At 72.1% G+C, this 57,671-nt stretch carries 48 protein-coding genes, 1 tRNA gene and 1 pseudogene (2 of these 50 cut by a window edge); 29 read left to right on the forward strand and 21 right to left on the reverse strand.

The annotated features are described in order from the left end of the window. Positions 1–681 carry the 3' portion of an SDR family NAD(P)-dependent oxidoreductase gene (locus tag OHS59_RS28690; RefSeq protein WP_328496236.1) on the forward strand. 90 nt of this gene lie to the left of the window's left edge, so 681 of the gene's 771 nt are visible here — the last part of the coding sequence; its start codon lies beyond the left edge, outside the window; it ends in the stop codon at positions 679–681. Positions 682–989: 308 nt separating this feature from the next. On the opposite strand, the gene OHS59_RS28695 is transcribed toward OHS59_RS28690, so the two are convergent. Then, positions 990–1,931 (reverse strand): sugar phosphate isomerase/epimerase family protein, encoded by a 942-nt coding sequence (locus OHS59_RS28695; protein ID WP_328496237.1) that lies wholly within the window; start codon positions 1,929–1,931, stop codon positions 990–992. Between the two features lie 124 nt (positions 1,932–2,055). Between OHS59_RS28695 and iolC the strand changes: the two genes are divergently transcribed. The 8 genes and pseudogenes from iolC to OHS59_RS28735 all read left to right on the forward strand — a co-directional run bounded on the left by iolC (position 2,056) and on the right by OHS59_RS28735 (position 14,743). After that, positions 2,056–3,075, forward strand: a complete 1,020-nt coding sequence (iolC, locus tag OHS59_RS28700) for a 5-dehydro-2-deoxygluconokinase (RefSeq protein WP_328496238.1) — start codon at positions 2,056–2,058, stop codon at positions 3,073–3,075. A gap of 33 nt (positions 3,076–3,108) precedes the next feature. Beyond that, positions 3,109–3,365: pseudogene (locus tag OHS59_RS28705) on the forward strand (5-deoxy-glucuronate isomerase); the annotation flags it as partial. 171 nt (positions 3,366–3,536) lie between these two features. Continuing rightward, on the forward strand, positions 3,537–5,432 hold the full coding sequence (gene iolD, locus OHS59_RS28710) for a 3D-(3,5/4)-trihydroxycyclohexane-1,2-dione acylhydrolase (decyclizing) (protein ID WP_328499404.1): 1,896 nt from the start codon (positions 3,537–3,539) through the stop codon (positions 5,430–5,432). A 14-nt stretch (positions 5,433–5,446) separates the two neighbouring features. After that, complete coding sequence (mmsA, locus tag OHS59_RS28715; RefSeq protein WP_328496239.1) at positions 5,447–6,994, forward strand: CoA-acylating methylmalonate-semialdehyde dehydrogenase; 1,548 nt, start codon at positions 5,447–5,449, stop codon at positions 6,992–6,994. A 404-nt stretch (positions 6,995–7,398) separates the two neighbouring features. Beyond that, positions 7,399–8,808, forward strand: a complete 1,410-nt coding sequence (locus tag OHS59_RS28720; RefSeq protein WP_328496240.1) for an APC family permease — start codon at positions 7,399–7,401, stop codon at positions 8,806–8,808. Positions 8,809–9,100: 292 nt separating this feature from the next. Further along, entirely contained in the window at positions 9,101–11,902 is a 2,802-nt protein-coding gene (locus tag OHS59_RS28725; protein WP_328496241.1) for an alpha/beta fold hydrolase, read from the forward strand. Beyond that, positions 11,899–12,762: an ABC transporter permease gene (locus OHS59_RS28730; RefSeq protein WP_328496242.1), complete on the forward strand. Its 864-nt coding sequence runs from the start codon at positions 11,899–11,901 to the stop codon at positions 12,760–12,762. Before OHS59_RS28725 ends, OHS59_RS28730 begins: the two co-directional genes overlap by 4 nt. A gap of 229 nt (positions 12,763–12,991) precedes the next feature. Continuing rightward, the gene (locus OHS59_RS28735) at positions 12,992–14,743 is read left to right on the forward strand and encodes a YfbK domain-containing protein (RefSeq protein WP_443061516.1); all 1,752 of its coding nucleotides are present in this window, start codon (positions 12,992–12,994) and stop codon (positions 14,741–14,743) included. Between the two features lie 295 nt (positions 14,744–15,038). Here the strand turns inward: OHS59_RS28735 and OHS59_RS28740 are convergent, their stop codons facing one another. Next, on the reverse strand, positions 15,039–16,790 hold the full coding sequence (locus tag OHS59_RS28740; RefSeq protein WP_328496244.1) for a hypothetical protein: 1,752 nt from the start codon (positions 16,788–16,790) through the stop codon (positions 15,039–15,041). 162 nt (positions 16,791–16,952) lie between these two features. Here OHS59_RS28740 and OHS59_RS28745 point away from each other — a divergent pair, with 162 nt between their 5' ends. Further along, positions 16,953–18,965, forward strand: a complete 2,013-nt coding sequence (locus OHS59_RS28745; RefSeq protein WP_328496245.1) for an AMP-dependent synthetase/ligase — start codon at positions 16,953–16,955, stop codon at positions 18,963–18,965. Between the two features lie 88 nt (positions 18,966–19,053). Here OHS59_RS28745 and OHS59_RS28750 read toward each other — a convergent pair whose 3' ends face one another. Further along, entirely contained in the window at positions 19,054–19,464 is a 411-nt protein-coding gene (locus tag OHS59_RS28750; RefSeq protein WP_328496246.1) for a rodlin, read from the reverse strand. Positions 19,465–19,659: 195 nt separating this feature from the next. Then, positions 19,660–20,073 carry a rodlin gene (locus OHS59_RS28755; RefSeq protein ID WP_189775724.1) on the reverse strand — a complete coding sequence of 138 codons (414 nt, stop codon included), beginning with the start codon at positions 20,071–20,073 and terminating at the stop codon, positions 19,660–19,662. Positions 20,074–20,324: 251 nt separating this feature from the next. Here OHS59_RS28755 and OHS59_RS28760 point away from each other — a divergent pair, with 251 nt between their 5' ends. The 3 genes from OHS59_RS28760 to OHS59_RS28770 all read left to right on the forward strand — a co-directional run bounded on the left by OHS59_RS28760 (position 20,325) and on the right by OHS59_RS28770 (position 22,316). Beyond that, positions 20,325–20,741, forward strand: coding sequence for a rodlin (locus OHS59_RS28760; RefSeq protein WP_328496247.1), 417 nt, complete (start codon positions 20,325–20,327; stop codon positions 20,739–20,741). Between the two features lie 271 nt (positions 20,742–21,012). Next, positions 21,013–21,270: a chaplin gene (locus OHS59_RS28765; protein ID WP_107016150.1), complete on the forward strand. Its 258-nt coding sequence runs from the start codon at positions 21,013–21,015 to the stop codon at positions 21,268–21,270. Positions 21,271–21,374: 104 nt separating this feature from the next. Beyond that, positions 21,375–22,316, forward strand: a complete 942-nt coding sequence (locus tag OHS59_RS28770; RefSeq protein WP_328496248.1) for a chaplin family protein — start codon at positions 21,375–21,377, stop codon at positions 22,314–22,316. Positions 22,317–22,381: 65 nt separating this feature from the next. Here OHS59_RS28770 and OHS59_RS28775 read toward each other — a convergent pair whose 3' ends face one another. Further along, positions 22,382–23,641: an NAD(P)-binding domain-containing protein gene (locus tag OHS59_RS28775; RefSeq protein ID WP_328496249.1), complete on the reverse strand. Its 1,260-nt coding sequence runs from the start codon at positions 23,639–23,641 to the stop codon at positions 22,382–22,384. Further along, the gene (locus OHS59_RS28780) at positions 23,641–24,942 is read right to left on the reverse strand and encodes a carboxylate--amine ligase (RefSeq protein WP_328496250.1); all 1,302 of its coding nucleotides are present in this window, start codon (positions 24,940–24,942) and stop codon (positions 23,641–23,643) included. The genes OHS59_RS28775 and OHS59_RS28780 overlap by 1 nt, the downstream gene beginning before the upstream one ends. 144 nt (positions 24,943–25,086) lie before the next feature. Here OHS59_RS28780 and OHS59_RS28785 point away from each other — a divergent pair, with 144 nt between their 5' ends. Then, the gene (locus tag OHS59_RS28785; RefSeq protein ID WP_328496251.1) at positions 25,087–26,397 is read left to right on the forward strand and encodes a glycoside hydrolase family 26 protein; all 1,311 of its coding nucleotides are present in this window, start codon (positions 25,087–25,089) and stop codon (positions 26,395–26,397) included. A 26-nt stretch (positions 26,398–26,423) separates the two neighbouring features. On the opposite strand, the gene OHS59_RS28790 is transcribed toward OHS59_RS28785, so the two are convergent. The 9 genes from OHS59_RS28790 to OHS59_RS28830 form a co-directional block, all read right to left on the reverse strand. Beyond that, a complete protein-coding gene (locus OHS59_RS28790; protein ID WP_328496252.1) occupies positions 26,424–27,611 on the reverse strand; it encodes a GNAT family N-acetyltransferase in 1,188 nt (395 codons plus the stop codon). Further along, the gene (locus OHS59_RS28795) at positions 27,608–28,264 is read right to left on the reverse strand and encodes a lipopolysaccharide biosynthesis protein (protein ID WP_328496253.1); all 657 of its coding nucleotides are present in this window, start codon (positions 28,262–28,264) and stop codon (positions 27,608–27,610) included. Before OHS59_RS28795 ends, OHS59_RS28790 begins: the two co-directional genes overlap by 4 nt. Next, complete coding sequence (locus tag OHS59_RS28800) at positions 28,261–29,397, reverse strand: glycosyltransferase (protein WP_328496254.1); 1,137 nt, start codon at positions 29,395–29,397, stop codon at positions 28,261–28,263. Before OHS59_RS28800 ends, OHS59_RS28795 begins: the two co-directional genes overlap by 4 nt. Then, positions 29,394–30,113, reverse strand: coding sequence for a polysaccharide deacetylase family protein (locus OHS59_RS28805; protein ID WP_328499405.1), 720 nt, complete (start codon positions 30,111–30,113; stop codon positions 29,394–29,396). The genes OHS59_RS28800 and OHS59_RS28805 overlap by 4 nt, the downstream gene beginning before the upstream one ends. A 94-nt stretch (positions 30,114–30,207) precedes the next feature. Further along, positions 30,208–32,292: a murein biosynthesis integral membrane protein MurJ gene (gene murJ / locus OHS59_RS28810; RefSeq protein WP_328496255.1), complete on the reverse strand. Its 2,085-nt coding sequence runs from the start codon at positions 32,290–32,292 to the stop codon at positions 30,208–30,210. Further along, the gene (locus tag OHS59_RS28815) at positions 32,289–33,677 is read right to left on the reverse strand and encodes an O-antigen ligase family protein (RefSeq protein WP_443061517.1); all 1,389 of its coding nucleotides are present in this window, start codon (positions 33,675–33,677) and stop codon (positions 32,289–32,291) included. Before OHS59_RS28815 ends, murJ begins: the two co-directional genes overlap by 4 nt. Positions 33,678–33,681: 4 nt before the next feature. Further along, entirely contained in the window at positions 33,682–35,184 is a 1,503-nt protein-coding gene (locus tag OHS59_RS28820) for an exopolysaccharide biosynthesis polyprenyl glycosylphosphotransferase (RefSeq protein WP_328496256.1), read from the reverse strand. After that, the gene (locus OHS59_RS28825; protein WP_328496257.1) at positions 35,181–36,374 is read right to left on the reverse strand and encodes a glycosyltransferase; all 1,194 of its coding nucleotides are present in this window, start codon (positions 36,372–36,374) and stop codon (positions 35,181–35,183) included. The genes OHS59_RS28820 and OHS59_RS28825 overlap by 4 nt, the downstream gene beginning before the upstream one ends. A gap of 116 nt (positions 36,375–36,490) precedes the next feature. Beyond that, positions 36,491–37,600: a DUF3344 domain-containing protein gene (locus tag OHS59_RS28830; RefSeq protein WP_328496258.1), complete on the reverse strand. Its 1,110-nt coding sequence runs from the start codon at positions 37,598–37,600 to the stop codon at positions 36,491–36,493. Positions 37,601–37,948: 348 nt separating this feature from the next. On the opposite strand from OHS59_RS28830, the gene OHS59_RS28835 reads away from it, so the two are divergent. The 7 genes from OHS59_RS28835 to OHS59_RS28865 all read left to right on the forward strand — a co-directional run bounded on the left by OHS59_RS28835 (position 37,949) and on the right by OHS59_RS28865 (position 42,777). Continuing rightward, a complete protein-coding gene (locus OHS59_RS28835) occupies positions 37,949–38,188 on the forward strand; it encodes a chaplin (RefSeq protein WP_107016158.1) in 240 nt (79 codons plus the stop codon). 247 nt (positions 38,189–38,435) lie between these two features. Continuing rightward, positions 38,436–39,179, forward strand: a complete 744-nt coding sequence (locus tag OHS59_RS28840; RefSeq protein ID WP_328496259.1) for a hypothetical protein — start codon at positions 38,436–38,438, stop codon at positions 39,177–39,179. Between the two features lie 286 nt (positions 39,180–39,465). Continuing rightward, positions 39,466–39,762 (forward strand): hypothetical protein, encoded by a 297-nt coding sequence (locus OHS59_RS28845; protein WP_328496260.1) that lies wholly within the window; start codon positions 39,466–39,468, stop codon positions 39,760–39,762. Positions 39,763–40,150: 388 nt separating this feature from the next. Next, positions 40,151–40,648, forward strand: coding sequence for a DUF5949 family protein (locus OHS59_RS28850; protein ID WP_328496261.1), 498 nt, complete (start codon positions 40,151–40,153; stop codon positions 40,646–40,648). 163 nt (positions 40,649–40,811) lie between these two features. Beyond that, entirely contained in the window at positions 40,812–41,318 is a 507-nt protein-coding gene (locus tag OHS59_RS28855; protein ID WP_328496262.1) for a hypothetical protein, read from the forward strand. An 87-nt stretch (positions 41,319–41,405) separates the two neighbouring features. Next, entirely contained in the window at positions 41,406–41,927 is a 522-nt protein-coding gene (locus tag OHS59_RS28860) for a tyrosinase family oxidase copper chaperone (RefSeq protein ID WP_328496263.1), read from the forward strand. Then, complete coding sequence (locus tag OHS59_RS28865) at positions 41,911–42,777, forward strand: tyrosinase family protein (RefSeq protein WP_328496264.1); 867 nt, start codon at positions 41,911–41,913, stop codon at positions 42,775–42,777. The genes OHS59_RS28860 and OHS59_RS28865 overlap by 17 nt, the downstream gene beginning before the upstream one ends. 157 nt (positions 42,778–42,934) lie before the next feature. On the opposite strand, the gene OHS59_RS28870 is transcribed toward OHS59_RS28865, so the two are convergent. The 3 genes from OHS59_RS28870 to OHS59_RS28880 form a co-directional block, all read right to left on the reverse strand. Further along, a complete protein-coding gene (locus OHS59_RS28870; RefSeq protein ID WP_328496265.1) occupies positions 42,935–43,201 on the reverse strand; it encodes a chaplin in 267 nt (88 codons plus the stop codon). 186 nt (positions 43,202–43,387) lie between these two features. Continuing rightward, complete coding sequence (locus OHS59_RS28875; protein WP_328496266.1) at positions 43,388–45,001, reverse strand: serine/threonine-protein kinase; 1,614 nt, start codon at positions 44,999–45,001, stop codon at positions 43,388–43,390. 73 nt (positions 45,002–45,074) lie between these two features. Then, positions 45,075–45,503 carry a VOC family protein gene (locus OHS59_RS28880; RefSeq protein WP_328496267.1) on the reverse strand — a complete coding sequence of 143 codons (429 nt, stop codon included), beginning with the start codon at positions 45,501–45,503 and terminating at the stop codon, positions 45,075–45,077. A gap of 235 nt (positions 45,504–45,738) precedes the next feature. On the opposite strand from OHS59_RS28880, the gene OHS59_RS28885 reads away from it, so the two are divergent. Next, positions 45,739–46,191 carry a hypothetical protein gene (locus OHS59_RS28885; RefSeq protein WP_328496268.1) on the forward strand — a complete coding sequence of 151 codons (453 nt, stop codon included), beginning with the start codon at positions 45,739–45,741 and terminating at the stop codon, positions 46,189–46,191. 307 nt (positions 46,192–46,498) lie between these two features. Here the strand turns inward: OHS59_RS28885 and OHS59_RS28890 are convergent. Beyond that, positions 46,499–46,571, reverse strand: a tRNA-Arg gene (locus OHS59_RS28890). Positions 46,572–46,882: 311 nt separating this feature from the next. On the opposite strand from OHS59_RS28890, the gene OHS59_RS28895 reads away from it, so the two are divergent. The 7 genes from OHS59_RS28895 to OHS59_RS28925 all read left to right on the forward strand — a co-directional run bounded on the left by OHS59_RS28895 (position 46,883) and on the right by OHS59_RS28925 (position 56,324). Then, a complete protein-coding gene (locus tag OHS59_RS28895; RefSeq protein ID WP_328496269.1) occupies positions 46,883–48,490 on the forward strand; it encodes a dynamin family protein in 1,608 nt (535 codons plus the stop codon). 5 nt (positions 48,491–48,495) lie between these two features. Beyond that, on the forward strand, positions 48,496–50,598 hold the full coding sequence (locus OHS59_RS28900) for a YfjP family GTPase (RefSeq protein ID WP_328496270.1): 2,103 nt from the start codon (positions 48,496–48,498) through the stop codon (positions 50,596–50,598). Between the two features lie 261 nt (positions 50,599–50,859). Then, positions 50,860–51,450 (forward strand): single-stranded DNA-binding protein, encoded by a 591-nt coding sequence (locus tag OHS59_RS44610; protein ID WP_443061518.1) that lies wholly within the window; start codon positions 50,860–50,862, stop codon positions 51,448–51,450. A gap of 265 nt (positions 51,451–51,715) precedes the next feature. Next, entirely contained in the window at positions 51,716–53,131 is a 1,416-nt protein-coding gene (locus OHS59_RS28910) for a TQXA domain-containing protein (RefSeq protein WP_443061519.1), read from the forward strand. A 417-nt stretch (positions 53,132–53,548) separates the two neighbouring features. After that, complete coding sequence (ettA, locus tag OHS59_RS28915) at positions 53,549–55,213, forward strand: energy-dependent translational throttle protein EttA (protein WP_328496272.1); 1,665 nt, start codon at positions 53,549–53,551, stop codon at positions 55,211–55,213. Positions 55,214–55,218: 5 nt separating this feature from the next. Continuing rightward, positions 55,219–55,638 (forward strand): acyl-CoA thioesterase, encoded by a 420-nt coding sequence (locus OHS59_RS28920; RefSeq protein ID WP_328496273.1) that lies wholly within the window; start codon positions 55,219–55,221, stop codon positions 55,636–55,638. Then, positions 55,635–56,324, forward strand: coding sequence for a hypothetical protein (locus tag OHS59_RS28925; protein ID WP_328496274.1), 690 nt, complete (start codon positions 55,635–55,637; stop codon positions 56,322–56,324). Before OHS59_RS28920 ends, OHS59_RS28925 begins: the two co-directional genes overlap by 4 nt. Before the next feature lie 20 nt (positions 56,325–56,344). Here OHS59_RS28925 and OHS59_RS28930 read toward each other — a convergent pair whose 3' ends face one another. Next, on the reverse strand, positions 56,345–57,331 hold the full coding sequence (locus OHS59_RS28930) for an ABC transporter ATP-binding protein (RefSeq protein ID WP_328496275.1): 987 nt from the start codon (positions 57,329–57,331) through the stop codon (positions 56,345–56,347). A 106-nt stretch (positions 57,332–57,437) separates the two neighbouring features. Further along, positions 57,438–57,671 carry the final stretch of an FtsX-like permease family protein gene (locus OHS59_RS28935; RefSeq protein WP_328499407.1) on the reverse strand. 2,685 nt of this gene lie beyond the right edge of the window, so the window shows 234 of its 2,919 coding nt (coding positions 2,686–2,919); the start codon falls outside the window, past its right edge; its stop codon occupies positions 57,438–57,440.

Here is a 57,671-nt window from a genome sequence, read left to right on the forward strand (position 1 = left end):
GGGGCCCACGTCATCGTGTCCGGCCGCAACCGGGAACGGGGAGCGCGGGTCGTCGACGGGATCCGTGCGGCAGGCGGCCGGGCCGACTTCCTGGCGGCTGACCTCGACGGCAGCGCGGAGGCTTCCCAGGACCTGGCCGGCCGGGCCCTGGAAACCCTGGGCGGGCGGATCGACATCCTGGTCAACAACGCCGGGATCTATCCGTCTTCCGGTACCACCGACACCGACGAGAAGACGTTCGACCAGGTCTACGGAGTGAACGTTAAGGCGCCGTTCTTCCTCACCGCCGCCGTCGTGCCGGCCATGGCGGATGCCGGCGGCGGGGTGATCGTCAACCTCGGCTCGTGGATCGCGCGGCTGGGCGTTCCCCGCGGAGCGCTCTACAGCTCCACCAAGGGGGCGATGGAGACGCTCACCCGGGCGTGGGCCGCGGAGTTCGCCCCGCTGGGCGTGCGGGTGAACGCCGTGTCGCCGGGTGTGATCCTGCCCCCGACACCGGAGGGCGGTGAGCCGAACCCGGGCGAGATCATGATGAAGGGCACCCCGGCCGGCGGCGTCGGCACACCCGACGCCATCGCGCACGCCGTGCTCTGGCTGGCAGGCGACGAAGCGGCCTTCGTACACGGAACGGTGGTGGACGTCGACGGAGGCAGAACGGCCGTCGCCGTCGTCGCCGCATAGAAGCCCACACCCCCACACTCAAACCCGCCCCCCTCCGGCCTCCCCGCCCCCTGGGGCCTCCCCAGGGGGCGCGGAGAACGGCGCGGTCTTTGGCTTTTGGCCTTTAGGGGCGCGGGGAACGGCGCAGTCTTTTGTCTTTGGGGGCGCGGGGAACGGCGCAGTCTTTTGGCCCTTAGGGGCGCGGGGAACGGCGCAATCTTGTCGCCCCTCAGGGGCGCGGGGAACGGCGCGACAAGCCCCCACCGGCCCGCAGCCGAAGAACCCCCGCCCCGCCCAACCCCGCCCCCCCGCACAACCCAGTGGAACGCCTACGCCCCGCAGGAGCGAAGAAACTGACGAGTCCGCTGAGCGATAGGCAGCGGCTTGTCCGGCGGACACGGATACATGTCCTGCTCGACGATGGCGAACAACTCCACGTCCAGCTTCTGCGCGGCGGCGAGCACGGGCTCCAGCGCGGGCACCCCGGCGGGCGGCTCGCACATCACACCCCGCGCCACCGCCGGCCCGAACGGCACCCCGTTCGCCCGTACGTCGGCGAGGATCTCCGGATCCACCTGCTTGAGGTGCAGATACCCGATCCGCTCCCCGTACGTCTCGATGAGCTTGACGCTGTCCCCGCCGCAGTAGGCGTAGTGCCCGGTGTCCAGGCACAGCGACACGAGCGACGAGTCCGTGCCGTCGAGGAACCGCGCCACGTTCTCCTCGCTGTCGATGTGCGTGTCCGCGTGCGGATGGACGACGATTTTCAGCCCGTACCGCTCGCGCACCTCGCGCCCGAGCCGCTCGGTCTGACTCGTCAGCTGCCGCCACTGCTCGGCGGTGAGCGTGTCGGGCTCCAGCACCTCGCCCGTCTTGTCGTCGCGCCAGAACGACGGAATGACGACGAGGTGCTCGGCACCCATCGCCTGGGTGAGCGCGGCGATGTCCGAGACATGGGCCCAGGTGGCGTCCCACACGTCCGGCCCGCGGTGCAGGCCGGTGAAGACCGTGCCGGCCGAGACCTGCAGGTTCCGGCGCGCGGTCTCGTCCGCGAGGACGGCCGGGTCGCTCGGCAGGTAGCCGTACGGGCCCAGCTCGATCCACTCGTACCCGGAGTCGGCGACCTCGTCGAGGAAGCGCTGCCAGGGGACCTGCTGGGGATCGTCGGGGAACCACACACCCCAGGAGTCGGGCGCCGAACCGATCCGGATGCGCGACAGCGGGGAAGCGGGTGATGTCTGGGGCGATGACTGAGGCGGCAACGACGTCATGAGCGTCAGCTTCGGGGCCGCCGGGGAGAGGTGTCAAGGCCTGGTCCGAATGTCCGGACAACCAATTGACAGGGCTCTGTCGGCGCCGCTAGACCTGGGGTCCACCGATACGGAGGGAAGCTCGATGGCCGAGTCCGCGGAGTCCAGTGCGTTCGACCTCATCACCATGGGGCGGATCGGCGTGGACCTCTACCCGCTGCAGACCGGGGTGCCGCTCCCGCAGGTGACGTCCTTCGGGAAGTTCCTCGGCGGCTCGGCCACCAACGTGGCGGTCGCGGCGGCCCGGCTCGGACGGCGTACGGCCGTGGTGACGCGGACCGGGGACGACCCCTTCGGCACGTATCTGCACGAGGCGCTGCGGGACTTCGGGGTCGACGACCGCTGGGTGACGCCGGTCCCCGGGCTGCCCACACCGGTCACCTTCTGCGAGGTGTTCCCGCCGGACGACTTCCCGCTGTACTTCTACCGGCAGCCGAAGGCGCCCGACCTGGAGATCGACGCCCACGAACTGGACCTGGACGCCATCCGCGACGCCCGGATCCTCTGGGTCACGGGTACGGGCCTGTGCGAGGAGCCCAGCCGCACGGCGACCCTCGCGGCGCTGGCCCACCGCGCCAAGTCGGGCACGACGGTCTTCGACCTGGACTCGCGGCCGGTCTTCTGGAAGAACGCGGCAGGGAAGGCCGCCGCCGGGAAGGGTGCGACCCCGTCCGACCTCGCGGCCGCCGCCCGGCCCTTCTACGCCGAGGCCCTGCGTCACACCACGGTCGCCGTCGGCAACCTCGACGAGGTGGAGGTCGCGACGGGCCTGCGCGAACCGCACGCGGCGGCCCGCGCCCTCCTCGACGCGGGCGTGGAACTGGCCGTGGTCAAACAGGGCCCCAAGGGTGTCCTGGCCATGCACCGCGACGGGGACTTCGCGGGGGTCCCCCCACTCCCGGTCACGGTCCTCAACGGCCTCGGCGCAGGTGACGCCTTCGGCGGCGCCCTCTGCCACGGCCTGCTCGCCGGCTGGGACCTGGAGCGCGTCATGCGCCACGCCAACGCCGCGGGCGCCATCGTCGCCTCCCGCCTGGAGTGCTCCTCCGCCATGCCGACGCTCCCCGAGGTCGAACAGGCCGTCGCCGCGGGGGCGGTGACGTGAAGGCGGACAAGAGCCGTACGTGTGCCGGGCAGCGGTTGTACGGTGCGCACAGAGGGGAATAAAGAGGGCAAAGTGTTTGAACTCCTGGGCAGGGAGCGCGTGTTCGCCGAAGTCGCCGACTTCGCGTACGCCCCCGTCACGCCCGGGCACAGATCGCCTCCGGCGCGGAAGTCCGCTTCGCCCTGGCAGGAGCGAAGTGCGAGCGACGACTCCCCGCCCGCTACGGCTCCGCGCCGGAGGTCTTTGCCAGTCGGCCGTGCACGAGGCCGGGGGCGAGGGCATGCGCCCGGACGCGCATCCGGACGGGCATTCGTCCGTGTACTCGTCCGCGCACCAGGCCGTGCACGACGGATTGGCGGGCGGGCCGTAGAGACGTAGGGCCCGCTCAGACGTATGACGTGGCGGATCAGCTTCCATCCGTGATTCCACCCGTGACACGTAGAGAGCACAGAGGGCTACCGATGACAGAGCCGAGGTCAACGACGACAAGGCTGACGGTCGCACAGGCGCTGGTGCGGTTCCTCGCCGCCCAGTACACCGAGCGCGACGGCGTGCGGCGCCGCCTGATCGACTCCACCTGGGGCATCTTCGGCCACGGCAACGTCGCCGGGCTCGGCCAGGCGCTCGTCGAGTACGGCGACGACATGCCGTACCACCAGGGCCGCAACGAACAGTCCATGGTGCACGCCGCCGTCGGCTACGCGCGCCAGTGCGACCGCCTCTCGGCGCAGGCCGTCACCACGTCCGTCGGCCCCGGCGCCACCAACCTCGTCACGGGTGCCGCCCTCGCCACGATCAACCGTCTCCCGGTGCTCCTCCTGCCCGGTGACGTCTTCGCGACCCGCCCCGCCGACCCGGTCCTGCAGCAGCTCGAAGTCCCGTACGCGGGCGATGTGTCGGTCAACGACTGTCTGCGTCCGGTGTCGAGGTACTTCGACCGGATCACCCGCCCCGAGGCCCTGATCCCGGCCGTCCTCCAGGCGATGCGCGTGCTCGCCGATCCGCTCGACACGGGCGCCGTCACCCTCGCGCTCCCGCAGGACGTGCAGGCGGAGGCCTTCGACTGGCCCGACGAGTTCTTCGCCGAACGCGTCTGGTCCGTACGCCGTCCGGCCGCCGACCCCGCGCAACTGGCCGCCGCCGTGCGGGCGATACGGGCCGCCGGGCGCCCCCTGCTCATAGCGGGCGGCGGGGTCCACCACAGCGGGGCCGAGGACGCGCTCAGGGAGTTCGCCGACCTGACCCGCATCCCGGTCGCCTCCACGCAGGCAGGCAAGGGCTCGCTCGTCTGGGACCACCCGGCGGACGTCGGCGGCATCGGGCACACCGGCACGGCCACCGCCTGCGAACTCGCCCGCACCGCCGACCTGGTGATCGGCGTCGGCACCCGCTACACCGACTTCACCACCGCCTCCGGCACCCTCTTCGCCGCCCGGGGGGTGCGCTTCCTGAACATCAACATCGCCTCCTTCGACGGCCACAAGATGGCCGGGCAGCCGCTGGTGGCCGACGCGCGCACGGCACTGGAGGCACTCACCGCGGCCCTCGCCCCGCACGGCCACCGCGCCGGACCCACGTACGTCACCGAGTACACCGACGACAAGGAGCGCTGGGAGCACCGCGTCGACGCGGCGTTCGAGGCGGCGGACCCCGACGTCCGGCCCACCCAGCCGCAGGTCCTCGGCGTCCTCGACGAACTGGTCACCGGCGAGGACATCGTCGTCAACGCGGCCGGCTCCCTCCCCGGCGACCTGCACAAACTCTGGCGCGCCCGGTCCCGCGACCAGTACCACGTCGAGTACGGCTACTCCTGCATGGGCTACGAGATCCCGGCCGCGATCGGCGTCCGGATGGCGGCCCCGGACCGTCCCGTGTGGGCACTGGTCGGCGACGGCACGTACCTGATGATGCCCACCGAGATCGTCACCGCCGTCCAGGAGGGCATCGCGATCAAGGTGGTGATCCTGCAGAACCACGGTTACGCGTCCATCGGCGGCCTCTCCGAGACGGTGGGCGGCGAACGGTTCGCCACCGCCTACCGCCACCGGTCCGAGGACGGCACGTACACGGGGCGCCCGCTGCCCGTCGACCTGGCCGCCAACGCGGCGAGCCTGGGCATGCGGGTGCTGCGCGCCAAGACCGTGAGCGACCTGCGCGAGGCCCTCACCGAGGCGCGGGCCGCCGACACGCCCACATGTGTCTACGTGGAGACCGAAACGGCAGACACAGTGTCGGGCGCGCCTCCGGCCCAGGCCTGGTGGGATGTTCCTGTGGCCGAGACCGCGACCCGACCGTCGGCGGTCAAGGCGCGCGAGCTGTACGAACGGCTGGCCTCCACCCGGCGCCGCCATCTGTGAAGGAGTTCTCAGGCATGACGACTGGCATCACGTCTGGCACGACGTCTGGCACGACGAAGATCGTCAACCACTGGATCGGCGGCAAGGCCGTCGAGGGCGCGTCGGGCACGTACGGGCCGGTCACCGACCCGGCGACCGGCGCCGTCACCACGAAGGTCGCCTTCGCGAGCGTCGAGGAGGTGGACGCCGCGGTCGCCGCCGCGAAGGGCGCCTACGCGACCTGGGGCACCTCCTCGCTCGCCAAGCGGTCCTCGATCCTCTTCGCGTTCCGCGCGCTGCTCCACGCCCACCGCGACGAGATCGCCGAGCTGATCACCGCCGAGCACGGCAAGGTGCACTCGGACGCGCTCGGGGAGGTCGCGCGCGGCCTGGAGATCGTCGACCTGGCGTGCGGGATCACCGTCCAGCTGAAGGGCGAGCTGTCGACCGAGGTGGCCTCCCGGGTCGACGTGGCCTCGATCCGCCAGCCGCTCGGGGTCGTCGCGGGCATCACGCCGTTCAACTTCCCGGCCATGGTGCCGATGTGGATGTTCCCGCTGGCCGTCGCCTGCGGCAACACCTTCGTGCTGAAGCCGAGCGAGAAGGACCCGTCGGCGTCCGTCCGGCTCGCCGAGCTGTTCGCGGAGGCGGGTCTGCCGGACGGTGTCCTCAACGTCGTCCACGGTGACAAGGTGGCCGTCGACCGCCTCCTGGAGCACCCGGACGTCAAGGCGGTCTCCTTCGTCGGCTCGACCCCGATCGCCCGTCACATCCACACCACCGCCTCCGCCAACGGCAAGCGCGTACAGGCCCTCGGCGGTGCCAAGAACCACATGCTGGTTCTCCCCGACGCCGACCTGGACGCGGCGGCGGACGCGGCCGTCTCCGCCGCCTACGGCTCGGCGGGCGAGCGCTGCATGGCCATCTCGGCGGTCGTCGCGGTCGGCGCGATCGGCGACGAACTGGTCGAGAAGATCCGCGAGCGCGCCGAGAAGATCAAGATCGGGCCCGGCAACGACCCGGCCTCCGAGATGGGCCCGCTGATCACCGCGGCCCACCGCGACAAGGTCGCCTCGTACGTGACGGGCGCCGCCGCCCAGGGCTCCGAGGTCGTCCTCGACGGCACCGGCTACACCGTCGAGGGACGCCCCGAGTACGCCGACGGCCACTGGATCGGGCTCTCGCTGCTCGACAAGGTCCCGACGGACTCGGACGCCTACCGGGACGAGATCTTCGGGCCGGTGCTGTGCGTGCTGCGCGTCGAGACGTACGACGAGGGAGTGGCCCTCATCAACAACTCGCCCTTCGGCAACGGCACCGCGATCTTCACCCGGGACGGCGGCGCGGCCCGCCGCTTCCAGCTGGAGATCGAGGCGGGCATGGTCGGCGTCAACGTGCCGATCCCCGTCCCCGTCGGCTACCACTCCTTCGGCGGCTGGAAGGACTCCCTCTTCGGGGACCACCACATCTACGGCAACGACGGCACGCACTTCTACACCCGAGGCAAGGTCGTCACGACCCGCTGGCCTGACCCGTCGGAGGGCCCGTCCGGCGTCGACCTCGGTTTCCCGCGCAACCACTGAGTCCGCCCGGCGCCTTCCACCGACGGCCCGCCGTCCGCCTCCCCGGCGGCGGCGGGCCGTCGCCGTACCCCCCGGCCCCCCGCCCCCCCGACGTCCCGACGTCCGGACTCCGGAATCGGCCCGGTGAGTTTCGGGGCCCGCGCTGCGGTTCCCGCACGGACCGGATGACCGGGGTCACTTGCCCACCACTGCCATGAACGGCAGTTAACCCCCTCTTCACCTACGGATTCCGTAGGCGAACGACCGTTGACGATTCGGATTCCGCAGGGTTCGATGCGGCACGGGAGCACGCACCACACACCACCCATCACGCCGTCAGGCCGTCCCGCAGCCGCCGGAGGCGATACCGCTCCCGTCCGACATCACCGCCGCACACCGCCGCACGAGTCGATCGGAACCGCTCCATGACCGACACGCTCCGCCCTGTCGACTCCGCCACCGTCCCCGGGGCGCCGGACAGCAGTCCCCGCGAGACCGGCCCCCGTACGCTCAAGCGTTCCATCGGCGTCGTCGGCGGCACCCTGCTCACGATCTCCTGCGTGACGCCGGCCTCCACGCTCTTCGTGGTCGTGCCCGACCTCTTCGCGTCCCTCGGTACGGCGACCGCGCTGACCGTCGCGATCGGCTCGCTGCTCTGTATCGCCGTGGCGTTCTGCTACTCGGAGCTGGGCACCCTCATCCCCAGCGCGGGCGGCGAGTACGCCATGGTGTCGACGATGGCCGGACGGCTCGCGGGCTGGCTGGTCTTCGTCCTGTCGATCCTCGTCGTCATGATCGTCCCGCCGGTGATCGCGATGGGCACGGCGGACTACCTCGCGCCGGTCGTGCACCTCGACCCGTCCTGGGCGGGCGCGGGCGTGATGGTGCTCGCCACCCTCGCGGGCCTGCTCGACCTGCGGGCCAACGCCTGGATCACCGGGGTCTTCCTGGTCCTTGAGGTCATCGCCGCGGCCGTGGTGGCCGTCCTGGGCTTCGCGCACGCCGAGCGGGGCGCGGACAGCCTGGTGTCCATGGAAGTGGCCGGATCCGGCGGCCACCCGGACACCGTGACGGTGATGCTGGTCGTCTCCGGGCTCGCGATCGCCCTCTTCGTCACCCAGGGCTTCTCGACGGCCGTCTACCTCTCCGAGGAACTGGAGAACCCGCGCCGCAACGTGGCCCGTACGGTCCTGGCCACCCTCGCCATCTCCACGGTGATCATCCTCGTGCCGGTGGCCGCGATCACCGTGGGCGCCCCGGACCTGGCCGCGCTCACCGGCGGCGACATCGGCGGCATGGTCACCGCCTGGTCCAACTCGGCGGTCGGCACCTTCGTCAGCCTCTGCGTGGCCCTCGCCATCATCAACGCGGGCATCGTCATGGTCATCCAGAACTCCCGCGTACTGTTCGCCTCCGCCCGCGACAAGGCCTGGCCCGACCCCGTCAACAACGCCCTCTCCAAGCTCGGCCGCTTCGGCTCCCCGTGGGTGGCGACCCTCGCGGTGGGCGTCCCCGGAGCGGCGCTCTGCTTCGTGAACCTCGACACCCTGTACGGCATCACGGGCGTCTCCGTCACGAGCATGTACATCCTCGTCGCGGTCGCCGCCCTGCTCGCCCGCCGAGGCCCCCACGCCCACACGTCCGCCTGGCGCATGCCGTTGTGGCCGACGCTCCCGGTCCTCCTGATCGCGGTCCTGGCCTACGTCCTTACCATGCAGGACCCGACCTACCTGGCATGGACAGGCGGCATCACAGCAGCCGCAACCCTCTACTGGGCCTTCTACCTACACCCCCGCCGAACCACCCGCTGGCTGGTGACAATCCCCACGACTTAGGGGCGCGGGGAACGGCGCAATTCTTTCGCCTTTAGGGGCGCGGGGAACGGCGCAGTCTTTCGCCTCGCCTTTGGGGGCGCGGGGAACGGCGCAATCGGTTGCCTTCAGGGGGCGCAGCCCCCCCAGGGGCGCGGGGAACGGCGCGACCAGCCACGCGTACCCACCCCCCGCCGACACCCCCTCGCATACAGCGAACGCGGTACACGGGAAGACCCCCGTACTCCTACGGGATACCGCCCGCCTCCCCCCACCGACTGCACCCCCGCCCCGCAGGGCCCCGTACCGTTGAAGCATGGATCTTCGAATGCCCGCAGCACCACGACGGTGGTTGCGAGGGCCGCGACGGTGGACCGCCGCGGCCCTCGTCGTCGTGCTCGCCGGTGCCGGGACATGGACAGCGGTCGCCTCCGACAAGGCACCCGCGGTACACCGCGCCGACCGGCTCCTCCCCACGGCGGCCGGAGTGAAAATCGACACGTCGTACTTCACCACCGGCTCCGAAGACGCCGGCCGCCGCCCCGCCGTCCTCCTGACACACGGCTTCGGCGGCAACAAGGAGGACGTACGCAAGCAGGCGGAGGACCTCGCCCGCGACGGCTACGCGGTACTGACCTGGTCGTCCCGCAGCTTCGGCAGATCCACGGGCAAGATCGGCCTGAACGACCCGAAGGGCGAGGTCGCCGACGTCTCCAAGCTCGTCGACTGGCTCGCGAAGCGCCCCGAGGTCGAGCTCGACAAGGCCGGCGACCCCCGGGTCGGTGTCGCCGGAGCCTCGTACGGCGGCGCGGTCTCGCTGCTCGCGGCGGGCTACGACCAGCGCGTGGACGCCATCGCCCCCGCGATCACGTACTGGAACCTCGCGGACGCGCTGTTCCCGAACGGCGTCTTCAAGAAGCTCTGGGCCGGCATGTTCATCAACTCCGGCGGCGGCTGCGACAAGTTCGAGACCCAGCTCTGCGAGATGTACGAGCGGGTCGCGGAGTCCGGAGAGCCCGACGCGAAGGCCGTGAAGCTCCTGGAGGAGCGCAGCCCTTCCGCCGTCGGCGACCGCATCAAGGTCCCCACGCTCATCATGCAGGGCCAGACCGACTCCCTCTTCCCGCTCGGCCAGGCCGACAGGATCGCGAAGGCCATCAGGGCCAACGGCGCCCCGGTGGACGTCGACTGGATCGCCGGCGGCCACGACGGCGGCGACATGGAGACGGACCGCCTGCACGCGCGAGTGAACTCCTGGTTCGACCGCTACCTCAAGGACGACGAGAAGGCCGACACGGGCCCCGCGTTCCGGGTCACCCGCACCGGCGGCATCGACTCGACCGACGGCGGCGCCCAGCTGCGGGGCGCCGACGCGGACACCTACCCCGGGCTCACCGGCGACGACCGGAAGATCGCGCTGAGCGGACGCGAGCAGGAGTTCTCCAACCCCGCGGGCGCCAGCCCGCCCGGTATCTCCGCCCTCCCCGGTCTCGGCGGCGGCAGCCTCTCCCAGCTGTCCTCGCTCGGCGTCGGGGTGTCCCTCGACTTCCCCGGGCAGTTCGCGCGGTTCGACTCCGAGGCCGTGACCGAGGACCTGCGGATCACCGGCTCGCCCACCGCGACGGTGAACGTGAAGTCGACGACCGGCGAGGCCGTCCTCTTCGCCAAGGTGTACGACGTCGGCCCCGGCGGCAGGCAGCAGGTCCTGCCGTCCCAGCTGGTCACCCCCGTCCGGGTCGCGACCGGTGACAGCGGCAAGGACGTCCGCCTCACCCTGCCCGCCATCGACCACGAGGTGCAGGAGGGCCACCGGCTGCGCCTGGTCCTCGCCTCGACCGACCTCGGTTACGCGTCCCCGGTGGCTCCGGCGACGTACACGGTCTCCCTGAAGAGCGACCTCGCCGTGCCGACGGCGCCCGGTGTGACGACGGGGGCCACGGGGCTGCCCGCCTGGGTGTGGTGGCTGCCGATCGCCGGCGCGCTGACCGCGCTGGCCCTGCTGCTGACGGGCCGCCGCCGCACGACCGCGACGCCGCCCGACCCGGCGCTCGCCGAGGTCCCGCTCCAGATCACCGACCTGAGCAAGCGGTACGCGAAGTCGTCGGACCGCTATGCCGTACGGGACCTGTCGTTCCGCGTGGAGAAGGGCCAGGTCCTCGGCCTGCTCGGGCCGAACGGCGCGGGCAAGACGACCACACTGCGCATGCTCATGGGCCTCATCAAGCCCGACGGCGGCGAGATCCGGGTCTTCGGGCACGCGATCCGGCCGGGCGCGCCGGTCCTCTCCCGGGTCGGCGCCTTCGTGGAGGGCGCGGGCTTCCTCCCGCACCTCTCCGGCCGCGAGAACCTGGACCTGTACTGGCAGGCCACCGGACGCCCGTCCGAGGACGCCCACCTGGAGGAGGCGCTGGAGATCGCGGGCCTCGGAGACGCGCTGGCCCGCGCGGTCCGCACGTACTCCCAGGGCATGCGGCAGCGCCTGGCCATCGCGCAGGCCATGCTCGGCCTCCCGGACCTGCTGATCCTCGACGAACCGACGAACGGCCTCGACCCGCCCCAGATCCGCGAGATGCGCGAGGTCATGATCCGTTACGCCGCCGCCGGACGCACGGTCATCGTGTCCAGCCACCTCCTCGCAGAGGTCGAGCAGTCCTGCACGCATCTGGTCGTCATGGACCGGGGCCGACTGGTCCAGGCAGGACCGGTCCACGAGATCATCGGCTCCGGCGACACCCTCCTCGTCGGCCTCGCGGCCGACATCGCGGACCCGCTGGTCGAGAAGGTGGCGGCACTGCCGGGCGTCGACACGGCGATCCGGACGGACGACGGCCTGCTGATACGGCTGACTGCGAGGAGCGCGGCGGCCGTGGATCCCACGGCAGCCGAGGGTCCCGCGGCGATCGCGAACTCGGCGGGGATCGCGGACTCCACGGTGATCGCGGACTCGGCGGGAATCGAGAGCTCCGGGGTGGTCGAGAGCTCCGCGGCGATCGAGGATTCCGCGGCGGCCGCCCGGCTTCTCGTGGAGCTGGTCCGGCTGGAAGTACCGGTGGCCGCCCTCGGCCCCCACCGTCGCCTGGAGGACGCGTTCCTGACCCTGATCGGAGGCTCCGCGTGAGCACACTTGTAGAGCGTGCCGAAGTGGCGGACGGCTACCGCGCCGGGCGGACCCTGCCGCTGCGGGTCGAGCTGATGCGTCAGCTGAAGCGGCGCCGCACGCTGGTCATGGGAGCGGTCCTCGCCGCCCTGCCCTTCGTGCTGGCCGTGGCCTTCGCGATCGGCGGCCAGCCGGACGGCCGCGAGGGCCGGGTCACCCTCATGGACACGGCCACGGCCTCGGGCGCCAACTTCGCCGCGACGAACCTCTTCGTCTCCGCGGGCTTCCTGCTGGTCATCCCCGTGGCCCTGTTCTGCGGAGACACCATCGCCTCGGAGGCCAGCTGGTCCTCCCTGCGCTACCTCCTCGCGGCGCCCGTGCCCAGGGCCCGCCTCCTGTGGTCCAAGCTCGTGGTCGCGCTCGGCCTCAGCCTCGCCGCGATGGTGCTGCTGCCGGTCGTCGCACTGGTGGTGGGCTCGGTCGCGTACGGCTGGGGCCCGCTGGAGATCCCGACCGGCGGCTCCCTGTCCGCGGGCACGGCGGCCCAACGGCTGGTCGTGGTGATCGCGTTCATCTTCGCGTCCCAACTGGTCACGGCGGGGCTCGCGTTCTGGCTGTCGACGAAGACCGACGCCCCGCTGGGCGCGGTGGGAGGCGCGGTCGGTCTGACGATCGTGGGGAACGTACTGGACGCGGTCACCGCCCTCGGCGACTGGCGCCACTTCCTGCCCGCGCACTGGCAGTTCGCCTGGGCCGACGCGGTACAGCCCAAGCCCGAGTGGGGCGGCATGATCCAGGGCACGGCGGTCTCCGTCACCTACGCGCTGGTGCTGTTCGCCCTGGCCTTCCGAGGCTTCGCCCGCAAGGACGTGGTGTCGTAACCCCTTCTGAAGCTCCGAAGCTCCGAAACTCTGATGCCTTGAAGCTCTGATGCCGCCGTACGGGCCCTCCGGACACCTTCAGGTCTCCGGAGGATCACCCACCGGTCTCAACCGCCGCCCACCGTGGCCGCATCGAGATTCATCCGCAACGCCTTGGGCCGCTCCTTCCGCCCGCCTCGGCCGTCACAGTCACAGACGTCGGCTCACAGCGGTCACCGAGGGGGCACACATGAGGCGCACCGAACAGCATCAGACAGGGCGGCCGAGTATCGGGGGAGGGCCGCGGGGCGGCTCACGGGGACGCCGGCGGCAGCGTGTGCGCGGCGCACTCGTCGCCACGACCGTCACGGTCGGGCTCCTGCTCACCGGCTGCGGCGGCGGGGACAACGACGGTTCGGACAGCCGGGGCGACAGCAGGTCCCGGGAGAGCAACGGCTTCCCGGCCCCCGCCCCGGCCCTGCCGACCAGCCCCTCGGACACCGGCGAGGGCGATCGGCAGGGCGACCAGAAGGGTGAACTCCGGGAGAGGGAGACCGCGCCCCCGGCCGACTACCTCTCCACCTTCGCCCTGGACGTCGACACCGCCTCCTACGGCTACGCGCGCCGCACCCTGAAGGAGGGCAGGCGGCCCGACCCGTCGACGGTCCGCCCCGAGGAGTTCATCAACAGCTTCCGCCAGAACTACGAACGCCCCGAGGGCAACGGCTTCACGGTCACGATGGACGGCGCCCACACGGCAGCCCCGGAGGACCCGCTCCGCGAGGACGACTCATCCGACCCGTACGGCTCATCCGGCTCTTCCGACTCGTCCGACTCGTCCGACTCTTCCGACTCGTACGGGCAGGAGAACCGGGACTGGCGCTTCCTCCGGGTCGGCCTCGCCACCCGCGAGGCCGAGGACGCAGGCGGACGCCCGCCCGCCGCCCTCACCTTCGTCATCGACGTCTCCGGCTCCATGGCCGAACCGGGCCGCCTCGACCTGGCGAAGGAATCCCTGGGCGTGATGACGGACCGGCTGCGCGACGACGACGCGGTCGCGCTCGTGGCCTTCAGCGACGAGGCCAGGACCGTGCTCCCCATGACCCGCCTGGGCGACCACCGCGGCCGCGTCCACGACGCGATCGACACCCTCGAACCCACCGACTCGACCAACCTCGGCGCGGGCGTCAGCACCGGTTACCGCACGGCCGTCGACGGCCTGCGCGAGGGCGCCACCAACCGGGTCGTGCTGCTCTCCGACGCGCTCGCCAACACCGGTGAGACCGACGCCGACGCCATCCTCGACCGGATCGCGGACGCCCGCCGCGAGCACGGCATCACGCTCTTCGGGGTCGGCGTGGGCAGCGACTACGGCGACGCGCTGATGGAACGCCTCGCGGACAAGGGCGACGGCCACACCACGTACGTGTCGAACGCCGAGGAGGCCCGTACGGTCTTCTGCGACGAACTGCCGCGCAACATCGACCTCACCGCCCGCGACGCGAAGGCGCAGGTCGCCTTCGATCCCGGGACCGTGGACCAGTTCCGGCTCATCGGCTACGACAACCGGCAGGTCGCCGACGAGGACTTCCGCGACGACCGGGTGGACGGCGGCGAGACGGGTCCCGGCCACACGGTCACGGCCCTCTACGCGGTACGCGTCAGGCCCGGCGCGACGGGACACGTGGCCACGGCGACGGTGCGATGGCTGGACCCTTCGACCCGCGTCGCGCACGAGGAGACGGGCCAGGTGGAGGCGGCAGCCCTCGACCGGCCCCTGTGGACCACGACGACCGCACGAAGCGGACTCCAGGTCACGGCCGTGGCCGCGTACTTCGCCGACGCACTGCGCTCCGGGGACGGCCGTTGGAGCGGGCTGCCCGGGGCGCCGTCGCTCCGCGAACTCGGCCGGCACGCGGCGGAGCTGGCGTCCGCCACGGAGAGCGGGCCGGTCCGCCGACTCTCCGACACGATCACCCAGGCGGCAGCCCTGGACACATAGCCCCGCCCCGCACAGTTCCCCACGCCCCTGAAGGGCCCGCCTGGGGTCGCCGAGCAGCTGAGAACCGTCGCGAGTTGACCACGCCTCCCACAAGCACACCTCCCCACCCACCCCCTAAGGGGCGCGGGGAACTGCGCACCCCGCCCCCCACTCACCCGCAGGTCCAATCGGCGCCGGCCCCTACTCCCTGAGGGGCGCGGGGAACGGCGCGCTCAACCTTCACGGACCCGCAGGTCCAATCGGCGCCGGCCCTCACTCCCTGAGGGGCGCGGGGAACTGCGCACCCCGCCCCCACTCACCCGCACAATTCCCTCTCCGCCCGCACCGGATCGTTCGGAAAGCGGAACGCCGTCCGCTCCCACGCCCCGGTCACGTTGTGCAAGAAGCGACCCACCGTGAGCGGCCCGCGCACAGCGGACTCCAGCTCCGCCAACCCCCCGCACCGCAGAGCCCGCCGAGCCGCCCCCACCTCCCCCGCGTCGGCCCGGTCGGGCAGATCCCCCGCCACACCCCGGTCGGCCGCGAGCCACGCCGCCGGCAGATGCTTGTCGTGCCCGACCCGCCCCGCCCCGACCCGTTCGGAATGCGCGGCCAGCGGATACGCGAGCCCGATCGGATCGAGCGCGACCCCGTCGAGCGGGACGACGGCCCCGTTCAGCCCGAGCACCACATAACTCGCCGTGACACCGGCCCTGTCGGCGCCCACCCGCGCGTCCTTGCCGAACAACAGCGCCGGCGCCCCCGACCGACCCGCCGCCCACACCTTCCGCGCGTACTCCAGATGATGCGGAGCCCCGGCGAAGGTGTGCCGCACCGGATGCGGATCGGCGTTGTGGCGGACGTACACCCCGCGTTCGTCCGCGATCCCCGCCGACCCGATCTGTCCGCCGTACGGAATCCGCAGCCAGCCGGCGCAGGCCACCGCCCACAGGCCTACGCCGACCGCCGCCAGCGTGCCCACCCGTGTCACCGGGACGACGAAGACGGGCAGCAGCATCAGCAGCAGCCCGGGCAGCAGCATGCGCCCGTGCATGAAGTCCCCGCCGACCTTGACCACGTACAGCCAGCACAGCAGCCCGGCGACGACGGGCGCGAGCGCGGGAACGAGCCGCACCACCCCCAGCCCGCGCAGGCCCCCGCGCGAACCCCCGTACGAACCCGCGCGCGAGGGCAGCACGGCCGCCGCCACGAACAGCGCGGGCACCCACAGCAGATAGGGATGCGCGAAGTCCCCCAGATAGACCAGCCCCCGTCCCCACAGGCTCTGCGAGGCCTCCTTCGTCACCGCGGGCAGCGGCACCAGATGCCCGTAGTACCCGGCCCGGAAGATCTCGTACGCGGCCGGCAGTGCCCCCGCCACCCCCGCACCCGCGAACGCGCCCCGCCACGACGGCCGTACGAGCAGCCACTGGGCGCCCAGGAACACCACGGTCACCAGCCCCAGGTCGGGCCGCACCAGGGGCCCGAGACCGATGACCATGGACGTGACGAGCGAGCCGGGCCTCGCCGTCAGGGCCAGCCACGCCCCGGCGATCCAGCAGGTGACGAGTCCCGTCTCCAGCCCCGAGGTGGCGAAGTCCCACACGGGAGGCAGCCCGAGCAGCACCAGCGACCCCAACGGCACGGCCGCGCGCCCGCCGTACGTCCGCAGCGCGCCGATCCCCGCGAGCGCGAACCCGGCGGCGGTCAGCAACAGCCCCCCGAACACCGCCGCCGACGCCGGATCGGCCCCCGCCGCCCCGGCCGCGACCAGCAGCCACTGCCACAGCGTGCCGGTCGACGACTCCACCCGCTCACCCGCGTTGAACACGGGCCCGTTCCCCGCCAGCACCTGCCGCACGGTCCGTACGTAGATGTAGGCGTCGTCGGACATCCACCGCCGCCGGAACCCCGCGTACGCCACCAGGAGCGCGGGCACGAGCCACACCGCGACCCGCAGCCGGTCCGCCCACGCGGAGGAGGGCGAGGGCGGTCGGGCCCTTCGGTAGGACGAGTACGAGGAGTGCGGGGCGTACGAAGGGTGGGCGGGCGAGTGCGTCGACGTCATGATCCGTTCATCGGCCCACGTCCGGCCGAGCTTGACGCGCCTGTTGAAAATCCCCTACGCATGAGTAAGTTTACTCTGAGGTAAGTAAGCGTCACCCGCATCGAGTAAGCGTCACAGCACCGAGTAAGCGTCACCGCACCGCGAGCCGCCACGGGAGCCTTCATGGGCGTACGCAGGGAAATGAAGCAGGCCAAGAAGCGCACCGATTCGACCACTCCGGCGGGCCGCGCCCAGGTCGAGGTCGCGAAGGACGGGAGCGGCGCGGTCCGTGAGGCACGCATGCCCGCCCTCGCGCCGCGGGCCACCACCGGCAGCATCGCCGACCTGCCCTTCACCAACGCGGCCGAGGCCCCCGACGCCGTGGTCGTCCGCCGCGGTGAGCACGGCAGTTGGCGGCCGGTGACCGCCGCCGCCTTCGCCCGTGAAGTCACCGCCGTCGCCAAGGGGCTGATCGCGGCGGGTCTCGAACCGGGCGGGCGCGTCGCGGTGATGTCCCGTACCCGCTACGAGTGGACGCTGCTCGACTTCGCGATCTGGGCCGCGGGCGGCCTGTCGGTCCCCGTGTACCCCACGTCGTCACCGGAACAGATCGAGTGGATCGTCCGGGACTCCGCCACCCGCTTCGTCGTCGTCGAGACGTCGGAGAACGCGGCGGCGGTCACGACCGGCACGGCCGACCACCCGGCACCCCCGCAGATCTGGCAGCTCGACGCCGAAGCCGGAACGGGTGGATCCGAAACCGCCGAAACCGCCGGAACCGGTGGAGCCGTCGCCGAACTGGCCGCCCTGGGCCGCGACATACCCGACGAGGAGGTCACCAAGCGCCGCACCGCGCTGACCCCCGACACCGTCGCCACGATCTGCTACACCTCCGGCACCACCGGCCGGCCCAAGGGCTGCGTCCTCACCCACGCCAACCTGTACGCCGAGGCCGCGAACACCGTCGAACTCCTCCACCCCGTCTTCAAGGAGGTCACCGGCCAGCAGGCCTCGACACTCCTCTTCCTCCCCCTCGCCCACATCCTGGGGCGCACCCTGCAGATCTCCTGCCTGATGGCCCGGATCGAGCTGGGTCACTTCCCGAGCATCAAGCCCGACGAACTCCGCCCGGCGCTCCGGGAGTTCCGGCCCACGTTCCTGGTCGGTGTGCCCTACCTCTTCGAGAAGATCCACGGCACCGGCCGCGCCACCGCCGAACGCATCGGCCGCGGCGCCTCCTTCGACCGCGCGCACCGGATCGCCGTCCGCTTCGGCGAGCTGCACCTGGACAGGTTCCTCGGCCGCGGCAAGGGCCCCGGCCCGGGCCTCTACGCCGCCTGGGCCCTGTACGACCTGCTGGTCTACCGCCGTGTCCGCAAGGAGATCGGCGGCCGTACGCGCTACGCCATCAGCGGCGGCTCCCCGCTCGACCGCGACCTCAGCCTCTTCTTCTACGCCGCCGGAATCATCGTCTACGAGGGCTACGGCCTGACGGAGACCACCGCCGCCGCGACGATCGTCCCGCCCCTGCGGCCCCGCCCCGGCACGGTGGGCCTCCCCGTACCGGGCACGGCCGTCCGTATCGCCGACGACGGCGAGGTGCTCATCAAGGGCGGCATCGTCTTCGGCGCCTACTGGAACGACCCGGCGGCCACCGACGCCGTACTGACCGACGAGTGGTTCGCCACCGGTGACCTGGGCGCGCTCGACGAGGACGGCTACCTCACCATCACCGGCCGGAAGAAGGACATCATCGTCACCTCGGGCGGCAAGAACGTCTCCCCGGCCGTCCTGGAGGACCGCCTGCGCAGCCGCCCCCCGGTCGGCCAGTGCGTCGTCGTCGGCGACAACCGCCCCTACATCGCCGCCCTGATCACCCTGGACCGCGAGGACCTCACCCACTGGCTGTACGTCCGCGGGATGCCGGCCGACACCCCGCTGTCCGAGCTGATCCACGACCCCCGGTTGCGCGCCGACGTCCAGAAGGTCGTGGACCACGCGAACCGGGCCGTCTCCAGGGCCGAGTCGATCCGTGACTTCGCCCTGGTGGAGGGCGAGTTCACCGAGGACAACGGCCTGCTCACCCCGTCCCTGAAGATCAAGCGCCACGCGGTGACGGCGGCGTACGCGCGGGACATCGAGGCCCTGTACGCCAACGCGTCGCGGACCCGGGAACAGCAGACGCAGGAGCAGTAGAGACAGGAGCAGTAGAGACGGGAACGGCGGACACGGGAACAGCGGGCCACCCCCGAGGGGTGACCCGCTGTTCGCGGAACTGGGAAGGTCAGCTTCCGGCAGCGCCGTTGCCCGAGAGCACCGGGATGTTGTCCAGGATGTGCGACAGCGGCTCGTCGCCCTTCGCCTGGGTGGAGTTCTCGGTGCACTGCTGGTTCTGCGGGGCCGACAGGATCGGCACGTCCTGCAGAACGGTGACCGGCACCAGGCCGACGAGCGAGGCCAGGTTGGCCTTGACCGGCAGACCGACACACGGCTTGTTCAGCGTGCCCTGCACGAGCGAGAGCTGGGGGCTCATCTTGCCGTGCGTGGCCTGGTTGCCGTACTTCTGGACGGAACCGTTGCCGTTGGCGGTGGTGACGCCGTCGTCGTTGCCGATGGCCAGCGCCTGGGGCGCGCCAGCGGCCGACAGACCGGCGACAGAGGCGGCAATGGCCGCGGTCGCCATCAGCTTCTTCATGTTCGTTCCCTTTCGGAGAGTGGCCCCCGTGACGGAGCCGCATAGTCATCAACAGTGCGGTGGACGGTGCGGTTGCGGGGTTTGCCCCGATTGGCCCACAGATATTCCCGAGGGCCGGAGCTGCGCGCCGCCGTTGGCGTGGCAGGGGCGGTGGGCCGCCGGGAAGGCCGGCGGCCCACTGGGTGTTACGGCAGATCAGCTGCCGGAGGCACCGTTGCCCGAGAGCACCGGGATGTTGCTCAGGATGTGCGAGAGGGGCTCGTCGCCCTTCGCCTGCGTGGAGTTCTCGGTGCACTGCTGGTTCTGCGGGGCCGACAGGATCGGCACGTCCTGGGCGACCGTGATCGGCACCAGGCCGACGAGCGAGGCCAGGTTGGCCTTGGCGGGCAGGCCGATGCAGGGCTTGTTGAGCGAGCCCTGGATGAGCGCCATCTGCGGGCTCATGTCGCCGTAGGTGGCCTGGTTGCCGTAGATCTGCGCGGCGTGGTTGCCGTTGGCGGTGGTGACGCCGTTGTCGTTGCCGATCGCCATCGCCTGGGGCGCGGCGGCAGCCGAAACACCGGCGACGGAAGCGGCGACCGCCGCGGCAGCCATAACCTTCTTGATCACTTGCTGGTCCCTTCTGGAGTAACCCCGTCCACCGGAGCGACCTGGACAACTGCGCCCGGCCCGCATAGTTGCTGCGGTTCACTCCGATGGCCCATTTGGGAATGCCGTTTGTACTACGCATGCGCGCGCAGGATTCCGTCTATTGCGGATCGCCGAACGGGCCAACCGGGTGACACCTCGAAACCAATCGCCCGGTCTCCGGTTGATGCGGGAGCAGGAACATGCGTCTCTGCCATGAAAGGACCGGAGAAATGCTCAAGAAGGCAATGGCCGCGGCGGCGGTCGCCGCTTCTGTCGTCGGTGTCTCGGCGGCCGCCGCCCCGCAGGCGCTTGCCATCGGCAACGACAGCGGCGTCACCACCGCCAACGGCAACCAGGCCGAGCAGGTGTACGGCAACGCGAAGACCAAGGGCGACATGAGCCCTCAGGGCCAGCTCGTCCAGGGCTCGCTCAACAAGCTGTGCCTCGGTGTCCCGGTCAAGGCCAACCTGGCCTCGCTCGTGGGTGTCCTGGTGCCGGTCACCGTTCTGCAGGACGTGCCGATCCTGTCGGCCCCGCAGAACCAGCAGTGCACCGAGAACTCCACCCAGGCGAAGGGCGACGAGCCGCTGTCGCACCTCGTGGACAACATCCCGGTGCTCTCGGGCAACGGCGCCGTCGGCAGCTGATCCGCCGCCGCGTCGGCCGCCCGGCCCGCCCCGTCGCCATGCGCGGCGGGGCGGGCCGGGTTTTTCGGAAGTATTTTCCGCTTTTGTTTTCTGCTGGTTCTCCTTTGTGCAGTGACGTTTCGCCACCCATTCCGCTCCGGGCGTTCGGGTGAAATACCGGAGAGTCGCACTTTCTGTAGTTTCTTCGTCCCCCGTCTCCTCGTTCAACAGCCCGCAGGTCATGGTGCGAGCCGTTCAGGCTGGGCTCGTCCGGTTTCGGCCGTCATTGGGCATGACCGCAGAGAAAGGGAAGTACGTGAAGCACAAGAAGAGTGCCGTCGTCATCGCCGGCGCGATCATGGCCATGGGCATGGCCGCCCCGGCCTTCGCCGACTCCGAGGCCGAGGGTGCCGCCGTGGGCTCGCCCGGCGTCCTCTCCGGCAACGTTCTCCAGGTGCCCGTGCACATTCCTGTCAACGTGTGCGGCAACTCGATCAACGTGATCGGCCTGCTGAACCCGGCGTTCGGCAACGAGTGCGTCAACGACTGACGTCGTAACGCACCAGCCGAACGGCTGAGTCACGCCGGCCTTGGACCGCATTCCGGTGCCAAGGCCGGCTTTTCCCACTTCTACCAGCAGAGAAGACAACGAAGTTGCGACAGACCCTGAGCAAGGGAATGGTCGCGGCCGCCGCCGCGACGAGCATCTTGTCCCTGTACGCCTCCCAGGCGTTCGCGGACTCGGACGGGCACGCCGTCGCGGCGGACTCGCCCGGAGTGCTGTCCGGCAACAACGTGCAGGCGCCGGTGGGGGTGCCCGTGAACGCGTGCGGCAACTCCGCGAACGCGGCAGCCGGCCTCAACCCGTCGTTCGGCAACTCCTGCGCCACCCCCAAGGGCAAGCACCGCAAGCCGGACGGGCCCCGTCACGGAGCCCCGGCCGGATACGGCTCGCACCACGGGAGCGGCTCGGACCACGGATACGGCTCGGACCACGGTGACGGCTCCGGTCACCACGGGTCGGGCCACCAGAGCTCCGGTCACCACGGGTCCGGTCATCACGGCGGTGGCTCCTCCACGCACGGCGGCACGCACGACGCGCCCGGCGTCGGTACGGGCAACAACGGCGAGGCCCCGGTGGACGCGCCGGCGAACGCGTGCGGCGACACCGCTGACGCGGCCGGCCTGCTGAACCCCGCGTTCGGCGACAAGTGCGGCCATCACGACGGCCCGAAGGGTTACGGCGACGGACCGGAGGACCACGGCGACGGCCCGAAGGGTTACGGGGACGACGAGACCCCGCCGTCCGGGCCCCCGTCCACCCCGCCGCACACCACCCCGCCGACGACCACGCCTCCCGTCACGGGGCCGCCGGCTACGGTGCCGCCCACGTCGGGGCACCCGGAGACGAGCCCGCCCACCACGGGTCCGGGGGGAACGACGCATCCGTCCGCGCCCTCCTCGGGAGCGGGCCCCTGGCCGGAGCTGGCGCACACCGGTGTCGACGGGATGCTCGCGGCCTCCGCCGCCGGCACGGCTCTGCTGCTCGGGGGAGCGGTCCTGTACCGAAAGAACCGGGCCGCGTCCCGCCGGTGACGACGCGCCGGGTACCGGGTGCCGGAGGCCTTGTGCCCGGCACCCGGAACCCGGCACCCGCGCGGTCAGCGTCCCGCCGCCCCCAGCACCCCGCGCCGCTCCCGCGCGCCGGGCACGGGCAGCCGGGCCGGGCCCGTACGGAGCCGGCGCCGAACTCCTCGTACGAGGGTCCGGGCCGTGAACGAGGCGCCGTGCACGAACCGCATGGCGGGGCCGAAGCCCGCTGCCGTGACCAGGCCCGCCATGAAGAGCCCGGGCCAGGACGATTCGAACTCCCGCCCCACGTAGGGAGACCCGTCGGGTGACGCGGTCAGGCCCTCGTGCAGGTCGGCCGTCAGGAGTCCCAGGCGCTCACGGGTCGGCTTGAACCCCGTCGCCGCGATGACGTGTTCGGTGTCGAGGGACGTCAACTCGCCCGCCGGGCCGAGCATTTCGAGCCGTACGCCGCCTCCGGACCCGTACGCCGCCGCGATCTCGTGGCCCAGCAGCAGGTCGACGGACGGCTCGACCCGGTCGCGGATCCACCAGGCGCCCGCGGGCCCGAGGGCCGTGGTGGCGATCCGGGCGCGGGTCGGCTCGGGGAGGCGGCGGAACGCGCCGGGGCGCTCGGCGTAGAACCAGTTGCGCCAGCCGGGGCCCAGGCCGCTGTGCGGGGCGCGGGCCGACTGCCACCACGGGCGCTCCCAGGGCGGCGGCACGTCGTTCCAGGAGAGCCCGGGGGCCCGGGCCACGACCCGGACGCGGGTGCCCTGTTCGGCGAGCAGCGCCGCCGTCTCCAGGGCCGCCTGGCCGCCGCCGACGACGGTGACGTCCTTGCCCAGGAACCGGTCCAGGTCACGGTGGTGACTGCTGTGCGACACGTAGTCGGAGCCCAACCCCCGCAGAGCGGAGGGCACTTCGGTGAAGGGCAGGACGCCGACCGCCAGCGCGACCGTCCGCGCGCGCACGGACATGCCGTCCTCCGTGACCACCTCGAAACCGCCCGGGCAGGGGTGGACGTGCGCGATCGCGCGCTCGTCCACCTCCGGGACGGAGTGCCGCGCGAACCACAGTCCGTACGAGGCGAACACCTCGACCGGGATGGGCGCCCCGTGCCGGGCCTCCACCCCCTGTTCCGCGCAGTAGGCGGCCAGGCTCAGTCGGCCCTGGGGATCCGAGAGGTTGGAGGCCCACGGTTCGGACTTCAGGAACATGCCGCGGGGCATGTGGTCGCGCCAGGAGGCCATGGGCCGGCCGAACACGCGCAGGCTCAGGCCGGCCGCCGCGGCGTGGGAGGCGATGGACAGGCCGTAGGGCCCGGCTCCCACCACCAGCAGGTCGTACATCAGTGACTGCTCGCTTTCTCTTCGTCGGACAGGGGATTCACGCCGGAAGGTGACGGGGAGGGGGACGGTGAGGGGGAGGGCGGTCGGGTGAGGCAGGTGGGGGCGGGCGGTGCGGGGGCCGGCCGGCGTGCGCGGTCCAGCAGGTGCCGGCCCGCGCGTCTGCCCAGGTGGCGGGACCACAGCGCCCACAGGGCGGCACCGGGCCCGAGGTCGTCCCGGGCGTGCCAGGCCAGTTCGGTCCCGCTCCGGAAGGCGGCCGAGAGCGGCGCGTAGTTCTCCACCACGAAGGTCCGGCCCGGGAGGGGCACGGGCGCCGGCAACGGACGGTGGGTCAGGTCCAGGTGCAGGGCCCGCACCACGTCGAGGCCCGCCCCGTCGGCGAACAGCCGGAACTGCGCACCGGGCCGCGGATTGAAGTCGAGCAGGTGGTACGCGCCGGTCGAGCCGTCGAGCCGGAAGTCCAGGTCGAGGATGCCGCGGTAGCCGAGCCGCGCGACCAGCCGTTCGGCCAGCGCCGTCACGGCCGGGTTCGGCGTCCAGCGGCCCACCGCGGTCAGCCCCGCGCCGCGCGGCCAGGCCCGCTGCTTGAGGCCCGCGCCGCCCCCGCGCACCGCCCCGGACCGGTCCACGTACCCGTGGAAGAACCAGTCCCGGTCCGGCCCCGGCGGCAGGAACGCCTGGAGGAGCAGCGGGCTGCCCGCCTCCCCGGCCCGCCGGTACAGGTCCCGGGCCTCCCGCGCGGTGTCCAGCACCGTCGTGCTGCGCAGGTCCGAACCGGCGGGCAGCAGCCAGGGGCGGCTCCACTTCGCCACCACCGGCAGCCCCAGCCGCCGGGCCGCCGAGGCCGCCTGCGCGGGGCTGTCCGGTACCAGCGTCACCGGGTGCGGGATCCCCGCGGACGCGCACACGGCGGCCAGTTCCGCCTTGTCCGCGACCCGTTCGGCGAGACCCGTGGGAGTCAGGGGCAGCAGGAAGCGGGGGGAGAGCTCGGCCCGCATCCGGTCCACGGCGACGGCGCTCGCGTCATCCATTGGGATCAGTACGGCGGGACGGCCCACCCGCGCCGCCACTCGGCGCAACGTCACGGCGATGTCGGCGGGCGTGGCCCCGGGGGCGGGCGGCGGATGCATCCGGCGGACGAATCGGGAGCCGCGCACCGGACTTCCGGTCGAATCAGCGACCAGGTGCACGTCGATTCCGGCCCGGCCGAGTGACCGTACGGCTCCCAGCGTGCCGTGGTGAAAGGGATTCCGGTCGGTCCGCAGCAGCACGGCGGGGACACGGACGTCGAAGGACGGCATGGGCATATTTCCTTGAGGTCGCTTCTGATTTCTCACCCGTGCGGGTGATAGGGCATTTCCCCGGCGCTCGGCCTCGGTTGGCGCAATTCATATTCATATGACTGAGTGTCAGTGGACGGTGGAAATGAAGCGCGAGGAGTGGACATGGCCCCACTGCAACGGACCCGAACCAGACGGCCGGCATGCGTCGCCGCCGTACTCACCGCCGGACTCTTCGCCTCGGCCGCCCTCGCGTCCGGGACGGGGTACGCGGCGGGCGCGCGGGCGGGGGAGCCACCGGCCCCGCCGCCGACCGCGCCCACCGGTGTCGTGGCGCCGATGGCGCCGGGTGCCGCGCCGACCGCACCCGGGCAGGCGACTCCGCAGCCCGTGCCGCCGAAGGCGCCCCAGACGCCGGCCTTCGGCGCCTACCTGGACTACGGGCCCCGCGGGGTGGCCCGGATCGCCGAGCTCAGCCACTGGCTGGGCGGGGCCGAGCTGCGCGTGGCCCACACGTATCTGCCGGGCGACCGCTGGAGCAACATCGAGGGCCTGCCCGGCTTCCTCGATGCCTGGGCGGACTGGCGGCGGGAGGAGGCCGACCGGCTCTTCGTCCTCAACGTGCCCATGCTGGAGCGCAACGAGGAGGGGGTCTCCGACCGGGAGGTCCGCGGGCTGCTGCGGCGCGGCGCGGCCGGTGAGTTCGACCACCACTTCCGCAAGCTGGCCGAGCGGCTCGTCGAGCTGGAGGTGCCCGACACCGTCATCGTGCTCGGCTGGGAAATGAACGGCATCACGTACACCCATCGCTGCGGGCCGGACCCGGAGGCCTGGAAGAAGTACTGGGACAGGATCGTCACGGCCATGAGAGCGGTGCCGGGGCAGAAATTCCGCTTCGACTTCACTCCGAACCGTGGCCGGGACGCCATTCCCTGGACCCAGTGCTATCCGGGCGACGAGACGGTCGACGTCATCGGCATGGATTCGTACGACCAGCCGCGCGGACAGTCATTCGACGAGGCGGTGTCGGAACCCTATGGGCTTCAGGCGCACGTCGACTTCGCGAAAGCGCACGGAAAGCCGATCTCCTATCCTGAATGGGGGCTCTTCCGAAACGGCGACAACGCGACCTACATGAAGCGGATGCTCGCCTGGCTGGACGAGCACAAGCCGCTGTACAACACGGTCACCGACTACTGCCCGCACGGTGTGTGGCAGTGCGACGACAACCCCGAGGCCTCCGCGATCTACCGGTCCGTGCTCTTCGGCCGCACCGACCCGATCCCGGTGCCGAACCCGACCGACCCGACACCGAAGCCCACCGACCCGCCCAAGCCGACGGATCCGCCGAAGCCCACCGATCCGACACCGGTACGGCCGCCGAACTGCTCGCCGGTGGTCCTGGGCGACTGGGTGGAGTACTGGCTCGGCGGGAAGCTCTGTCTGCGCTTCGACTGGTGGTCGCGCAACCGCTGACCAAGGCGCGAGTGGCGGCAGGTCGGTCACGGCCTGCCGCCACCGCGTTCCCTCCAGCCGGCGAACCGGTCGAGCAGCTTCTTGCCCCGGGTGCGCGCGGCCACGTCACAGACCGCGGCCGACATCAGCGGCGCGGTCCGGCGCCGGGCCAGCAGGAAACGCTGGTTGACGACGGGATCCGGGCGCCAGTGGTGCTTGTAGGGTTCGTTGCCGCGCAGCAGGCTCAGCACCCGGCGCCCGCCCGTCCCGGCCCCCGTTCCGTTGCCCGTCCCGCCGCCCGCTCCGGTCCCGGTGTACTGGGCGCAGGCGTGCAGCAGCATCGTCGCCACGTCCGCCTTGCGCTCCCGCAGCTGCGGATGCGCGCCGTACAGGTAGCCGCCCGCCAACTTCCCTGACAGCAGGGTCAGATCGACGGCCAGCACGGTGTCGTCCACCCGGAACTCGGTCACGACGGCGTCCCCGGCGCGGACCATCGGCCCCACCGAACGGATCAGGTGTTCGGCGAATCGCTCCTGCAGATGCTCGGTGGTCACCTTGCGGCCCTGCCACTGCAGCCGGTGCAGCTCCAGGAGCCTGCGCAGTGCCGCGTCCACCTCGTCCGGGCGTACGGCACGCCGTTCGACGCCCAGCGTGGTCAGTTTGCGCAGCTTGGCGCGGACCCGCTGCTGCGCCTTGGCCGTCGCGAGCCGTCCGATCAGGTCGTCCATCGGCACGGCGGGCAGCTCCAGGCACAGCGAGTCCGGCACCTGCCGACGGGGCCCGCGCCAGCTCGCGTACACCCGCTCCACCGCGCCGCCGGGCCGCACCTCACGGAAGTCGATCAGCGCGGTGCGCGCGGCCGTGGCCAGCCCGTCGGCCAGGGCGGCGGTCGCCCGCTCGGCGCGCTCGCCGTCCTCGATCAGCACGTCCCCGAAGTCGGAGATCGACCCGCCCAGCGGCACGAGGGCCGGCCACGGCTGCCGTACGAGCATCAGCGGGGCGGCGGCCACCAGGTCGGCGCCGTCGCGCACGAGCACGAGGCGGAGCCGGCCGGGCGTGCCGTACGAGAGCCACCACGAGTGCAGCCACGCGTGGCTCTGGAACGGTGTCGCCGTGCCGCACCGCCGGTACAGCGCGCCCCACGCCTCGGCCAGCCGCCCGAACTCCCGCTCGTCCGTGCACAGTTCCGTACGCAGCTCCGTGCGCGGCGGTGTCCGCAGCGCGGCGGCTCTCACAGCTGTCCGTGCACGTCGGCGGCGGTGGCGGGGCCCGGCACCGAGGCCGTCGGCGACGTTTCCGGGGCACGCCGCGGCCGGACCAGCAGCGCGAGTCCGCCGAGCAGCCCGCCGGCGCTCGCGCCGACGAGACCGGTTACCGCCGGGGACGCCGAGGACGCCTCGGTGGGCTTGATCGCACGGGAGAACTGCAGCAGCTCCACATGCGTGCTGTCCTCGGTGTCGTTCGCGTGCCGGGTCAGCGAGCGCGACACGGCGTTGGCGATGTCCGCGGCCAGGTCGGGGCGCTCGGAGGTGGCGGTCACGGCGACCATCGGCGCGTCCGGCGAGGTCGCCGTCCGCACGCTCTCGCGCAGGGTCGACACCGGTACGCCCGCCCACACCTGGGCGTCCCCGAGCACCGCGAGCTGCGTGGCGACCCGCCCGTAGGCCTGCGCGAAACCGAGCGCCGCCGCCGGGTCCGACTGCTCGGTGGGGACGGCGATGACGTAACTCGTGGCGGTGTACTCCGGCGTCTTCAGGGCGCCGTACGCGCCGCCGAGCGCACCGCCGAGGAGTACGCCCGCGGCGAGCAGGGACCACGGCGGCAGCGTCCTGGCGCGGGCGAGTGCCGTTCCCGGCCGCCCGGTGATACGGATGGGGTTGTCGGTCATGAGGAACTCACTCCCAGAGTTGCGGCCGTGTAGATGTCCATGAGCCGGTCGGCACTGCGGGCGATGCTGTAGTGGTGGGCGGCCTCCGGCGCGGAGCGCGACCGGGTGCCCTGCGCGCGGGCCTGCCGCACGGCCCGTACGAACGAGTCCGAGCCGCCCTGCACCCGCCGGGCGAACGGCGCCGCGTCCCGGGGCAGGTCGTCGACGGCGGGGCAGGAGACGTAGAGCACGGGCAGACCGGCCGCCAGGGCCTCCACGACGGCGAGCCCGAAGGCCTCCTCCGCGGAGGGTGAGGCGAGGAGGTCCATGGCCCCGGTCAGGGACGGCAGGTCGAGGCCGCCCGAAGCGTCCTGTCCGGAGGGCCCGTTGGGGCGCTCGCCCGTGAACAGCACCCGGTCGGCGACGCCCACGCGCTGCGCGGCCCGCCGCAGCACGCTCTCCTGCGGCCCCCCGCCGACCAGCAACAGCCAGACGTCGTCGGGGAGTTCGGCCAGCGCCCGCACGAGCACCTCGAACCGCTTGCCGGCCGTCAGCCGCCCGACACCCCCGACGACGTACGCCCCCTGCGGCAGCCCCAGCCGCCGCCGGGTGCTCTCGCGCAGGGCCGGGTCGAAGCGGAAGCGGTCCACGTCGATGCCGTTCGGCACGACCTCGATACGCGGCCCGGGCACGCCCCAGCGGCGCAGCCGTTCGGCGACCGTCGGCGAGACCGCGACCGTCGATCGGCCCAGGCGCTCGCTGGCCAGGTACAGCGCCCGGACGCCCGGGGTGAGCCGGCGGCCCTCCATCTGCGAGTCGCCGAGCGAGTGCTCGGTGGCCACGACCGCCTTCACCCCGGCGATCCGGGCGGCGGCCCTGCCGTACACGCAGGCCCGGTAGAGGTGGGTGTGGACGAGGTCGTAGCGGCCGACGCGGATCAGCCGGGCGAGGCGCGGGAGCGCCGCAAGGTCGCGGTTGCCCTGTATGCCGAGGTGGGTGACGCGCACGCCGTCCGCGACGAGGCCCTCGGCGACCGCGCCGGGGTTGGTCAGGGTCACCACGTCGCAGTCGACCGGCAGGTTCCGCACCAGCAGGCGCAGTTGCTGCTCGGCCCCGCCGACGCCGAGCCCGGTGATGACGTGCAGGGCCTTCACCGGGCTACCTCCGTCACCGGGCCGGCCGCCAGCGGCGCCGGGCGCCTGCGCAGCCGGTTGAGGCGGTACTTCAGCAGCAGCCGCCAGGAGGTGTCGTTCTCCCCGATGTGCACCCGGGGCAGGGCGAAGACACCGGTGAGCGGGCCGGGGTCGATCGCGCACGCGTAGCCGTAACCGGCGGCCCGCACGGCGTCGGCGACCCGCTGGTCGACCGTCCCGTACGGGTAGCACAGGCCCAGGACCTCTCGGCCCGTCAGCTCGGACAGGAGGGCCCGGCTGCCGCCGACCTCGGCGCCCAGCAGCGCGTCGTCGGCCAGGGTGAGGTCGACATGGGTGAGGCCGTGCGAGGCGATCTCCAGGCCCTCGGTGTCCGCGAGCCGGCGGATGCCGTCGGCTGTCAGGAGCGGTTTACGGGGGCCGAGCGGGTCCCACTCGTTCGTGCCGCCGAGCCTGCCCGGCAGGACGAACACGGTGGCGCCGAAGCCCCAGCGCCGGAGCACGGGCAGGGCGTTGTCGGCGAAGTCCGCGTAGCCGTCGTCGAAGGTGAGGCCCACCAGGCCCCGCCCCTCGCCCCGGGCACGGGCCGCGAGCAGGTCCGCCATGCCCACCCCGCGCAGGCCCCGGCGGTGCAGCCAGCCCAGCTGCCGGTCGAGGCGGTCGGGCGAGACCGTGATGCGGTACGGGTCGTCGGAGCAGTCGCCCACCGAGTGGTACATCGCCACCCACAGGGGCGCCGTGACCGGGCGGGTGCGGGGAGGGGCACCGGCAGCGGTACGGGGGAGGTCGGCCGGGTCGGGCAGGTCGGTCGGGTCAGCGGAAACGGGCATGCGGCAGCCTTCGGGTGACGGAACGGAGGGCGGTACGGAAGGCGGGTGCGACGGCCTGGACGCCGAGCAACCGGAGCAGCAGGACATAGACGAACGTGACGGTCAGGCCGCCGGTGAGCAGGGCGAGTTCGGGCGATTCGAAACGGCTCGCGACCAGGGCCCCCGCCACGGCCGCGCACACGGCCGCACGGAACGGCTTGGTGAGTTCGTGGACGACCCCGCGGGTGCGGATCGGCACGCTGCGCCGCTCGTTCATGCCGGACAGCAGCAGTGCCGCGGTGAGGGTGATCCCGATCGCGTTCGCGGCGGCGATCCCGGAGACCCCCCAGGCGTCGACGGTCCCCGCGCCGATCCACGAGGTCGCGACGATGCCCGCGGCCATCGCGGCGAGCGGGTACCAGGTGGGCCGGCCGGCCGAGAAGTACGTCCGCACGAGCGCGCCCACCAGGGTGTGGCCGAGCAGCCCCACCGAGTAGACCCGCATGACGGTCGCCGTCGCCGCCGTGTCCTGCGCGGTGAACGCGCCCCGCTGGAAAAGGAGTTGGATGATCTGCGGCGCACAGGCGAAGACCGCCGCCGCGCCCAGCAGCACTATGCACGAGGCGACCGCGACATCGCGCTCGACACGGCTGCGGGCCCGCTCGGTGTCGCCCTCGGCGAGCGCCTGCGCCAGCACCGGGAAGGTGACGGTGCACAGCATCAGCGAGAGGGTCATCGGGATCTGGGCGACCTTCTGCGCGTAGTTCAGGTGCGAGATGGCTCCGGAGGGCAGGTTGGAGGCGAGGTAGCGCTCGATGAGGACCTGGGACTGACGGCAGAGGGCGAAGAGCAGGACCGGGGTGACGAGGGCGAGGTTCACCGAGTGCGTCATGGACCGCTCGGCCACCGGGCTTTCGGTGCCCGTGGTCACCCGGGTCTCGGCGAGGGCGGTCTCGGAAGTCGCGGCCGAAGCCGAGGCTGAGGCTGATGCTTCGGTTGCGCCTGTGCGTGCGCCTGCGCCTGTGCGTGCACCTGCGCTTGGGCTTGCGGTCGAGGTCGCCGACCTGTGGCGGCCGAAGAGCTGCCGTACGAGGGCGGGGGTCTGCGCCGCCACCATCAGACAGCCGCCCAGCGCGACGCCGACGGCCGCCGACCGCACCCCCCAGCGCCCGCCGAGGACGAACATCGCCGTGATGATGCCGGTGTTGTAGGCGACGTAGATGGCGGCCGGAGCCAGGAAGCGGCGGTGCGCGCGCAAGGCCGCGCTGCAGTAGCCGGCGAGCCCGAAGCTCAGGACACAGGTCGCCGTCAGCCGGGTGCAGTCGACCGCGAGCCCGGGGTCGGGCAGTCCCGGCGCCAGCCCCGCGACCAGGTACGGAGCCCCGGCCATCAGCAGTGCGGAGACCGCCACCAGGGCCAGCGCGATGCGGGGCAGTGTCGAGGCGACGAGGGCCCGGACGGGGTCCCCGGCGGCTCCGCGGGCCCGCCGTGCCACGGCCAGGCTGAACGCCGGGACCAGCACGAAGGCCATCCCGTCCTCGATCAGCAGCGTCGCCGCGACCTCCGGCACCGTCCACGCGACGAGAAAGGCGTCCGTCTCGGTGCCTGCGCCGAAGAGATGCGCGAGCGCCTGGTCCCGGCCCAGGCCGAGCAGCGCGCCCGCGATGGAGAGAACGGCGGTGACGAGCGTCGCCTTGGCGAGGAACCCACGGGTGGGCGGGGTGACTTCGGCGGGGCGGCCTCCGGCGGGCCCGACGTTCCCGGAAGCGGAAGCGGAAGCGGAACCGGAAGCGGAACCGGAACCGGAAGCGATGTCGGTGTGGGCGTGGGTGGCCGTCTCGGTGGCGATGGTCCCACCGGGTGTGGCGTCGGCCGTCGCCACGCGGGCGCCGGGCAACTGGACCTCGTCCTCGCCCCCGGCCGTGGCGTCACCGTGCTTCTCGGCCGCGGTCCCGGTCCCGGCCTTGGCCCCGGCTTCGGCTCCGGCCCCGGGGCCGGTTCCGGTCCCAGCCTTGGTTCCCGTCCGCCGATGGCGGCCCCTTCGCGCCGTCGTCCCCTCGCCCTCGGCCCGGGAAGGCGTCACCGTCATCGTCGCCCAGCTCCCTCGTCGGCCCTGCCGTCGGCCCTCTCGCCGACCCCTTGGTCGGCCAGCGCCCACCAGGCGGCGAAGCCGAGGACCAGCGCGGTCAGCACGGTCGAGGGGCCGCCGATGTCGGCGTACACGAAGTCGACCAACTGCCAGACCAGCAGCCCGCACGCGACGAGCGCGCAGTCGAGGCCGCCGGAGCCGCCGAGGCCTTCGGCGCCTTCGGGGCCGGCCGCCGAACGCCGTGCGCGGAAGAGCCGCCGCAGTCCGAGGGCCAGCAGCGCCAGCCAGCTGCCGGCCAGCGCGAGCAGCCCCAGCAGCCCCTGCTCGCTGAGGATCAGCAGATACATGTTGTGCGGTGACAGGAGCGGCTGACGGTGGAAGCCGGCGCCCGCCCCGTCCGTGTCACTGCCCGAGGACAGCGCGAGCGAGGCGTGCCCGTCGCGATATTCGGGGAAGCCCTTCAGCCCCACCCCGGTCATCGGCCGGCCGCTCCACATGTCCACGGCGGCCGTCCACATCGTGTACCGGTCGGTCACCGACTGGTCCGGCGCGTCCGCGACCTGCGTGATGCTGCTGATCCGCTCCTGGAGCATCGCGGAGCCCACCCCGAGCCCGCCCACCAGGACCACCGAGGCCGCGAACACCGCGGCGAACACCTGTACGGCCCGCCGCATCCCGGCGAGCACGAGCTGTACCCCGCACGCCACCGCCGTCGCGATCCACGCCCCCCGGCTGAAGGACAGCGCGAGCGGCACCACCAGCGCGAGCGCGCACACCGCCGCCACGGTCCGCTGCCGCGCGGGCCCGGACCCGAGCGCGAGACCGAGCGCGCACATCAGACCGAAGGCCACCACGGCCGCCATGCCCATGACGTCCGTCGGCCCGAACGTGCCCACGGCCCGGATCATCTCGCCCTGGTACGAGGCCCCGGTCCCGGTCACGAACTGGTGGACCCCGATCGCCCCCTGCCACAGCGCCAGCCCGACGAGGGACCAGGCGACCAGACGGGCGTCACGGCGGTCGCGGATCAGCAGCAGCACCGCCGCAGGCACCAGCACGAAGATCTGCAGATAGCGTACGAGCCCCTCGGCCCCCACCCCGGCCGTGGCCGCGCCGGCCGCCGCGACCGCGACCCCGACGACGGGCAGCCCGAGCACGACGGCCGCGGTAGGGGACAGGGGGCGCCGCCGGCCGCGTACCAGACGCAGTGCGCAGCACACCACGACCAGCCCGGACACGGCGTCGGCGATGGTGCCGCCGCCGTCCGCCGAGACCGGCAGCGCGAGCATGGCGACCAGGGCGATCACCGGCAGCACGGGCAGGAAGCGGCGGGGCGCCGAGGCCAGGACGGTGGCCGACGGCGGGGCGGACAGGACCTGGGTCACCGGTTCAGCTCCCCGTCGGACGCACGAGCGAGACCGCGGTGCGCACCAGGATGCAGACGTCCTGCCAGAGCGACCAGTTGTCGATGTACGCGTTGTCGAACCGGCAGCGGTCCTCGATCGAGGTGTCGCCGCGCAGCCCGTGGATCTGCGCGAGCCCGGTGATGCCGGTACGCATCCGGTGGCGGGCCGCGTAACCGGGATACGTCTGGCTGAACTGGCCCACGAAGAAGGGCCGTTCGGGGCGCGGGCCGACCAGGCTCATGTCGCCCCAGAAGACGTTCCACAGCTGGAGCAGCTCGTCCAGCGAGCTCCGTCGCAGGAAGCGGCAGAACCAGACCATCTCGTGCTCGTTCGCCACGCTCCAGCGGGTCGCCGCCTCGTGCGCGTCGACCGGCCGGTGCGTACGGAACTTCAGCAGGGTGAACGGTCGCCCGTCCTTGCCGATGCGCTCCTGCCGGAACACCACACCGGGTCCGTCGACGGCCCGCAGCACGACCGCGCAGACCAGCAGCACCGGACTGACCAGCAGCAGCAGGACCCCGGACACCAGTACGTCGAGCAGCCGCTTCCCGGCGCTCCCGTACCGCCGCCCCATGGGCAGCCGCCGGCAGGCGAACCCGGCGAGCCGGTCGGACCGCCCGTACGCCGACGAGTCCGAGCGCACCTCCCACACGGCGCAGCCCGACTCACCCAACGCCCGCAGCAGCGGGACCTGTTCGGACCAGCCGGACGGTTCCACGGCGAGCACGTCCTGCACGCCGTTCTGGATGAGGGCGCGCTGGACCTCCTCGCCGGTGGTCAGCACCGGCAGCCCCTCGCCGTCGCTCGCCGCGTCGGCGACGACGCCCACCGGGCGTACTCCGCAGCCCGGATGGCGCAGGAGGGCGGCCGCCACCCGCTGCGCGTCGGCGGTGCGGCCGACCACCAGGGCCGCGCGCGGGCGCCGCAGGAGCGCCCGGCGCCGGTGCCCGTGCACGACGCCCCGGCCCGCGCAGCTCAGCAGCGCCTGCACCGCGCAGCCGAGGACCAGGGCGCGGGCGGACAGCGCGTGCTGCGGGGAGTACGTGGCCAGCAGGGCCGCGAGGGCACACCAGCTCAGCGCGATCCGGCCGCAGACGGCGGGCAGTTCGTCCAGTAAGGCGGGCACGGCGGGGGTGTGCGCGGCGCGGTACAGCGACCCGTGCGCGTTGAGCCGGAGCACCGCGAGCACCAGCAGGGCGAGTGGAAGCGGATGCGGCCAGGGCAGCGCCAGAACACCGCCGGCCAGCGCCGCGCCGATGTCCACGGCGGGCAGCGGCAGCCGGGAGGGCCGCCGCGCGAAGGTCCGTCCGCCGCTGGGAAATCTGTAGCCGCCGATCTCCTCGCGCGGCGGGATGACAGAGACGGGCGAGGCGGATGAGCCGGACGAGACGGATGAGAAGGGTGGGAGGGATGGGATGGACGAGAATCCGTGGTCCGCCGCCCGCGGCCGGCCGCCGGGGGAGGGAACGGTACTTTCCGCAGTCACGTGTGGATGGACTCCCTGCACTCGGTGTGGTCCACGCCCGTGTTCCGTCCGGTCGGCCAGGTGCCGATCAGATCGCGGTACACGTCGGCGACGGCCGCGGCCGTGCGCCGCACGTCGTGCGTGGTCGTTACGTACCGGCGCCCCTGATGACCGAGCGACTCGCGCAGCAGCGGGTCGAGGAGCAGCTCGGCGACGGCCCCGGCCAGCGCGCCGGGCCGCTCGGACGGCACCAGGCAGCGTGCCGCCTGGCCCGGCGGCAGGCTCTCGCGCGCCCCGTCCACATCGGTGATCACGACGGGCCGCCCGCAGGCCATGGCCTCAAGGGGCGCCAGCGCCATGCCCTCCCAGCGGGACGGCAGGACGACCAGATCGGCGGCCTGGTACCAGGGCGTGGCATCGGTGACGGCCCCGGCGAACAGCACGGACGGAGGAGCCGCGGCCCGCAGCGCCTGCGCGTCCGGCCCGTCGCCGACCAGCACGAGCCGCGCGGCGGGCACCCGCCGGGTCACCTCGTGCCACGCCTCCAGCAGGACGTCCTGTCCCTTCTGCCGGCACAGCCGCCCGACGCAGACCACCAGCGGCGCCGCCGCGTCGACCCCTTCGAGCAGCGCAATCCCGGCCCGTACGGTGTCCACCGGCGCCGGATGGAAGCCCTCGGTGTCGATGCCGTTGGGGATGACGCTCCACCGACCCCGGATCCCCGAGCGCTGCCCGGTGCGCCGCTCGGCCTCGCTGACGCACACCACCCGCGAGGCCCAACGCGCGCCCATCCGCTCCCAGTTGAGCGCGAACAGCGCGGTGGCCCCGCCGACGGCCTCGAACGACCAGGCGTGCGGCTGGAACACGGTCGGCACCCGGCCGCGCACGGCGAGCCGCACCGCGAGACCGGCCTTGGCACTGTGTGCGTGCACGACGTCGGGGCGTACCTCGCGCACGAGCTGACGCAGACTCCGTACCTCCTGGGCGAGCCGGGGGCCCGGTGAGCGGGTCGCCTGCCAGTGCCGTACGCCGGCGCCCAGGAGTTCGGCGGCCGTCGCGAGGCCGCCGGACGGCGGACAGGCGACGGTGACCTCCGCGCCGGCCGTCAGCTGCGCCCGCACCAGGTCGGTGACGACGCGGGCCACCCCGCCGTCGACGGGCTGGGTGACGTGCAGGACCCGCGGCCCGGTGCCGGTCGGTGGGAGTTGCATACGCGCTTTCCTCGCTCGCGGGTGGCGCTCGCAGGGAGCGCGGGTGGAACTCGGACGGTCGGGAGCGGCATCGGGGGCGGAGCCGGGAACGGAATCGGGCGCGGAGGGAAAGGGCATCAGCGCTTCGCGTCGACGGCGACGAACATCGCGCCGGTCCAGGCCGCGTCCCGTGACGACAGCCGGAAGTCCAGCCGGTCCCCGCCACGCCGCAGGCCCTCGCGCAGATCGAGGACGTCGGAGTCGTACCCGAGCGTGTTCGCATACGCGGGCGTCCGCCGGGAGGCCGTCCCGTCGAACTCGCCGATCGTCGAGTTCAGTACGTCGTCCCGGGGGTTGGTGCCGTCGCCGAGAGCGACCGCCCCGCCCCGCCCGTCGGACACGGTGAGCGAGTCGCCGGTCCGCCCGCGGTCGCCGTTGTAGGCGACGAGCCCCAGGCGGCCGGCCGCTCCCGCGGGGAAGTTCATGCCGTCCACCCGGACCGCCTGGTCGTCACCTGGACCCAGCGGGCCGAAGCCGTCCCAGATCGCCAGGTGCCGCAGCGGCTCCGACTCCTTCTCGTACGCGACCATCAGCGTCCAGCCGCCCCACGCGCCGGCCGCCGAGTGACCCATCGCCACATTGACCTGCGCCACGGTGTACGCGCCCGCGCCGCTCGACCGCACCAGCCGCGTGACGTCCGCCGAGGCCTGGAAGGCGTCCGCGCCGTGCGCCACCCGGTGCCCGACGAGGGTGTCCGCGAGCACTTCCTTGTACCGGCCGCCGGACTCGGCGATCAGCACCCGTCCGTTGTCCTTGGGCGGCTTCTGCTCACCGACCCGCAGATTCCCGCCCCAGTACAGCCGCGCGTACGAGACGCGGGCGCCGGCCGGCAACCGGACCTCGGCGCTGCTGGAGTTGTAGGTGTTCGGATCCTTGTCGATGTCGATGTAGAACATGTCGAAGCCGTCGTTGGCGACCGCCCGGCCCGCGCGTGCGGTGGGGCAGGACACCGCCGTCGGCGCGACGGGCCCGCGACAGGTGATCGACGAGTTGGCCGCCCGGACGATCCCGCCGTGCCCGAGCGCGCGGTACCGCTGTGTGAACGTGAGGCTCTCCGCCTCGGCGGCGGCCGGTGCGTCCGGCGGGGCGGGGGCGGCCGCGGCCGGTCCGCCCGGCACCCACAAAGAGGCGAGGGAAAAAGCACCCACCATCCCACGGCGCAGCAGAAGACCCAGGGAATTGCGCATGACCGGCGTTGCCCTTTCGGGGGGAATTTCGGCGGCAGAGGTTCTGACCCTTGCGGGCGGACGAGATGTGGACATCACACGAATGCCGCCATGACTCCCCGTCTGTTTCAAGCGGTCTGAGGAGGTCCGGGGAGGAACGCAACTGTAGCCGCTATCCGTATTTATCGGTGAAACCCGTCAAGTGTGTCGGAATCGTGTGCATACCCCGGGATAACCCCTTGGCGCGCTTCTGGTAACGGCTCGGAGCGTCACTCTTTTGGAGGCACAACCCGCGCCCGCGCCACGCGTTGATTCCAGAGCCGGGCACCCCGCCCGGCTGTTGTTTCGATCCCAAGGAGCACCTTCTCCATGTCGCGTATCGCGAAGGGCCTGGTCTTCACCTCCGTTGCCGCCGCCGCCATGGCGGGCACCGCCGGCATCGCCGCCGCCGACAGTGACGCGCACGGCGCCGCCGCCAACTCCCCGGGTGTCCTGTCGGGCAACCTGGTGCAGGTCCCCGTCCACGTGCCGATCAACCTGTGCGGCAACACCGTGAACGTCATCGCGCTGCTGAACCCGGCGTTCGGCAACGAGTGCGCGAACGACTGACGTCGAAGCCCGGCCCCTGATCGGCCGTCCTCCCACCGGGAGGGCGGCCGATCCGCGTTGCCCCGAATGGAGGGAGGGGCGGCGAGTGCCTTCGGCGGGCACGGCCATGGCGGCTCATCAGGGACAACGGTCACGGTGACGGGTGCGGGCCGCCGCGGTGCGCGGGCGATCGGTTGCAGGCGGGGGGCGCCGCTTCCACGGTGAGGACAAGACCCGACGCACCGAAGCACCACCGAAAGGACCCTCCATGCGTGCTCTGCCCGCGCGGCGTATCGCGACCTCCGCACTCTGCGCCGCGTTCCTGCTGGGGATCGCCGGACCCGTCGCCGTGGCCGCCGACCACGACTCGGCGCACGACACCCGTGCCGCGGCGGTCCCCGCCACGGCGGTCGGGGCGCCGGTGCCCGAGGCGGACGCCCTGCTGGCACAGGTCACGAGCCTCGGCGATGTCGCCGGAGTGCTGAAGCCTGTCACCGACCTCCTCGCCGCCGCGCTCAAGGCCGACGGCGGGAAACTCCCCGCCGCCGACGCCACCAGGCTCGGCGACGCGGTGAAGGAGGCCATCGCCAAGGTCACCGCGGCGGCCCCGGCCGCTCCGCAGACCCCGCCGGCGAAGACACCGACCGAGCCGAAGACGCCGATCGATCCGCAGACACCGACCGGGCCGCAGGTACCGGTCGCCCCGCCGGCGATCCTGCCGGCGCTTCCCGGCGCGCCCGCGCTCCCGATGCCGGGGGCCGCCGGCCACGTCGCCGCGCCCGACCTCAAGGCCGACGCGCTCAAGGCCCTGCAGAGCTCGGTCGACGCCCTGGTCCAGGCGGCGGCAGGCGGCGACGCCACCGCGCTGGGGGCAGCCGCGAAGCAGGTCGTGACGGGCCTGGTCAACTTCGTCGCCGCGGTGGCGGTGGGCGGCGGTCTGCCCGCACCGAACCTGCCGGGACTGCCCAAGCTGCCCGCGGACGTGCCCGCACAGTCGGGGATCGGTGGCTGAGGCGAAGCAGCCACCGTCCCGGCCGTCGGGCCGGCCCGTCACCCGGGCCGGCCCGACGGCCGTTTCACGTCCCGTCTGCACAATCTTTCAGGGTTCTCATATGAGGGATCGCATTTGGTGATGAAACACAGCCTTCAATCGGGTGGGTTCCAGGAATCTTCAGCGTTCGGGGTTTCCGTCCCGATCGGGGGTCGTTGGGCAGGACGCAGTGCGAGAGCAGGCATGCACGGTGCCTGAACACTGAGAATTCCCTCTGGTGACGCGAGTCGCCGAAGAAAGGAACACGATGAAGTCCCTGAAGGCCGCCGCTGTCGTTGCCGGGTCCATGGTCGTCGCTGGTGTCGCCGCGCCCGCCTTTGCCGCCGACCTCACGCCCCCCTCCAGCCTCAACGGCGGCCTCGACTCGGCGCTGACCCAGCTCACCACCGAGCCGGTGGACGCCATGCCCCTGCAGTCGCAGTCCAGGGCGCTCGACACGGAGAACCAGGACTCCGCCCTCAGCACCGTCAAGGACGCGACGGCGGCCCTGAACTCCGCGGGCGGGCCCACGGGCCTTCTGGGCGGGCTCCCCCTCCAGAAGTGACGCGGGGCCGGTCGCGGAGTTACGTGGGACCGGTCGAGGAGTTACGCGAGGCCGGTGCGGCAGTTACGTGAGGCCGGTCCGGAAGTCACGTGAGGCCGGTCCGGAAGTGCCGCAGGACCGGAAGTGCCGCAGGACCGGAAGTGCCGCAGGGCCGGTTGCGCATCGCGCGGACCGGCCCTTCGTGTCGGCCCTGACCGCTCACCGTGTTCCGGCCGTTTCTCTCTTCTCCCGCTCTTCTCCCCCTCTTCTCGCTCACTTCCCCCGCCTCTTTTTTTCTCTTCCCGTCCGTTCGACCCCGTCCCTCGTTCGTGTGGAGACCTCCATGGAAATCCCCCGGGCGAGTGAGAAAGGGCGCGGACGCATTCCGACACGTCGATACGGTTCCGCGGTGACCTCAACCTCAAGCGAAACGCGCCCTTTCCCCGCCGCGGACCTCGGCACCCTCGTCGTCATGGCGTGGAGCGGTGAACAGCCCGACGGCGACATGCCCTACCTCCTGGCCTACTCCCTCGGTGACGGCGCGGGCGGACCCGAGGGCTCCGCGTCCGCCGTCGAGCGGCTGCTGAAGGCCAACGGGCTGCCCCTCGGCGACGAGGTCGTCGACGCCACCCGGCAGCCGAGCTTCCCGGTCCGCCTCCTCGTCGAGGCGGGCCAGGCCGTGGTCAGCATGACCCAGCTCAACGCCCAGTGCCCCGTACCGCCGGAGTGGCTCGCCGCGGTCGGCGAACGCGGCTACGCCTACTTCCTGTTCACCACCCGCCCGTGGCCCGAGGCCGAGCCGGGCAAGCCCGTCGAACCGGAGGCCCTGGCAGCCTTCGCCGGTGACGAGGAGACCCTGAACAACGCGGCGCACGCCCTCGTCCCGGCCCGCAGCCTGCGCGCCTGACCATGCGCGCCGCGGCTGCCTGCCTCCGGCACGTTGACGCGGCGGTGGGACTTATGGACGAGCTGAAGATTGCATCGACCGGGGGAATTTTGACCGGATCCCGTGTGCCGGGTCGTTACCCGTTTCGGACGCACCCCCGAATCCCGAAAGGCCCGTGCCTGAGATGAAGTCGACCACCCGAGGAACTCTTGCCGCCGTCGTCACCTGTGTGGCGGCCGCCGTCGCGACGCCCGCTGTCGCGGCCGACGGGGTTCCGGTCGCCGTGCCCCTGGAAGGTGTGGAGCACTCCCTGAACATGGAGATGCCCAGGATCAGCGGCACCGTGCCGCTGATCACGCCGGGCAGCCCCGACGGGCCGCGGTACGTCGAGGGCCGGCTGCTGCCGGAGCGGGCCCTGCCGCAACTGCCGGTCACCAGCGACCTGCCCTCGCTCGACCTGCGTACGCCGCTGCCGCGCGTGCTCGGAGACACCTTCGACCACCTCGCCGCCAGCACGCCCACCACCGACCTGCGCGCTCTGACGCCCGGTGCCTCGCTGGACGCCCCGCTGACCGCGCCGCGCGCGGACATGTTCGGTCTCCCGGACGTGAAGCTGCCCCAGGTCGCTCTGCTGGCCCCGGTCCTGCAGGCGGCGCCGGGGGCCACCCTGGGCCTCGCTCCGGGTCTGTAGGCACGCGGAGCCGGTACCACTCGTACGCATAGGGCGCGTACACGTACGGCTCTCACCGCGCGAGCGGGGGGACGGCAGGAAAACAGGATGTATCGGAGGGGTGGGGGAGTGCGGGTGGGAGTGGGGAACGGTTCGCGGCGTGACGTCCTGAGAGGGCTGCTCGCCGCGGCCGTGGCCGCCGTCCTGGCGCCGCTCGTCACGGCGTCGAGGCCGTCGCGCGAACCGGCCGGGTCCGGGGCCGGGTTCGATGCCGGGTTCGAGGCGGAGTTCGCGGACGGCTTCGACGAGATGTACGGCGGCTGCCGGATCCGTGGCTGCAAGGAGGAGGAGCAGGAGAAGGAGGTGGCGGCGGACGGTGTGCGGTCGGCCGGGCTCGCGCGAACGGCCGCCGCCGGATCGTGGCGGGTCACGGTGGACGACCGGCCGCTGCACCTCATGCGGCGCGCCGACGGCGGCTATCTGACGATGATCGACCACTACCAGTCGTACCCGACGCCGCTGGCCGCCGCCCGCGCGGCCGTGGACGAACTGGGCGGCACACTGCGGCTGCGCGCGACCGCCGCGGAGGCGGAGCCGGGGGAGGGGCACGGACATGGCGTACACGCGTAAGAACGTGAGCGCGCTGACACGTACGGAGAAGCGCAGGCTCGTCGGCGCGTTCCTGGAGATCAAACGCACCGGCGAGTACGACGAATTCGTCCGCGTGCACATCGACCACTACGTGTCGGACGGCGAGGACGGGCTGCGCGCGGCCCATATGACCCCCTCGTTCCTGCCCTGGCACCGGCAGTTCCTGCTGGACCTGGAGCGGGCGCTGCGCCGGGTGGACTCCGCGGTGTCCGTGCCGTACTGGGACTGGACGAAGGACCGCACTCCCGCCGCCTCGCTGTGGGGGGAGGACCTGCTCGGGGGCAACGGGCGCCGGTCCGACCACCAGGTGACGACCGGTCCGTTCGCGCGCCGGCACAAGAAGTGGGTCGTCAAGGAGTCGATGACCGACGGCGACTACCTCACGCGTGACTTCGGCAGGCCCCGCGATCCGCTCGCGCTGCCCACCGCGGGCGAGCTCGCCAAGGCCCTCGACGACCCCGTGTACGACGCGGAGCCCTGGGACTCCACCTCGGACCGCGGCTTCCGCAACAAGCTGGAGGGGTGGGGGACCGGCCGGGGCAACGACGCCTGGCGCAACCACAACCGCGTCCACCGCTGGGTCGGCGGGCACATGCTGGGCGGGGCCTCCGTCAACGACCCCGTCTTCTGGCTGCACCACTCCTTCGTGGACCTGCTCTGGACGCGCTGGCAGAAGCGGCACCAGGGCGCGCGGTACCTGCCCAAGTCACCGCCGGAACTCGGGAACCGGCAGTACGGGCGGATCGTCGCGCGGCACGAGGAGATGCCGCCGTGGGGCGTGACCCCGGACCAGATGGAGGACCACAGCCGGATCTACCGGTACGTGTGATCGGTGCGCGCGGCCGGTATGCGTGATCGCTGCGCGCGATCGGTGCGCGTGATCGCTGCGCGGGAGGGGCCGACGCGTGAGATGCCGGTGCGTGGGACACGGGGAAGCCCCCGGCGGTGTGTACCGCCGGGGGCCTTCGCGTGGGTGGTGCGGCGACTCAGCGGCCGTAACCCTCGTGGGTGTCGTCGATGTTCGCGCACTGGTTGCCGAACGCCGGGTTCAGCAGGGCGATGACGTTCACGGTGTTGCCGCAGAGGTTGACCGGGATGTGGATCGGAACCTGGACGACATTGCCCGACGCCACGCCGGGCGAGCCGACGGCCGTGCCCGCGGCGTCCGCGTCCGCCATGGCCAGACCGGCACCACTGAGCACAACGGCACCCGTGCCAAGAGCGACAACGGCTGCCTTCGCGATGCGAGACATCACGTATCTCCTTCGAATCGGTGAGCGCGGAAGCATGAACGCGACCGCACTGTCCCTTCAACGCGAGGACTCACAGCGGGTAACGGCACTCAACTTGACATCCTTCACCAAGCTGTTTCATTTCGGGTAATAAGTCATATGAGCCGCCCGGCTAGGGGTGGTTCACGGGTTGATTCACGGACCGGTTCACGGGCGGGTGCAGAGGCCCGTGGGGTTGGCGGCCGGGGGACGGCACTGGAGGTCGGAGTCGTCCGCGCTCGTGCTCAGGTACCGGCCGACGCAGGCGGTCGGCGTGGTCCTGCCGCGTTCGTCGCAGAAGGCCAGGGCGGCACGGCCGTCGGTGAACGGGCCCGGGGCGTAGACGACCCAGTAGCCCGGGCGCAGGGACGCGTAGTCGTCGCTGCGGAGGTAGACGGCCTCGGGGACGGACTTCCGGACGGCGGCGAGCCGCCGGTCCCGGGCGGCGGTGCCGGAGCCGACCGGTTCGGAGAAGAGCTGGGCGATCCACTGGCCCCCGGAGGCGGGTGGCGGGCCGGCCGTCTCCTTCGACGGTGACGGCGACGGGGAGGAGTCCGCGGACGACGGCTTGGCCGAGGGAGTCGGAGTCCGCTTCGAGGACGGCGTGGCGGCGGAGTCGCCCCTTCCCCTGGCGCCGTCCTTCCTGCCGTCGTTGCCGTCCGGGTCGCCGAGGGTGAGCACCAGAGCGGTCGTGGCCGTCGCGAGGGCGACCACGACGAGGGCGACGGTGGCGACGAGCGCGGTGCGCCCGCCGCGCCCGGACGAGCGCCGGCCCTCGACGCGCGTCGGCTGCTCGGACGCCTGTACGACGGGCTGCACGGAGGGGTGTTCGGCGGGCGCGGGGCCACCGGGGGTACTGGAGCCACTGTGGCCGCTGGGGTCGCCGTACAGGGGTGGGGTGCCCAGGATGTGGGGCGGCGGCGTCGAGAGGCCGGGCGGCACCGGAGCGGTCGCCGTCGGCAGCGCCCAGTCCGGCGTCGTACCCGACTCGACCTGAGCCAGCATCGCGTCCAGCTGCGCCGCGTCGGGCCGGGCCGCCGGGTCCCGCACGAGCAGGGCCTGGAGTACGGGTGCGAGCGGGCCGGAGCGCACCGGCGGGGGTACGGCCTCGTCGAGGACGGCGGCCAGGGTGCCGAGGGTCGTCCCGCGGCGCAGCGGACTGACGCCCTCGACGCACACGTACAGGACGAGCCCCAGGGACCAGAGGTCGGACGCCGGGTCGTCGTCGTTGCCGCGGATCCGCTCGGGGGCGATGTACTCGGGCGAGCCGATGAGTTCGCCGGTCGCCGTCAGCGCGGTGGACCCCTGGAGCGCCGCGATGCCGAAGTCGGTGAGCACGGCGGAGCCGTCGGCGCGCAGCAGGATGTTGGCGGGTTTGACGTCCCGGTGCTGGACCCCGGCCGCGTCGGCGGCGCGCAGGGCGCCGAGCACCTGGCGGCCCAGGCGGGCGGCCTCCGTGGGCGACAACGGGCCGTCGGCGAGCCGCTCCTGGAGGGAGACGCCTTCCACCAGTTCCATCACGAGCCAGGGGTGGGGGTCGTCGTCCACGATGTGATGGATCATCACCACGTTCGGGTGACTGACCCGGGCCAGCGCCCGAGCCTCCCGCAGCACCCGCTCGCGGACGGCTTCGGAGGCCGCCGCGTCAGGCCGTACGGCCTTGAGGGCGACCTCCCGGTGCAGCACGCTGTCCCGCGCCCGCCACACCGTCCCCATACCGCCGCTGCCGAGCCGCCCGATCAGCTCGAACCGACCGTCGATCATGTCCCCCGGTGCGTTCATGGCGGACAGATTAGTGGGGGCGGGGCGGGTGGCAGGAAACGTGGGCACGAGCGACCCCACGGGCGATACGTGGTCAGTCGATGCAGAACTCGTTGCCCTCGATGTCCTGCATCGGGATGCACGAGTCGGTGCCGTCGTACAGCGTTCGCACGTGTATCGCGCCGAGCGGGACCAGCCGCGCGCATTCGGCCTCCAGTGCGGCGAGGCGCTCTTCGCCCACGAGTCCGGTGCCGACCCGCACGTCGAGGTGCAGCCGGTTCTTGGCGGCCTTCCCCTCGGGGACGCGCTGGAAGTACAGCCGCGGGCCCACACCTGAGGGGTCACCGCAGGCGAACCATGAATCCCGCTGCTCGGGCGGCTGTGAGTTCTTGTAGTCGTCCCATGTGGCGAACCCCTCCGGTGGCGGCGGCACGACGTACCCCAACACCTCGCACCAGAAACGGGCGAGGCGCTCAGGTTCCGCGCAGTCGAAGGTGACTTGGAACTTCTTGATGGACGTCATCCGGTCACCGTAGGGGCGCGGGCCGGTCTTTCGGCAGGTCGCGCGCCCGATGCGCGCACCTCACGGCGCGGCCACCGTTGTGTCACGGACGTGTCTTGAGAACGATCAAGAAGCAACCGGGGCGACCGCACCGGCTCTCTGGGAGGACAGAAAGCGACACGGACGAACAGTCCGCAATCCACTCGGTCACCGCTCGCCACGAGCGACCACCCCCACGTAGAGAACAGGCACCGACATGCGCACTCGTAAGATCTCGGTACTCACCATGACCGTGGTGGCCCTCGGCCTGGCGCTGACGGCATGCGGCAACGACGGCGCCGGCGGCACGTCCTCCTCCGCGAGCAGCTCGTCGTCGGCGGCCACGAGCACCTCGCGGTCCGGCACCGAGGAGGGCACGTCGTCGGGCACGTCGTCGGGCAAGTCGTCGGGTACGCCCGCCAAGTCCGACACGAAGTGCACCGACCAGCTCGACTACGCGGGCGACCCGCGCTCCAACGCCGAGATCAACTCGATCGGTGAGGACACGGGTACGTGCCCCGAGCCCCAGAAGTCCGACGCGGCGTCGGGTACGCCGAAGGAAGCCGACACGAAGTGCACGGATCAGCTCGACTACGCGGGTGACTCCCGCTCCAACGCCGAGATCAACTCCATCGGTGAGGAGACGGGTACGTGCCCGCCCGTCCAGTAGGAGGGGATTGCCGACCGTCCCTTCGCGGAGGGGGCGCCGCGGTCTGCTCGTGGCCGACAGGAGCGTGGCTGACAGGCTTGCCGCCGACGGAATCAAGCCGCGAGCTGCCGCGAAGCGCCCCGGCGCGGCGTGGCCCCGGACGCGGACGGGCGAGCCGGGGCGGTGAGGGTGAGGCTCCGCACTCCGGGCGAAGTACGGGCGTCTCGCTCAAGGGGGAACGCAGATCGCGCCCTCGGTGAGGTCGCGGCGATGTGCGTCCGGAAATGAAAGAGCCCCTCACGTGTTACCGCAGGTGAGAGGCTATGTGCGCCCCCGGCAGGACTCGAACCTGCGGCCAAGCGCTTAGAAGGCGCCTGCTCTATCCACTGAGCTACGGGGGCCGGGTGTGGTGGCCTGTGGTGCTGGTGCCCGGGTATGGGCGGGGCTCTGACCTTGCCGGGGACAAGGATAGAGCTCCTGGGTCCCTACGCTTCGCGCTTCCCCTCCGTGGCTCGATGTGGAGGTTCAGTGAAGCGGTCCTGATAATCGCAGGCAGGTACGAATCGTGCATCGCTTTTGGCGTCTCACGCCCCGGGTGTTGTGCACTCGTTATGCCTGCGCCCCAGTCGTCCCTTCCGTCCCGTGTGTCCGATCGGCGCGCAGACATGGCCATATGCTTTAGAAAGCCTCCAAAATTGGGCATTCTTCGCATGTGGTGACCTTGGACGTACGGCCCCAGCTGCTCGACGCACTCTCCGCCTTGCGCGACCGTGTCGCCGCCGCACGCTTCCCGCTGCCCCTCACGGGGGCTCCCCGCGCGCGTGCCAACCGCGACGAACTGCTCGCGCAACTCGACGACTATCTCGTGCCCCGGTTGAGAGAACCCGAAGCACCCTTGCTCGCCGTGATCGGAGGATCGACCGGGGCGGGCAAGTCGACGCTGGTCAACTCCCTTGTGGGGCGGCGGGTCAGCGAGGCCGGGGTGCTCCGGCCCACGACGCGTACTCCGGTGCTCGTGTGCCACCCGGAGGACCATCACTGGTTCAGCGGGATGCGCGTACTGCCCGACCTCACGCGCGTGTGGATGCCCCAACAGGACGTCGACGACGATCCGCTGCTGCCCGGCGAGGACGGCATGCGCGTCCTGCGCATCGAGACCGCGGACACCCTTCCCCGGGGGCTCGCGCTCCTCGACGCGCCCGACATCGACTCCCTGGTGGCCGGCAACCGGGTGCTTGCCGCCGAACTCATGTGCGCGGCGGACATCTGGGTGATGGTCACCACGGCGGCACGGTACGCCGACGCGGTGCCGTGGCATCTGCTGCGTACCGCCAAGGAGCATGACGCCACCCTCGTCACCGTGCTCGACCGGGTGCCCCACCAGGTGGTGTCCGAGGTCTCGCGTCAGTTCGGCGCGCTCCTGACCAAGGCGGGACTCGGCGATGTGCCCCGCTTCACCGTGCCCGAACTGCCCGAGTCCGCCTGGGGCGGGGGCCTGCTTCCGGCCACCGCCGTGGCGCCCCTGCGCGCCTGGCTGGCCCAGCAGGCCCAGGACCCGGGCGCCCGGCACCAGGCGATGGCGCGCACCGCGTACGGGGCGCTCGACTCGCTCAAGTCGCGTATGCCCGAGCTCGCCAGTGCGGCCGCGGCCCAGTACGCCGCCGCGCTGCGCCTCACCGCGGCCGTCGACGGGGCGTACGACAGCGAGTACACGCGTCTGCGGGGCCGTCTGCAGGCCGGGGCGGTCCTGGCCGGGGGCGCGCTCAAACGGTGGCGCAGCTACCCGCTGGACTGCAGCGCCGGTGAACTGCTCGACGCGCTGGTCGAGAGCCTGGCCGCACTCCTGCTGTGCGCCGTCACCGCGGCCGACGAGCGCATCGACGAGGCGTGGCGGCGTGAACCCGCCTCGTGCGCCCCGGGGCTGACGGACCGCGTTCCTGCGCTGGAGAGCGCCGAGCACCGCATCGGGATGGCGGCTCGGCGCTGGCGCCGGATGCTTGAGGAGTACGCGGAGGACGAGGTGCGTGCCCTGGAGAAGAGCGTCGCGCCGGACCCCGAGGTGGTGGCCGCGCTGGTCGCCACCGCGCTCCTGGGCGGCCGGCGGGCGCGGTCCGCGGGCGAGGGGCTCGCCGAGCGGATCGGCGCGCACGGCGCGCTGCGGCTGCGCGACAAGGGCGGCCGACTGCTCACCGACTACCTCGACAAGGCGCTGCACAGCGAACGGGAGCGGCGGCTCGCACCGCTCGACGCGCTCGACGTACACCCCGAACCCCAGGCCGAACTCATCGCCGCGCTGTCGGTACTGCAGAAGGAGAGGTGACCGCGGTGACCGCCGTAACGGACCACACGGATCACGCGGACCAGCCGGGAGACGACGACGAGGAGCGTCAGCAAGGGGAGACGCGTCAGCACGGGGAGGGGCGTCAGGAACGGGAACGGGAGGGGCGTCGAGGACGGGAAGGGCGTCAGGAACGTGGGCACGCGCGCGTGGGGGACGATTCCGTGACCGAGACTGGGACCGGCCTTGGGGACGCCCGCAAGGACCCGAGAGACGCGCGCAGGAAGGGTCCCGGCAGGGAGATCGTCCGCAAGGAGAAGGGCGATCGCGGTCCCGACGGCGCGGCGGACGTGGGCGTGGAGGCCGCCGTCACCGGCGGCAAGGGAGCCGCTGACGCCGCCTGTAGTAAGGAGGCCGCGGATCTGGGGGACTCGGCGGACTCGGTGGGTGCCTGGGACGACGGGCTGATCGCACGGCGCGTGTCGGCCACGGCCGAGGGGCAGGTCAGGCCCGTACAGGAGACTGCCGTGGAGACCAGGCCGCCCGCGGTGGCTCCCCTCGCGTACGACGGGCCGCTGCGGTCCCGTCTCGACGCGCTGCGTGAACTGGTGGGGCTCTCCCGGACGCGGCTCGACAGCGGGACCCTGGCCGAGGCGGGACAGGTCCTGGACGAGGCCGCCGCGCGGCGCCGGCTCTCGGGGCAGCACACCGTGGTCGCCATCGCGGGCGCCACAGGCAGCGGCAAGTCGCAGCTCTTCAACGCGCTCGCCGGAGTGGCCATCTCGGAGACCGGGGTACGCAGGCCGACGACCGCCGCGCCCATCGCGTGCAGTTGGAGCGACGGCGCGGCCGGACTCATCGACCGGCTCGGCATTCCCGGGCGGTTGCGCCGCAGGCCGCTGCAGAGCGCCGAGGCGGAGGCGCAGTTGCGCGGGCTCGTCCTGGTGGACCTGCCCGACCACGACTCGGCGGCCGTCCAGCACCGGGAGCACGTGGACCGGATCCTCGCGCTCGTGGACGCCGTCATCTGGGTGGTCGACCCGGAGAAATACGCCGACGCAGTACTTCATGAGCGCTATCTGCGGCCCATGGCGGGCCACGCGGAAGTCACCTTCGTGGTCCTCAACCAGGTCGACCGGCTGCCCGGAGAAGCCGCCGACCAGGTCCTCGACGACCTGCGGCGGCTGCTCGACGAGGACGGGATCGCGCTCGGCGAGTACGGCGAGCCGGGCGCGACCGTTCTCGCGCTGTCAGCGCTCACCGGGGAGGGCATCGGGGAACTGCGCGAGGTGCTCGGTCACTTCGTGGCCGAGCGGGGCGCCGCGGCCCGCCGGATCTCCGCCGACATGGACGCGGCCGCGGTGCGCCTGTGGCCCGTCTACGCCAACCGGCGGCAGGCCGGGCTCAGCGAGGAGGCGCGCGAGGAGTTCGCCGACCGGCTCGCCGACGCGGTCGGCGCCACGGCGGCGGGCGAGGCCGCCGAGCGCGCCTGGCGCCGCAACGCCAACCGCGCGTGCGGCACGCCCTGGCTGCGGCTGTGGCGCTGGTACGAGGACCGGCGCGAACCCTCGACGGGGCGGCTGTCCGTACGGACGTACGACGACGAGGAGGCCACGGCGCGGCAGCGCGTCGAGCAGGCGGTGCGCACGGTGGCCGAGCAGGCCGCCGACGCGCTGCCCGCGCCCTGGGCCCAGGCGGTGCGTGAAGCGGCCGTACGAGGGTCGCAGGGGCTGTGCGAGGCCCTGGACGAACTGGCGGTACGGGCCGGGACACCGGTCGGGCGGCCGCCGCGGCCGGGCTGGTGGCCGGCAGCCGTACTCGCGCAGGCGTCCATGACCGTCCTTCAGGTCGTCGGCGGACTGTGGCTGTTGGCCCAGGTCATCGGCTTCATGTCGCCGAACCTCGGCGTGCCCGTGCTGCTGATGGTCATCGGCATCGTGGGCGGCCCGGGTGTCGAGTGGGCCTGCAGACTCGCCGCGAACGGGCCTGCGCGGAGGTACGGGTTCGAGGCGGAACGGAGACTGCGGGAGGCGGCGTCGGGCTGCGGCCGGGCCCGGGTCCTCGATCCCGTGGCGGCGGAGCTGCTGCGGTACCGGGAGGTGCGGGAGCAGTTCCTGCGGGTCACGGGGGTCGGGGTCTCGGCGGGGTGAGGTGACGGGGCCAGGGGCGGGGCTCGGGGCTTGCGGGTGGGGCCGGAAGTCCACGTTCGAATGGCGGAGTTGTCCACAACCGGGCGGTGGCCCACAGGGCTCAGCGGGATCCGGCCGACGGAGGCAGTCTGAGGTCCCGGCGGACACGACGTGACGGCCACGTCGTCTCCGCCGGGACGGACAGACGCAGCCGTACGGGACGGACCCGTATGGCAGCCGTACGGGACCTACCCGTACGCGTGGGCAGGGAGGGCTTCCGCGATGAACGAGACGACGGTGTGCGTGGTGGGGAACGTGGCTACACAGCCCGTGTTCCGGGAGACGGCGGCGGGTTCGTCGGCGAGGTTCCGGCTGGCGGTCACACAGCGGTTCTGGGACCGGGAGAAGAACGCGTGGCGGGACGGGCACACCAACTTCTTCACGGTGTGGGCCAATCGGGCGCTCGCGGCGAACGTGCAGGCATCCGTGTCGCTGGGCGAGCCGCTCATGGTGCGAGGCAGGTTGAAGATCCGCTCCGAGCAGCGCGACGGACAGTCGTGGACGGGCGCGGACATCGAGGCCTCGGCGATCGGACACGACCTGGCGCGCGGCACGGCGGCGTTCCGGCGGACGCTCAGGGGCGATCCGGCGTCGGATCAGGTATCGGATCAGGTACTGGATCCGGCATCAGACCCGGCGTCGGGTCGGACGTCAGGTCAGGCGTCGGGTCAGACGCCGGACCAGACGTCGGATCAGGTTCCCGGTCGGTCGCCGAACACGTCGGTCCGGCCGGAGCCGAGTTGGGAGACGGAGCCGGCCGAGCGGGTCGACGCGGCGGCCCGACAACGGCAGGAACCGGCCCTGGTGACGTGAGGGCAGGTGCCGGCTCCTCGCTCTGACCGAAGTGCGGCTTATCGGGGAGTGCGTTGTGAACGGTCCCAGTAGATTTGTCGACAAGCATGGCTCGCGCCCGGTTCTGGCGATAACGATTCCGAGTCGGATCACTCATCGGATGACATGACCGGGGAGGGAGGTGCGCCCCGTCCTTAGGATGCCGGGCATAGCTCTCGGGGCTTCTGATTCCGCTGGTGGGACCGTAACCCCCCAGGTCAACGGGTCCCGCTCGAAAGGGAATTCTGTGCTTTCTACGTTCTCTGCGCCGTCCGTGCACGGGCGAGGTGCCGCTGCCGCCCGCCTGGCCGCGGTGGCGCTCGTGTCCGGGCTCGTCGCCGTGAGCGCCGTGGCCACCGCCGGTGCGGCCGTCGCGGACGAACTCCCTCTCAGCCAGGGCGGCGCGACCGCCACCATAGGCGGCCTGAAGACGTCCGGGCCCGCGGTCATCCACGAGGAGGGCGGGGACAAGCAGGTCTCCGCGGGACTCTTCGAGATGTCCGTCGACAACGGCGGCACCCTGCAGACCTACTGCGTCGACATCTACAGCCCGACGCAGAAGGACGCCAAGTACCAGGAGACCCCCTGGAGCGGTACGTCGCTGAACGGGAACCCCGACGCGGGCCGGATCCGCTGGATCCTGCAGAACTCCTACCCGCAGGTCAACGACCTCGCCGCGCTGGCCGCGAAGGCGGGCGCGAGCGGCCTCACCCAGCAGGACGCGGCGGCCGGCACGCAGGTGGCGATCTGGCGGTACTCGGACGACGCCGACGTGGACGCCGTGGACCCCCAGGCGGAGAAGCTCGCCGACTATCTGCAGCGCAGCGCACGGGACCTGGCGGAGCCGGCCGCCTCCCTGGAACTGGATCCGCCCGCGGTCTCCGGTCATCCGGGTGAACTGCTCGGCCCGGTCACCGTGCGCACCAACGCGGCCGCCGTGACGGTGACGCCGCTCGCCGACGCCACGAGCGGGGTGAAGGTCGTCGGCCGGGACGGCAAGGAGATCACGTCCGCGGCCGACGGCAGCGAGCTGTTCTTCGATGTGGCCGAGGACGCCGCGGACGGTTCGGCCGCGCTGACGGTGCAGGCCTCGACCACCGTGCCGGTCGGGCGGGCCTTCGCCTCCGAGACCAGGAGCCAGACCCAGATCCTGGCCGGATCCAGCGAGTCGACGGTCTCCGCGGCGGCGACCGCGAACTGGGCCGCTGCCGGAGCGATACCGGCACTCTCCGCCGAGAAGAACTGCGCGGAGGGCGGTCTCGACGTCACAGCGGTGAACGAGGGCGACGAGGCGTTCACCTTCGAGCTGATGGGCGCCGAGCACACCGTCGAGGCAGGCGCGTCACAGACCGTGACGGTCCCGCTGCAGGAGGACCAGCCGTACGACTTCACGGTCGAGGGGCCGGGCGGTTACGAGAAGCGGTTCCAGGGAGTGCTCGACTGCCGGACGCAGAGCGGCGCCGCCGCCGACGAGACCGTCCGGACGCTGAACGAGCCGAGCCCCGCCACGGTCGGCGGCACGTCCGCCACGACCACCGACCTCGCCGAGACCGGCGCGTCGAGCGCCACCCCGGTGATAGCCGGGATCGCGATCGGCCTGGTCCTGATCGGCGGCGCGGCGGTGCTCTTCGTCCGCAAGAAGAAGACACCGACCCAGGACTGACCGAACACCGACGCGGGACCGGACACCGACACCGGGCCGAAGCGGCGGGACCGGCGGGACCGGCGGGACCGGCGGAGCAACGGTGAGCGGGAGCCGGAACGAGAAGGCGCACCTTGACAAGTGGACAGTGAGTGATCGCGCGCGGACTCGCTGTATTGCCGGGCACTCGTGATGTGTTCCGGCGACCGCCCGAGAGCGTCCGGGGCCGCCCGAGGGCCGCTCCGGGCCGTACGGAGGTGGCCCGCGGCGCTCGGCGGCACCCCTTGTCGGCCCGAAACGGCAGGGGCCGGGTGCGGGGCCGGTCGGCGTGTCCCAGCTCAGGGGCCCGGGCCATACGCGTTTCCCCCGAGGGGTGGCGGTACGGCAAGATGGGGTGTATCTGCCCACTGCCGATTTCAAGCGTCCGGACGGTTTCTCTTGGCTGAGTTCATTTACACCATGCGCAAGACGCGCAAAGCGCACGGCGACAAGGTGATTCTTGATGACGTCACCCTGAACTTCCTGCCGGGGGCGAAGATCGGCGTCGTCGGGCCGAACGGTGCCGGTAAGTCGACCGTGCTGAAGATCATGGCGGGCCTTGAGCATCCGTCGAACGGTGACGCCTTCCTGTCACCCGGCTACAGCGTCGGCATCCTCATGCAGGAGCCGGAGCTGGACGAGAGCAAGACGGTTCTGCAGAACGTCCAGGACGGCGCCGCCGAGCTGATGGGCAAGCTCAGCCGCTTCAACGAGGTCGCCGAGCTGATGGCGACCGACTACTCGGACGCGCTGCTCGACGAGATGGGCAAGCTCCAGGAGGACCTGGACCACTCCAACGCCTGGGACCTCGACGCGCAGCTCGAACAGGCCATGGACGCGCTGGGCTGCCCGCCCGGCGACTGGCCGGTCACCACCCTCTCCGGTGGCGAGAAGCGCCGCGTCGCGCTCTGCAAGCTGCTGATCGAGGCCCCCGACCTGCTGCTCCTCGACGAGCCCACCAACCACCTCGACGCCGAGTCGGTGAACTGGCTGGAGCAGCACCTCTCGAAGTACGCGGGCGCCGTCGTGGCCGTCACTCACGACCGGTACTTCCTGAACAACGTCGCCGAGTGGATCCTCGAACTGGACCGCGGCCGCGCGATCCCCTACGAGGGCAACTACTCCACATACCTCGACAAGAAGTCCACCCGGCTCAAGGTCGAGGGCCGCAAGGACGAGAAGCGCCAGAAGCGCCTCAAGGAAGAGCTGGAGTGGGTCCGGTCCAACGCCAAGGGCCGTCAGACCAAGTCCAAGGCGCGCCTCGCCCGTTACGAGGAGATGGCTGCCGAGGCCGACAAGATGCGGAAGCTGGACTTCGAGGAGATCCAGATCCCGCCGGGCCCGCGTCTGGGCTCGATCGTCGTCGAGGTCCAGAACCTTTCCAAGGCGTTCGGCGACAAGGTTCTCATCGACGATCTCAGCTTCACCCTGCCGCGCAACGGCATCGTGGGGGTCATCGGCCCGAACGGCGCCGGCAAGACCACGCTGTTCAAGATGATCCAGGGCCTGGAGACGCCGGACTCCGGTGCGATCAAGGTCGGCGACACCGTCAAGATCAGTTACGTCGACCAGAGCCGCGCCAACATCGACCCCAAGAAGACGCTGTGGGCCGTCGTCTCCGACGAGCTGGACTACATCAACGTCGGCCAGGTCGAGATGCCGTCGCGGGCGTACGTCTCCGCGTTCGGCTTCAAGGGCCCGGACCAGCAGAAGCCGGCCGGTGTCCTCTCCGGTGGTGAGCGCAACCGCCTGAACCTGGCGCTGACGCTCAAGGAGGGCGGCAACCTGCTGCTCCTCGACGAGCCCACCAACGACCTCGACGTGGAGACACTGTCGTCGCTGGAGAACGCGCTGCTCGAGTTCCCCGGTGCGGCCGTGGTCATCTCCCACGACCGGTGGTTCCTGGACCGGGTCGCGACGCACATCCTCGCGTACGAGGGTGAGTCGAAGTGGTACTGGTTCGAGGGCAACTTCGAGTCGTACGAGAAGAACAAGGTCGAGCGGCTCGGAGCGGACGCCGCGCGTCCGCACCGCGCCACCTACAAGAAGCTGACCCGGGGCTGATCTTCTTGCGGCACATCTACCGCTGCCCGCTGCGCTGGGCGGACATGGACGCGTACGGCCACATCAACAACGTGGTCTTCCTCCGCTATCTGGAGGAGGCGCGTATCGACTTCCTGTTCCGCCCGGACAAGGATTTCCAGCAGGGGTCCGTGGTGGCGCGCCATGAGATCGACTACAAGCAGCAGTTGGTGCACCGGCACACACCGGTGGACATCGAGCTGTGGGTGACGCAGATCAGGGCGGCGTCCTTCACCATCGCCTACGAGGTGAAGGACCCGGACCAGGTGTATGTGCGGGCCCAGACGGTGATAGTGCCGTTCGACTTCGAGGCGCAGCGGCCGCGTCGTATCACCGCGGAGGAGCGCGAGTTCCTCAAGGAGTACACGGACGACGCAGCCGGTTCCGCGGGGGCCGTCGCCGCATGACGGCCCTGCACCTCGTCGACGAGGGGGAGGCGGCGGACCTCGCCGCCTTCCTGGCCCGGCTGATCCACTACGACCGGGCGGCCGCGGTACGGCTGCAGGCGTCGGGGACGACGCTCGCGGTGTTCGGCCGGCCGCCGTCGTTCGAGGTGCTCGCGATCCGCACGGCACGGCTCTCCAAGCCGTACGAGAACGGTCTCGACCTCGTCCTCGACGTGACGGTCTCGGCCGGTGAACTCCTGGAGTCCCTCGACGAGGCGGCGGCCACGGCGACCGTGCCCGCCGCCGTCACCGGACCGCCGTGGGCCGGGTTGCTGCCGCCCCGCGGCGGCTGGCGGCCGGAGCCGGGACTGCCCGGGCTCGACGCGGTGCGTGCGGCGGTGGCCGCGGTGGTCGCCGAATTCCGGGCGCGGACGGACGAGTTGGCGCCCGAGAGCCGTACGCGGTCCGCGCTCGACGACATCGGGCGGGAGATCTGGTCCCGGCCGGTCGGGGACACCTCCCTCCCCGTGCGGGCCGCGCACGCCGCCCAGTCGCTGGGATTCCTGCGGCCCGCGCGCGGCGCCGCACCCGACGACGCTGTCCTGCGGCTGCTCTCCTCGGGCGCGTGGCTCAGGCTGTGGACGCCGTACGGGTCGATCGCCGTGCGCAGGGCCGGGCTCGGGGCGCTGGACGTCAGCGTGCGCTGACCGGCGCAGCCACCCCTGTGTCAGCGGTGTTCGCTGTCGTCCGGCCAGATGCCGATGTGGTCCGGTTCGAGTTCCAGGGCGACACGGTCGCGCATACCGAGCGCCTCGGTGTACTCGGCGGGGAGCTGGAGCCGGCCGGCCCGGTCGAGCATCGCGTACTCGCGCGCCACCACTGTCTCGTGGCCGGTCGTGGCGTCCACCTCGGTGCGGCGCAGGACCTCCGTGGACGTACGGCCGTCGCGGATGGCGACCGTCCGGCGGACCTCGGTGGCGACCGCCTGGTCGTGCGTGACGATCACGATGGTCGTGCCGAGGAGCTCGTTCGCGGTGCGGAAGGCGGCGAAGATCTGTCCGGCGGTGTTCGAGTCGAGTTCGCCGGTGGGTTCGTCGGCGAGGAGGACGGCGGGGTCGTTGGCCAGCGCCACGGCGATGGCGACGCGCTGCTGCTGACCGCCGGACATCTGGACCGGGCGGCGGGACCGGCAGTCCGCGACCTCCAGCAGCTCCAGGAGCTCCAGGGCGCGCTGTGCCTGTGCGCGGCGGCCCTTGCGGGAGGCGCCGAGCTGCATCGGCAGGGCGACGTTCTGGGCGGCCGTCAGATAGGGGAGGAGATTGCGGGCAGTCTGCTGCCAGACGAAGCCGACGGTCTCGCGCCGGTAGCTGAGCCGGTCCTTGGCGCCCATGGTCAGCAGGTCGTGTCCCGCCACCCGGGCGGCGCCCGCGGTGGGGGTGTCCAGACCGGCCAGGATGTTCATCAGGGTCGACTTGCCGCTGCCGGACGCGCCGACCAGCGCCATCAGCTCGCCCTCGCGGACGAGGAGATCGAGGCCCTGGAGCGCCTGTACCTCGACGCCGTCCGCGGAGAAGATCCGGACCAGCCGGTCGCAGGTGATCAGGGCGTCATGGCCGTAGGCGGGGCGGTCGCGGCGGTCGGCGGCCCGCTGGGCGAGGTCGGCGAAGCTGGGACCGGCCGGGCCGGCGGGACCGACGGAGTCGGTGGTCGTCATCGGGCGTCTCCGGTCGTGGTCGTCATCCTGGGCCTCCGGCCGGGCATCGTCGTCCGGTGGCCGCGGGCGGTTGTCGTCGGGCGGCTTCGAGTGGCCGCGGGAGCCGTCATCGGGCGTCCCCCGCTCTCAGTTCCCTGACCGAGCCCCGCCGTCCGGTCCACCACGCCTGGCCCGCGGCGATTCCAGTGGCGAGCAGGAGCACGGCCAGCGCGGGCAGCAGCAGGGACGCCGGATCGGTGTGCAGCACGGCGGTGCCGGGGGGAGGGGTGCCACCGGGGGTGGCGAGGGCGACGGCGGTCAGGTCGACGCCGGGAGCCAGGAGGCGGACGGCCGCCCAGCC

It is taken from the genome of Streptomyces sp. NBC_00414, assembly GCF_036038375.1.
Taxonomy (GTDB): Bacteria; Actinomycetota; Actinomycetes; order Streptomycetales; family Streptomycetaceae; genus Streptomyces.

Excerpts from the sequence above, each read along its gene's own strand:
- murJ (WP_328496255.1), bottom strand. The coding sequence starts at position 32,292 with ATGACGGTGACGCCTTCCCGGGCCGAGGGCGAGGGGACGACGGCGCGA.
- OHS59_RS28805 (WP_328499405.1), bottom strand. The coding sequence starts at position 30,113 with ATGTACCACTCGGTGGGCGACTGCTCCGACGACCCGTACCGCATCACG.
- OHS59_RS28795 (WP_328496253.1), bottom strand. The coding sequence starts at position 28,264 with ATGACCGACAACCCCATCCGTATCACCGGGCGGCCGGGAACGGCACTC.
- iolC (WP_328496238.1), top strand. The coding sequence starts at position 2,056 with ATGGCCGAGTCCGCGGAGTCCAGTGCGTTCGACCTCATCACCATGGGG.
- OHS59_RS28870 (WP_328496265.1), bottom strand. The coding sequence starts at position 43,201 with ATGTCTCGCATCGCGAAGGCAGCCGTTGTCGCTCTTGGCACGGGTGCC.
- OHS59_RS44610 (WP_443061518.1), top strand. The coding sequence starts at position 50,860 with ATGAACGAGACGACGGTGTGCGTGGTGGGGAACGTGGCTACACAGCCC.
- OHS59_RS28720 (WP_328496240.1), top strand. The coding sequence starts at position 7,399 with ATGACCGACACGCTCCGCCCTGTCGACTCCGCCACCGTCCCCGGGGCG.
- OHS59_RS28695 (WP_328496237.1), bottom strand. The coding sequence starts at position 1,931 with ATGACGTCGTTGCCGCCTCAGTCATCGCCCCAGACATCACCCGCTTCC.
- OHS59_RS28835 (WP_107016158.1), top strand. The coding sequence starts at position 37,949 with ATGTCGCGTATCGCGAAGGGCCTGGTCTTCACCTCCGTTGCCGCCGCC.
- OHS59_RS28750 (WP_328496246.1), bottom strand. The coding sequence starts at position 19,464 with ATGAAGAAGCTGATGGCGACCGCGGCCATTGCCGCCTCTGTCGCCGGT.
- OHS59_RS28740 (WP_328496244.1), bottom strand. The coding sequence starts at position 16,790 with ATGACGTCGACGCACTCGCCCGCCCACCCTTCGTACGCCCCGCACTCC.
- iolD (WP_328499404.1), top strand. The coding sequence starts at position 3,537 with ATGACAGAGCCGAGGTCAACGACGACAAGGCTGACGGTCGCACAGGCG.
- OHS59_RS28855 (WP_328496262.1), top strand. The coding sequence starts at position 40,812 with ATGAAGTCGACCACCCGAGGAACTCTTGCCGCCGTCGTCACCTGTGTG.
- OHS59_RS28735 (WP_443061516.1), top strand. The coding sequence starts at position 12,992 with ATGAGGCGCACCGAACAGCATCAGACAGGGCGGCCGAGTATCGGGGGA.
- OHS59_RS28780 (WP_328496250.1), bottom strand. The coding sequence starts at position 24,942 with ATGCCGTCCTTCGACGTCCGTGTCCCCGCCGTGCTGCTGCGGACCGAC.
- OHS59_RS28880 (WP_328496267.1), bottom strand. The coding sequence starts at position 45,503 with ATGACGTCCATCAAGAAGTTCCAAGTCACCTTCGACTGCGCGGAACCT.
- OHS59_RS28725 (WP_328496241.1), top strand. The coding sequence starts at position 9,101 with ATGGATCTTCGAATGCCCGCAGCACCACGACGGTGGTTGCGAGGGCCG.
- OHS59_RS28775 (WP_328496249.1), bottom strand. The coding sequence starts at position 23,641 with ATGTACGACCTGCTGGTGGTGGGAGCCGGGCCCTACGGCCTGTCCATC.
- OHS59_RS28785 (WP_328496251.1), top strand. The coding sequence starts at position 25,087 with ATGGCCCCACTGCAACGGACCCGAACCAGACGGCCGGCATGCGTCGCC.
- OHS59_RS28860 (WP_328496263.1), top strand. The coding sequence starts at position 41,406 with ATGTATCGGAGGGGTGGGGGAGTGCGGGTGGGAGTGGGGAACGGTTCG.
- OHS59_RS28930 (WP_328496275.1), bottom strand. The coding sequence starts at position 57,331 with ATGACGACCACCGACTCCGTCGGTCCCGCCGGCCCGGCCGGTCCCAGC.
- OHS59_RS28845 (WP_328496260.1), top strand. The coding sequence starts at position 39,466 with ATGAAGTCCCTGAAGGCCGCCGCTGTCGTTGCCGGGTCCATGGTCGTC.
- OHS59_RS28865 (WP_328496264.1), top strand. The coding sequence starts at position 41,911 with ATGGCGTACACGCGTAAGAACGTGAGCGCGCTGACACGTACGGAGAAG.
- OHS59_RS28875 (WP_328496266.1), bottom strand. The coding sequence starts at position 45,001 with ATGAACGCACCGGGGGACATGATCGACGGTCGGTTCGAGCTGATCGGG.
- OHS59_RS28925 (WP_328496274.1), top strand. The coding sequence starts at position 55,635 with ATGACGGCCCTGCACCTCGTCGACGAGGGGGAGGCGGCGGACCTCGCC.
- OHS59_RS28765 (WP_107016150.1), top strand. The coding sequence starts at position 21,013 with ATGACCGCAGAGAAAGGGAAGTACGTGAAGCACAAGAAGAGTGCCGTC.
- OHS59_RS28825 (WP_328496257.1), bottom strand. The coding sequence starts at position 36,374 with ATGCAACTCCCACCGACCGGCACCGGGCCGCGGGTCCTGCACGTCACC.
- OHS59_RS28760 (WP_328496247.1), top strand. The coding sequence starts at position 20,325 with ATGCTCAAGAAGGCAATGGCCGCGGCGGCGGTCGCCGCTTCTGTCGTC.
- OHS59_RS28840 (WP_328496259.1), top strand. The coding sequence starts at position 38,436 with ATGCGTGCTCTGCCCGCGCGGCGTATCGCGACCTCCGCACTCTGCGCC.
- OHS59_RS28745 (WP_328496245.1), top strand. The coding sequence starts at position 16,953 with ATGGGCGTACGCAGGGAAATGAAGCAGGCCAAGAAGCGCACCGATTCG.
- mmsA (WP_328496239.1), top strand. The coding sequence starts at position 5,447 with ATGACGACTGGCATCACGTCTGGCACGACGTCTGGCACGACGAAGATC.
- OHS59_RS28885 (WP_328496268.1), top strand. The coding sequence starts at position 45,739 with ATGCGCACTCGTAAGATCTCGGTACTCACCATGACCGTGGTGGCCCTC.
- OHS59_RS28830 (WP_328496258.1), bottom strand. The coding sequence starts at position 37,600 with ATGCGCAATTCCCTGGGTCTTCTGCTGCGCCGTGGGATGGTGGGTGCT.